Origin of the sequence: Chitinophaga sp. LS1 (genome assembly GCF_034274695.1) — a bacterium.
In the GTDB taxonomy this organism is placed as follows: Bacteria; Bacteroidota; Bacteroidia; order Chitinophagales; family Chitinophagaceae; genus Chitinophaga.
In genome coordinates, this window is the sequence record NZ_CP128362.1 from 4,291,956 (window position 1) to 4,349,271 (window position 57,316).

At 40.4% G+C, this 57,316-nt stretch carries 62 protein-coding genes and 1 tRNA gene (2 of these 63 only partly in view); 42 read left to right on the forward strand and 21 right to left on the reverse strand.

The features are described 5' to 3' along the window. The 9 genes from tnpC (QQL36_RS17790) to QQL36_RS17830 all read right to left on the reverse strand — a co-directional run. Nucleotides 1-337 carry the start of an IS66 family transposase gene (tnpC, locus tag QQL36_RS17790; RefSeq protein ID WP_083730637.1) on the reverse strand. 1,427 nt of this gene lie to the left of the window's left edge, so 337 of the gene's 1,764 nt are visible here — the first part of the coding sequence; the start codon lies at nt 335-337; its stop codon lies off the left edge, out of view. A gap of 111 nt (nt 338-448) precedes the next feature. Beyond that, entirely contained in the window at nt 449-970 is a 522-nt protein-coding gene (locus tag QQL36_RS17795) for a hypothetical protein (protein WP_321568489.1), read from the reverse strand. Between the two features lie 82 nt (nt 971-1,052). Further along, nucleotides 1,053-2,870, reverse strand: a complete 1,818-nt coding sequence (tnpC, locus tag QQL36_RS17800) for an IS66 family transposase (RefSeq protein WP_321568490.1) — start codon at nt 2,868-2,870, stop codon at nt 1,053-1,055. Between the two features lie 73 nt (nt 2,871-2,943). After that, nucleotides 2,944-3,303, reverse strand: a complete 360-nt coding sequence (gene tnpB, locus QQL36_RS17805; RefSeq protein WP_321568491.1) for an IS66 family insertion sequence element accessory protein TnpB — start codon at nt 3,301-3,303, stop codon at nt 2,944-2,946. After that, nucleotides 3,300-3,617 carry an IS66 family insertion sequence element accessory protein TnpA gene (gene tnpA, locus QQL36_RS17810; protein WP_321568492.1) on the reverse strand — a complete coding sequence of 106 codons (318 nt, stop codon included), beginning with the start codon at nt 3,615-3,617 and terminating at the stop codon, nt 3,300-3,302. Before tnpA (QQL36_RS17810) ends, tnpB (QQL36_RS17805) begins: the two co-directional genes overlap by 4 nt. Nucleotides 3,618-3,714: 97 nt before the next feature. Beyond that, nucleotides 3,715-4,083, reverse strand: a complete 369-nt coding sequence (gene tnpB / locus QQL36_RS17815; RefSeq protein WP_083730638.1) for an IS66 family insertion sequence element accessory protein TnpB — start codon at nt 4,081-4,083, stop codon at nt 3,715-3,717. A 3-nt stretch (nt 4,084-4,086) separates the two neighbouring features. Further along, nucleotides 4,087-4,413, reverse strand: coding sequence for an IS66 family insertion sequence element accessory protein TnpA (gene tnpA, locus QQL36_RS17820; protein WP_072362417.1), 327 nt, complete (start codon nt 4,411-4,413; stop codon nt 4,087-4,089). A gap of 215 nt (nt 4,414-4,628) precedes the next feature. After that, complete coding sequence (locus QQL36_RS17825; protein ID WP_321570492.1) at nt 4,629-5,339, reverse strand: DUF2290 domain-containing protein; 711 nt, start codon at nt 5,337-5,339, stop codon at nt 4,629-4,631. Further along, nucleotides 5,336-7,429 carry a DEAD/DEAH box helicase gene (locus QQL36_RS17830; protein ID WP_321570493.1) on the reverse strand — a complete coding sequence of 698 codons (2,094 nt, stop codon included), beginning with the start codon at nt 7,427-7,429 and terminating at the stop codon, nt 5,336-5,338. The genes QQL36_RS17825 and QQL36_RS17830 overlap by 4 nt, the downstream gene beginning before the upstream one ends. 759 nt (nt 7,430-8,188) lie before the next feature. On the opposite strand from QQL36_RS17830, the gene QQL36_RS17835 reads away from it, so the two are divergent. Continuing rightward, a complete protein-coding gene (locus tag QQL36_RS17835; RefSeq protein ID WP_220388919.1) occupies nt 8,189-9,034 on the forward strand; it encodes a transposase in 846 nt (281 codons plus the stop codon). Nucleotides 9,035-9,123: 89 nt separating this feature from the next. On the opposite strand, the gene QQL36_RS17840 is transcribed toward QQL36_RS17835, so the two are convergent. Continuing rightward, nucleotides 9,124-9,357: a hypothetical protein gene (locus QQL36_RS17840; protein ID WP_321570494.1), complete on the reverse strand. Its 234-nt coding sequence runs from the start codon at nt 9,355-9,357 to the stop codon at nt 9,124-9,126. A gap of 491 nt (nt 9,358-9,848) precedes the next feature. On the opposite strand from QQL36_RS17840, the gene QQL36_RS17845 reads away from it, so the two are divergent. From QQL36_RS17845 to QQL36_RS17975, 27 genes are all read left to right on the forward strand, one after another. Continuing rightward, entirely contained in the window at nt 9,849-10,820 is a 972-nt protein-coding gene (locus QQL36_RS17845) for a hypothetical protein (protein WP_321570495.1), read from the forward strand. 94 nt (nt 10,821-10,914) lie between these two features. Further along, nucleotides 10,915-11,334 (forward strand): response regulator, encoded by a 420-nt coding sequence (locus QQL36_RS17850; RefSeq protein WP_321570496.1) that lies wholly within the window; start codon nt 10,915-10,917, stop codon nt 11,332-11,334. After that, nucleotides 11,318-11,902, forward strand: coding sequence for a hypothetical protein (locus tag QQL36_RS17855; RefSeq protein WP_321570497.1), 585 nt, complete (start codon nt 11,318-11,320; stop codon nt 11,900-11,902). Before QQL36_RS17850 ends, QQL36_RS17855 begins: the two co-directional genes overlap by 17 nt. Nucleotides 11,903-12,075: 173 nt before the next feature. After that, nucleotides 12,076-12,366 (forward strand): SymE family type I addiction module toxin, encoded by a 291-nt coding sequence (locus QQL36_RS17860; RefSeq protein ID WP_321570498.1) that lies wholly within the window; start codon nt 12,076-12,078, stop codon nt 12,364-12,366. Between the two features lie 869 nt (nt 12,367-13,235). Continuing rightward, nucleotides 13,236-13,463: a DUF4248 domain-containing protein gene (locus QQL36_RS17865; protein ID WP_146971320.1), complete on the forward strand. Its 228-nt coding sequence runs from the start codon at nt 13,236-13,238 to the stop codon at nt 13,461-13,463. Nucleotides 13,464-13,579: 116 nt separating this feature from the next. Then, entirely contained in the window at nt 13,580-13,834 is a 255-nt protein-coding gene (locus QQL36_RS17870; RefSeq protein ID WP_321570499.1) for a hypothetical protein, read from the forward strand. Next, nucleotides 13,818-14,300 carry a hypothetical protein gene (locus tag QQL36_RS17875; protein WP_321570500.1) on the forward strand — a complete coding sequence of 161 codons (483 nt, stop codon included), beginning with the start codon at nt 13,818-13,820 and terminating at the stop codon, nt 14,298-14,300. The genes QQL36_RS17870 and QQL36_RS17875 overlap by 17 nt, the downstream gene beginning before the upstream one ends. A gap of 6 nt (nt 14,301-14,306) precedes the next feature. Continuing rightward, nucleotides 14,307-16,013, forward strand: coding sequence for a hypothetical protein (locus QQL36_RS17880; RefSeq protein ID WP_321570501.1), 1,707 nt, complete (start codon nt 14,307-14,309; stop codon nt 16,011-16,013). 22 nt (nt 16,014-16,035) lie between these two features. Beyond that, a complete protein-coding gene (locus QQL36_RS17885) occupies nt 16,036-16,674 on the forward strand; it encodes a hypothetical protein (protein WP_321570502.1) in 639 nt (212 codons plus the stop codon). Nucleotides 16,675-16,691: 17 nt separating this feature from the next. Next, nucleotides 16,692-17,420 (forward strand): hypothetical protein, encoded by a 729-nt coding sequence (locus QQL36_RS17890; RefSeq protein WP_146971325.1) that lies wholly within the window; start codon nt 16,692-16,694, stop codon nt 17,418-17,420. Between the two features lie 76 nt (nt 17,421-17,496). Further along, nucleotides 17,497-17,877 carry a hypothetical protein gene (locus QQL36_RS17895; RefSeq protein WP_321570503.1) on the forward strand — a complete coding sequence of 127 codons (381 nt, stop codon included), beginning with the start codon at nt 17,497-17,499 and terminating at the stop codon, nt 17,875-17,877. After that, nucleotides 17,874-18,338 carry a hypothetical protein gene (locus QQL36_RS17900; RefSeq protein ID WP_321570504.1) on the forward strand — a complete coding sequence of 155 codons (465 nt, stop codon included), beginning with the start codon at nt 17,874-17,876 and terminating at the stop codon, nt 18,336-18,338. Before QQL36_RS17895 ends, QQL36_RS17900 begins: the two co-directional genes overlap by 4 nt. Beyond that, nucleotides 18,335-18,649 carry a hypothetical protein gene (locus QQL36_RS17905; RefSeq protein ID WP_321570505.1) on the forward strand — a complete coding sequence of 105 codons (315 nt, stop codon included), beginning with the start codon at nt 18,335-18,337 and terminating at the stop codon, nt 18,647-18,649. The genes QQL36_RS17900 and QQL36_RS17905 overlap by 4 nt, the downstream gene beginning before the upstream one ends. Before the next feature lies 1 nt (nt 18,650). Beyond that, the gene (locus tag QQL36_RS17910; protein WP_321570506.1) at nt 18,651-19,457 is read left to right on the forward strand and encodes a hypothetical protein; all 807 of its coding nucleotides are present in this window, start codon (nt 18,651-18,653) and stop codon (nt 19,455-19,457) included. Between the two features lie 55 nt (nt 19,458-19,512). Beyond that, nucleotides 19,513-19,695 (forward strand): hypothetical protein, encoded by a 183-nt coding sequence (locus QQL36_RS17915; RefSeq protein ID WP_146971330.1) that lies wholly within the window; start codon nt 19,513-19,515, stop codon nt 19,693-19,695. A gap of 10 nt (nt 19,696-19,705) precedes the next feature. Then, nucleotides 19,706-20,371 (forward strand): hypothetical protein, encoded by a 666-nt coding sequence (locus QQL36_RS17920; protein ID WP_321570507.1) that lies wholly within the window; start codon nt 19,706-19,708, stop codon nt 20,369-20,371. Nucleotides 20,372-20,382: 11 nt separating this feature from the next. Beyond that, nucleotides 20,383-20,757: a hypothetical protein gene (locus QQL36_RS17925; protein WP_321570508.1), complete on the forward strand. Its 375-nt coding sequence runs from the start codon at nt 20,383-20,385 to the stop codon at nt 20,755-20,757. Nucleotides 20,758-20,777: 20 nt separating this feature from the next. Then, complete coding sequence (locus QQL36_RS17930) at nt 20,778-21,386, forward strand: hypothetical protein (protein ID WP_321570509.1); 609 nt, start codon at nt 20,778-20,780, stop codon at nt 21,384-21,386. A 43-nt stretch (nt 21,387-21,429) separates the two neighbouring features. Then, the gene (locus QQL36_RS17935; protein WP_321570510.1) at nt 21,430-22,059 is read left to right on the forward strand and encodes a hypothetical protein; all 630 of its coding nucleotides are present in this window, start codon (nt 21,430-21,432) and stop codon (nt 22,057-22,059) included. Between the two features lie 76 nt (nt 22,060-22,135). Continuing rightward, the gene (locus QQL36_RS17940; RefSeq protein WP_321567402.1) at nt 22,136-22,375 is read left to right on the forward strand and encodes a hypothetical protein; all 240 of its coding nucleotides are present in this window, start codon (nt 22,136-22,138) and stop codon (nt 22,373-22,375) included. A 37-nt stretch (nt 22,376-22,412) separates the two neighbouring features. Further along, nucleotides 22,413-23,057: a hypothetical protein gene (locus tag QQL36_RS17945; protein WP_321570511.1), complete on the forward strand. Its 645-nt coding sequence runs from the start codon at nt 22,413-22,415 to the stop codon at nt 23,055-23,057. 5 nt (nt 23,058-23,062) lie between these two features. Beyond that, nucleotides 23,063-23,236 (forward strand): hypothetical protein, encoded by a 174-nt coding sequence (locus QQL36_RS17950; protein WP_321570512.1) that lies wholly within the window; start codon nt 23,063-23,065, stop codon nt 23,234-23,236. A 2-nt stretch (nt 23,237-23,238) separates the two neighbouring features. Then, nucleotides 23,239-24,123, forward strand: coding sequence for a hypothetical protein (locus QQL36_RS17955; RefSeq protein ID WP_321570513.1), 885 nt, complete (start codon nt 23,239-23,241; stop codon nt 24,121-24,123). A gap of 106 nt (nt 24,124-24,229) precedes the next feature. Then, nucleotides 24,230-25,417, forward strand: coding sequence for a hypothetical protein (locus QQL36_RS17960; RefSeq protein ID WP_321570514.1), 1,188 nt, complete (start codon nt 24,230-24,232; stop codon nt 25,415-25,417). Nucleotides 25,418-26,746: 1,329 nt separating this feature from the next. Continuing rightward, entirely contained in the window at nt 26,747-27,220 is a 474-nt protein-coding gene (locus QQL36_RS17965) for a hypothetical protein (protein WP_321570515.1), read from the forward strand. Between the two features lie 37 nt (nt 27,221-27,257). Continuing rightward, complete coding sequence (locus QQL36_RS17970; protein ID WP_321570516.1) at nt 27,258-27,593, forward strand: hypothetical protein; 336 nt, start codon at nt 27,258-27,260, stop codon at nt 27,591-27,593. A gap of 365 nt (nt 27,594-27,958) precedes the next feature. Further along, nucleotides 27,959-28,801, forward strand: coding sequence for a hypothetical protein (locus QQL36_RS17975; RefSeq protein ID WP_321570517.1), 843 nt, complete (start codon nt 27,959-27,961; stop codon nt 28,799-28,801). 514 nt (nt 28,802-29,315) lie between these two features. Here the strand turns inward: QQL36_RS17975 and QQL36_RS17980 are convergent. Continuing rightward, a complete protein-coding gene (locus QQL36_RS17980) occupies nt 29,316-29,975 on the reverse strand; it encodes a hypothetical protein (protein WP_321570518.1) in 660 nt (219 codons plus the stop codon). Between the two features lie 225 nt (nt 29,976-30,200). On the opposite strand from QQL36_RS17980, the gene radC reads away from it, so the two are divergent. Continuing rightward, nucleotides 30,201-30,944, forward strand: coding sequence for a RadC family protein (gene radC, locus QQL36_RS17985; RefSeq protein ID WP_321570519.1), 744 nt, complete (start codon nt 30,201-30,203; stop codon nt 30,942-30,944). Nucleotides 30,945-31,085: 141 nt separating this feature from the next. Beyond that, on the forward strand, nt 31,086-31,325 hold the full coding sequence (locus tag QQL36_RS17990) for a hypothetical protein (protein ID WP_321570520.1): 240 nt from the start codon (nt 31,086-31,088) through the stop codon (nt 31,323-31,325). Nucleotides 31,326-31,396: 71 nt separating this feature from the next. On the opposite strand, the gene QQL36_RS17995 is transcribed toward QQL36_RS17990, so the two are convergent. The 4 genes from QQL36_RS17995 to QQL36_RS18010 form a co-directional block, all read right to left on the reverse strand. Next, the gene (locus QQL36_RS17995) at nt 31,397-32,518 is read right to left on the reverse strand and encodes a site-specific integrase (protein WP_321570521.1); all 1,122 of its coding nucleotides are present in this window, start codon (nt 32,516-32,518) and stop codon (nt 31,397-31,399) included. After that, nucleotides 32,515-32,847: a hypothetical protein gene (locus QQL36_RS18000; RefSeq protein ID WP_321570522.1), complete on the reverse strand. Its 333-nt coding sequence runs from the start codon at nt 32,845-32,847 to the stop codon at nt 32,515-32,517. Before QQL36_RS18000 ends, QQL36_RS17995 begins: the two co-directional genes overlap by 4 nt. Nucleotides 32,848-32,962: 115 nt before the next feature. Further along, nucleotides 32,963-33,046: transfer RNA gene (locus QQL36_RS18005), tRNA-Leu, on the reverse strand. Between the two features lie 148 nt (nt 33,047-33,194). After that, entirely contained in the window at nt 33,195-34,007 is an 813-nt protein-coding gene (locus QQL36_RS18010; protein WP_083725941.1) for a 2,3,4,5-tetrahydropyridine-2,6-dicarboxylate N-succinyltransferase, read from the reverse strand. A 222-nt stretch (nt 34,008-34,229) separates the two neighbouring features. Between QQL36_RS18010 and QQL36_RS18015 the strand changes: the two genes are divergently transcribed. From QQL36_RS18015 to miaA, 5 genes are all read left to right on the forward strand, one after another. Beyond that, nucleotides 34,230-35,360: a glycosyltransferase family 1 protein gene (locus tag QQL36_RS18015; protein WP_321570523.1), complete on the forward strand. Its 1,131-nt coding sequence runs from the start codon at nt 34,230-34,232 to the stop codon at nt 35,358-35,360. A 142-nt stretch (nt 35,361-35,502) separates the two neighbouring features. After that, a complete protein-coding gene (locus QQL36_RS18020) occupies nt 35,503-36,078 on the forward strand; it encodes an L-threonylcarbamoyladenylate synthase (protein ID WP_321570524.1) in 576 nt (191 codons plus the stop codon). Between the two features lie 70 nt (nt 36,079-36,148). Further along, nucleotides 36,149-37,582, forward strand: coding sequence for a CCA tRNA nucleotidyltransferase (locus tag QQL36_RS18025; protein ID WP_321570525.1), 1,434 nt, complete (start codon nt 36,149-36,151; stop codon nt 37,580-37,582). Between the two features lie 150 nt (nt 37,583-37,732). Further along, the gene (locus tag QQL36_RS18030) at nt 37,733-38,311 is read left to right on the forward strand and encodes an IS1096 element passenger TnpR family protein (RefSeq protein WP_321570526.1); all 579 of its coding nucleotides are present in this window, start codon (nt 37,733-37,735) and stop codon (nt 38,309-38,311) included. A gap of 5 nt (nt 38,312-38,316) precedes the next feature. Beyond that, entirely contained in the window at nt 38,317-39,219 is a 903-nt protein-coding gene (miaA, locus tag QQL36_RS18035) for a tRNA (adenosine(37)-N6)-dimethylallyltransferase MiaA (protein WP_321570527.1), read from the forward strand. A 9-nt stretch (nt 39,220-39,228) separates the two neighbouring features. On the opposite strand, the gene QQL36_RS18040 is transcribed toward miaA, so the two are convergent. The 4 genes from QQL36_RS18040 to QQL36_RS18055 all read right to left on the reverse strand — a co-directional run bounded on the left by QQL36_RS18040 (nt 39,229) and on the right by QQL36_RS18055 (nt 46,049). Next, nucleotides 39,229-41,391, reverse strand: a complete 2,163-nt coding sequence (locus QQL36_RS18040; protein WP_321570528.1) for a DUF3857 domain-containing protein — start codon at nt 41,389-41,391, stop codon at nt 39,229-39,231. A 13-nt stretch (nt 41,392-41,404) separates the two neighbouring features. Continuing rightward, a complete protein-coding gene (locus QQL36_RS18045) occupies nt 41,405-43,279 on the reverse strand; it encodes a transglutaminase domain-containing protein (RefSeq protein ID WP_321570529.1) in 1,875 nt (624 codons plus the stop codon). 105 nt (nt 43,280-43,384) lie between these two features. Further along, nucleotides 43,385-44,965, reverse strand: coding sequence for a hypothetical protein (locus tag QQL36_RS18050; protein ID WP_321570530.1), 1,581 nt, complete (start codon nt 44,963-44,965; stop codon nt 43,385-43,387). 88 nt (nt 44,966-45,053) lie between these two features. Further along, the gene (locus QQL36_RS18055) at nt 45,054-46,049 is read right to left on the reverse strand and encodes a hypothetical protein (protein WP_179091221.1); all 996 of its coding nucleotides are present in this window, start codon (nt 46,047-46,049) and stop codon (nt 45,054-45,056) included. 277 nt (nt 46,050-46,326) lie between these two features. On the opposite strand from QQL36_RS18055, the gene proS reads away from it, so the two are divergent. From proS to QQL36_RS18070, 3 genes are all read left to right on the forward strand, one after another. Continuing rightward, on the forward strand, nt 46,327-47,802 hold the full coding sequence (gene proS, locus QQL36_RS18060) for a proline--tRNA ligase (protein WP_083725958.1): 1,476 nt from the start codon (nt 46,327-46,329) through the stop codon (nt 47,800-47,802). Nucleotides 47,803-47,934: 132 nt separating this feature from the next. Further along, nucleotides 47,935-50,853, forward strand: coding sequence for a two-component regulator propeller domain-containing protein (locus QQL36_RS18065; RefSeq protein WP_083725960.1), 2,919 nt, complete (start codon nt 47,935-47,937; stop codon nt 50,851-50,853). Then, nucleotides 50,850-51,611 (forward strand): LytR/AlgR family response regulator transcription factor, encoded by a 762-nt coding sequence (locus QQL36_RS18070; RefSeq protein ID WP_072363242.1) that lies wholly within the window; start codon nt 50,850-50,852, stop codon nt 51,609-51,611. The genes QQL36_RS18065 and QQL36_RS18070 overlap by 4 nt, the downstream gene beginning before the upstream one ends. Before the next feature lie 300 nt (nt 51,612-51,911). Here QQL36_RS18070 and QQL36_RS18075 read toward each other — a convergent pair whose 3' ends face one another. Together QQL36_RS18075 and QQL36_RS18080 are read right to left on the reverse strand one after the other, a co-directional pair. Continuing rightward, nucleotides 51,912-53,450: a trypsin-like peptidase domain-containing protein gene (locus QQL36_RS18075; RefSeq protein WP_083725962.1), complete on the reverse strand. Its 1,539-nt coding sequence runs from the start codon at nt 53,448-53,450 to the stop codon at nt 51,912-51,914. A 314-nt stretch (nt 53,451-53,764) separates the two neighbouring features. After that, nucleotides 53,765-54,763 (reverse strand): acyl-CoA reductase, encoded by a 999-nt coding sequence (locus QQL36_RS18080; RefSeq protein WP_321566285.1) that lies wholly within the window; start codon nt 54,761-54,763, stop codon nt 53,765-53,767. 92 nt (nt 54,764-54,855) lie between these two features. Here QQL36_RS18080 and QQL36_RS18085 point away from each other — a divergent pair, with 92 nt between their 5' ends. The 4 genes from QQL36_RS18085 to QQL36_RS18100 form a co-directional block, all read left to right on the forward strand. Next, complete coding sequence (locus tag QQL36_RS18085) at nt 54,856-55,203, forward strand: 4Fe-4S dicluster domain-containing protein (RefSeq protein WP_083722535.1); 348 nt, start codon at nt 54,856-54,858, stop codon at nt 55,201-55,203. Nucleotides 55,204-55,380: 177 nt separating this feature from the next. Then, nucleotides 55,381-56,370 (forward strand): D-alanine--D-alanine ligase, encoded by a 990-nt coding sequence (locus QQL36_RS18090; RefSeq protein WP_321566286.1) that lies wholly within the window; start codon nt 55,381-55,383, stop codon nt 56,368-56,370. A 45-nt stretch (nt 56,371-56,415) separates the two neighbouring features. After that, nucleotides 56,416-57,225 (forward strand): PASTA domain-containing protein, encoded by an 810-nt coding sequence (locus QQL36_RS18095; RefSeq protein ID WP_083722533.1) that lies wholly within the window; start codon nt 56,416-56,418, stop codon nt 57,223-57,225. Nucleotides 57,226-57,271: 46 nt separating this feature from the next. After that, a protein-coding gene (locus tag QQL36_RS18100; protein ID WP_083722532.1) for a rhodanese-like domain-containing protein crosses the window boundary here: on the forward strand, nt 57,272-57,316 show its 5' end (the start). The gene runs 264 nt beyond the window's last position; the window shows 45 of its 309 coding nt (coding positions 1-45); it begins with the start codon at nt 57,272-57,274; its stop codon lies off the right edge, out of view.

Consider the following 57,316-nt stretch of genomic DNA (forward strand, 5'->3'; position numbering starts at 1 on the left):
TTTCACATAACTCCTGTAACTGCCAGCTCTTCTTTTCTCCCTGAGCAACCTGCTCTTTTAAGAGCGCATTTTCACTTTCCAATGCTTCGATCCTGCTTTGCAATTCAATGACCTGATGTTCTCTATCAAGCATAATCTCATGTGCCTGATTCAGATAACGGTTTAATTTATCACATGCTCCATTCTTTGCTTCCAGCTGGTTATTCAGGTCATATATAATCTTACCAAACGTTATTCTCTCTCTGGTCAGAGATTCCAACAACTCCCCATTGGTCTCCGTTAGCGTGGAGATTTGTTTTAATGCATCTGTTATAGAAGTGAGTAATTCAGGGCGCACTGCTTTGTGTCATGGTATTGGCGTAAACCTCTAACGTTGGGAGTCATTGATAATAAAAAAAAACTCCTATCAAAATGTCAACATCTGATAGGAGGATTATTATTGCTACCACTACTTCGCAATAATCTCGTCAAAACATTTTATAAGGGTAATGTATCCTGCGTATACGGCACCTCCTGACTCACGATTTAATCTATGTAGTATTTTATTCTCCCGGCACTCCGATACTAACATTGCATACAGAGATTTAGAATAAAAACTATTTAGATCATCATCTATCATTTTATTTTTTGCAGCTGTAGATATATTTGTTTCATACTTTTTCAGCATTTCTACAAATCTGGATTCCTGCTTACTATATTGTTGCTCCGTGATTTGTACCTTACGAACATTCTTCTTGTCTCTGTAAAAAAGCCAGATCAGCACATATAAATTAATCAGGTCCGGTAAGTCTTCCATGGGAACATCCATCTTATATCCCATTATTGTCGATAGTATAAATGGCTGATAGCGGAACAATTCATCAGTTATATTATTTGCATAATCAAAATCATTCATTCTGCTTTCTATTTCGGCTTTGATCGCAGCAATCTGCTTAACATCAGTTTGTTCCTGTGTTGATATTTTATCCATGTTGATAATTGGATTTAAAGAGTGATTTCCTTTTACAAGATTAAGGATTTTGGAGAAAAAAGAAAGCGGCCTAATCTAAGATTCAGGCACGTGCCGGTTTCCAGTATTGGGGTAAGAGTTCTATAAACTTATCTTTGGGGTGCTCACTTATTCTGCGCAGTACATCATCGAGCCAATGGATAGGATTGATACCCTGCAACCTGCAGGTGGCCAGCAAGCTATAAATAATTGCAGCATGTTCTGCACCATTATGAGAACCGGCAAACATAAAATTGTGTCTGCCCAGGGCAATAGGGCGGATCTGCGCTTCAAGTAAATTATTGTCAATTGATAAAAATCCCTCAGTAGTGTATACTATAATGCCTTCAAAATTAGATAATGCATAATTGATGGCCTGATAAATGGGAGTTCCCGGTATTGTAAGCGGCAACTGTTGCTGAAGCCACTGTTTAAAAGCATTTAATATGGGTACCGCTTTTTGTTGTCTCTCCTGTTTAATTTCATCATAGTCCATATCAGCAGCTTTGCATTTTGCTTCCAGCTTATAAAGTGGTCCAAAGAAGTTATCCAGTGCATAAGCGGCCAGCTGTCTGTCATTATCCAGGGCCCGCATAAAATATCTTCTTATATGGGCCATACATTTTTGATGTATAACACCTGGCTGCTGACCATATTTAGTGTATACACCATAAGCATCTGTCAACAGATATCCTTTGTATCCGCTTAAAACATCTGCAATATCTTTTTTCCCTCTTCCCCGCTGATAAAGGAAACAGGCTATTCGCTGGATAGGGGACAATATTGCCCACTGCCAGCCTATATGAGATTTTTTACCCTTTTTTTTAGTATCATCCAATACTTTGTACGACGACTCATCTACATGAACAATTCCACTTCGGACGACTTCCAGGTATAGCAGTTCCCACAATGGTCTTAGCACTTCGCAGATCCTGTTCACATAATAAACGAGTGTGCTATATGGCAGGTTTACTCCATACTGAATAAAACGTTTCCATTGACGCCCTACCGGGAGATGATATAAAAACTTATCTGTTATCAGCATGATCAGTATGCTGATATCTACTTTACAACGAGGGATAGGATGTGATGGCAGCGGCGCTGATACCTTCTTAGCATATAATCCATCTTCAGATGCAACGATATAAACTGGTCGTCTGGTCACTTTAATATACCACCGTAATGGAGAACAGGCCAGTTGTCGCTGCTCATCTATCCTTACTAATTTGGCGCCCAGTGGAAGAGGATCTACATCCAGAGTAGTAATTTCTTCCTCCAATCCCTTAGGCAGATCATTACGACCACCTCTTGTCTTAGGGCTTATCTCTACTGTCTGTCTTATATGTTCTGCAATTACTTTACGGGAACTGATCTGGCATACTGCATATTCATCCGCATCTAAGCTCAGCGTACCTTGTACAATTTGCCCCTGTTCCGTAATGTCGGTTTGTAATGGCCTCCTTTCACTTCTTATACCATGGACCCATTTTTTCAGGGCTTTCAACTCATGACGGCTTCTAAGCAAACTATTTATTACTTTATGCTGTTTTGTAACTTCTTGTTGTAAAGTGATTATTTCTTTATCCTGGTTTTTAATCAGGTTATCATATTGCGTAAGCTGAGAGTCAAGTTGCAGAATGGTTTGTCTACCAACTTCCAGTTGTTCATCTTTTTGCAGTAGTAATTGTTGTTGATAACATATCAGCTGGTCCTGATCAAATAGGATGGCATCTTTCGTTTCACGTTCCAGTTGTAAAACCAGTAATTGTTCCTGTTGAACAAACATTTGCTCCTGCTGCATTGATATAATACGCTGCAATGCTGCCTGTTGTTGCAGACAAGCAGTATACATGGCTTTATATGAAGTGGCAGATTTTTTCATTGGAACAATTACTATAACGAAAAAAGCAGATCATTGTTTTGATCTGCTGCTGGTAATTTTAAAATTATTTTGTCTAATCTGAAGGAGGCTTATTGTTATCATTATGCCGGTAAAATGTGAGCCCTTTTACCAGTGCTATCACCTCCGAAGCACTTAATTTCAATGATTCCGAAGCACTCCCTGCCTCAGGCTTTTTAAAGCGTCCTTTATCAAGTTTGCGACATAATAATGTGAATCCTGATGATTCATGCAACAATAACTTTAAATGAGTAAAATCACGATTCAAAAACACAAATACATCATTATCTGAAATAGATAGTTGCATAACATTATTTACAATTCCACATAGCCCGGCAAATGATTTTCTCATATCTGCTGCCTGTGTATACAAAAAATAACGATGACGATCTGTCAACACAATGATAGCACTCATGATATCAGGGCTTTTAAATAAGCAGCGCTTACAGGTTGATAAATCCTGATACCTCTGAATTCGGCAAATATACCACCTGTACTAAGCGGAACCTCAGCATTCGGAGCTGAGGTTATTAGTTCTATAAAGCTACTGTTGTTCACGCTCCTGCTCAAATATCGCTTGCGCCAATTGAAAAAAGTGGCCTGACTGATACCTTTATCAGCACAAAACTCCTTTAAACTTACATTGTCCCGGTCAAATTGGTCCAACATAGTGATAATTTCCTCAGAAGAGTACCTGGAATGGGAGGCCTTTTTAGTTTTATTGTTCATACTTTTTTAAGGCAAGGTAAATCAGCATAGAAGATTGACAGCGACTCCCCTCGTTATAGGTTTACGTATTGGCTATATTAACGCAAAAACAGCATTATTAGTTTGGCTGATCTGTTGATTTTCCTGACTTTCTTTCGTAACGCTTTCTGTACTTAATCTCGATTCCTTCCAGGATGAGCATCACATCTTTGCGTTCAATCATCATCGCCTGGCAACCAGGATCATAAACAGGTTTGCCAAAGGTGCCTCTGGCTAGTCTTTTGTAATAAAGCGCCTGACCATCTCCATCAAATTGCAACATTTTCACCTGGGTGAGACGCCCGTTAAAAAACAAATAGATGATGCCCTTAGCTAATGGATCAAGTGCCATTTGATTACGTACGATGCCTGACAAACCATTTATTCCCATCCGCATATCCGCTGCAGATGTATAGATATAAAAATTATAACCAGCTAATGACAACATTGACTAATGATTTAGCAAGGTGAGTAAATATTCTGCCGGCACAGGTTGATAAATTGCAATACCGCGCACTTCAGCAAATAAGTTTGAATTAACAGGCTCATTTGATGATGCTACAATTTTTACGGGAAGTATTGCTGGTGGTGAGGATGGAACCGGTGAAGTATTGTTTGTTTTCTTTAACCAGTAATAAAAACTGCCTTCACTTATTTGATGAGCCCTGCAGTATTCGCTAATAATCATGCCGGAATCAGGCTGCTGACGAACATGGAATGCCATGTCTACTTTTAAGGGAGAACCAGGGAGAGATCTCTGAATTTGCTTCTTTCGCATCGTTTAAATTTTGATGCAATGATCGCAATATTTAATTTCTATTCGGGAACGCCGAGAACCGAATACTTACCTTCAGGAATGATTAATCCGTCGTTTTCAACTTTAATAATTGGATCAAAACTTTTACCTTTCATAGGCATAACATTATTTGATATAATATTTTAATTTACCAGTATAAAGGACAGAGAAGATTTCATTTTGGAGTATTTTCAAAACTATATGAAAAACAATTCACTTTGGTCTCTTTGCTGCCAAAATTTTGTAGGTAGTGGATCTAGCTTAACCTTACTTTGGGCAATCATTATGTCAAAATTCGGAACTTTCTGAAATGCTTCTTTCCAATGGCTGAAGTAAGAATTCTTTATGGAAAATAAAACGAACTTTAGTGGCGTTAGTATTTTTGAACAGGTTAATCGGCAATCTTCATTTAATCCCATATGTATATGGGAGAATGAATGAATAAGGGGGGCATAACCTTTTTCGTCTAAATCATATCGAAAAATGTTAGCTTGTATATTAATCTCCTGTTCATCCAAGTATTGTTCGTATTCTTCCTCATTGATATCAACTATCATTTGTTCCAATTCATCGCTACTTATTTCGGAAATTTCATCTATTCCCAAAAGATCAATCACATACTCTTGTTTGGAAATATAAATTCTTGGATTTTGGATAAAAGAATATCTCAATGAATTACTGGTTCTAGAAAACTGGAATAAGGAATCATCGTTCAGTAAGATATCATAATCCATTTCTGCGATAGCAACATTATAAATTTCAGTATGCTTGCTTTTTTGGGCTACTTTTTTTGATGCTTGCGAATGGTTGCCAACATTTTTTGGACCTATTGTTTTATAAAGGTCTACTTGTTTTAAAAGTGATATAGCCTCATTTATAGAGGTTAAAAACTTGCCTTCGGTAATCATTTCTTTTTACTTTTGATTTTAGAAACCATGTCTAAGGCATCTTCTTCCGTAATTCCTAGATCAGCAGCTAATTCCTGAATTTTCCTATTAATTTCATTTAGATGTTCTTGTTCTTTACTTATTCCACGTAATATAGTTTTCGTGCTTTCAATACTAGGTTGCTTAAAAACAAGTTTAAAATTATTTTTTTCGAGTTTAGATAATTCCTCTATAGCAATATTTGCGCGTTCAAATCCAGTCATTGAAACCCAACCTTTGCTCCTAGTTATCGCAGTAAACAATTTATTCCGTTTTGTGGTGGAATTTCTACTATTAAATATACTGTCTACACCAACTAAATAAACCATACCCACTTCATTACCCTTGGCCTTGTTAATTGTGGATAATGTAACGTGTCCTTCTATAATAAATCGCGTATTGTTATTGGGTGCATTTAACAAATTGAATACTGAAACTCCTTTGGCAGAAAGTCCTTCTTCAATAGTTGAAAAATAATTTCCTATTTCTTTGTCGTCCAAACAGATGACACAAATGTCGTCAGGTCTTAAGTTTTGCTTTCTAATATCATTTTCGATTTCTTTAATAATAAATCCGCATTCGTCATCTAGATTATTAAAAATTCGTACTGTAACTCCATTCTCACTTAGATATTTATTTGATATGCTTGGGCTGTTTTTCTCAGGTCTCTCTATAACCATATTGCTACCAACAGACGAGTCACCCTCTAAAACTTCAAATCCCAAATCTTCCCAATGACGATTATCTTCCAGTCTTTGGAGTACAATGTCATTGTAAATACCAAGGCCCAACGAAAATGCACTAATCAATGCCTTTCTAGGATTTCTGTAACACCTATGCAATATTATATCTTGGAGCTTGTTTTTATTCTGACGAAAGTCAACATGATAGTTGCCCTTTTCATCTTTTCCAAATGTGTCTCTCTCATCTTGCATCTTAGTATCAAAAATATTCTGAAAATCATCGTAAGCCCAGACAATTCTATTTTCTTTAGTAATTCTTCTACAGACTCTATAAAATGATACAGGAAAATCTTGACCTTCATCAATTAACGTAAGATCATACTTTTGTTTAAGTACTTTTTTCTCATCTAATTTTCTAAATATATAATCTAATGGGGGATACCCTGATGCTCTTTTGGCATCTAAATATTCAATTGGGGTAATTGAGTTTTCAAAACAAGTATCCGAATATACACCTCTCAATGTTCTGCCGCCCCATCCATGAAGAATATGTATTTTATTCCAGTTTGGTTCATTATTATCTGAAAAATCACGATAATACTTTTCAATTAAATATTTTACCTGACCATAGAGAGCCTTAGTGAAATATGTGTAGAGAATATTTGCATCTGGATTCTGAAGGTGATATAAAGCTGCCTTCATCGTCAAAATAATAGTTTTACCTGACCCTGCTAAACCTCTTATTCTTTGTGGTGAATCAATAATGTTTAATGCCGCTCTTTTTTGCTCAATATCAAACACAGCTTCTTTTTCTTGAATTAGTGTTAGTATTTTCCCCTTAGTAATTGTCGTGGTGGAACTATCTACAGATCTTTCTTTGCTGCCTTTTAGGCTTTGTGAGCCTTCAATTGTTGCGGCTAAAATATCAAATTCATCATCTGTAAGCTCTTCTTTTTCGTTTTCAATGATAATTCGAGTAACATCATTGATTCCTACAATTTGAATATCATCTTCTATTTTGGCTTTTTGAAAATCTGAAATATAAAATACAGGTGTAAGATTTACTTTTAGTTCTCTTCTACGTAACCTTAACTCTTCCCGCTTATTAATTTTCCCAAAAATAAAGCTATCTAAATTGTCAAAATAGTTAAATTCTTTTTCAGACATTTCTTCTGCGGATGCTAAACATCTAAAAAAGATGACACCATATTTTTTGGAGATTAGTAATACATGTGCTTGGATTAAGTCTTCTTTTGCCTCGGCTCTATAAAATGGAAAATTATAATAGATTATTGAATGGTCGTTTAACTCTGCTATCTTGGATATTAATCTTGATGCAAGAGCATCTTGGTTAAGTTTTTTCTCGTCCGCAATGATTGTAGTACTCATGTATGAGGTCTTAATTAGAGGGTCTATTTGCAATGAATTTAAATAATTATATCAACTTTTATGTTGCCACAGGAAATATTTTATAATACTAAATAGAATATTTTATTAATAAAAATATAATATATATAAAATTTTGATTTACAAGTTAAGAACGATAAATATAAAGTTTTAATATTATGTTGTAGTTGCTAATGAAAATATTACTGTCATGGTGTATCTTCAAAATAACCGGGCGTTCCAAATATTTTCAAAATACATTGTACTTGCATTACATTATAATAACGCCCCTCTCTTTTGCCTATTTTATTTTTGTGCGGTTTTAACCATCGAACGAAAACCTTCTGGCTAATACCATAAAAGCCAGCCAGCTCACTTATAGTATATGCCTTTAGTCCTTCGGATAAAGGATTATTATTAGACCTCATAAGACCATATGTTGAAATGGGTTAAACGGATATAGGTTTAATGTTGTGTGCTATTTAATGGTACTGTCTAATGGATGTCGCGTAGTTTTTTTAACGTTAGAAAATTGTTAACTAACTGATCTTTTATCAATTATTGTTTTTGCTGTGGTTTTTATCCCAGGATTATTAAAAAAGATTACGAAAATTAAGCCAAAAACCCGCTCAATGCGCGCCGGTTTTTCAATCATTAAAATATTAAAAATTTAATTGCCTGATAGCTAATAATTATATAGAAGTTGTTTAGTCTTTATTGAATTGTCTTTATACAAACACGAAACCCAGGAATAGTTGATCTTTGTTTTGCGAACCAAAAGATACTACCCTGGGAATCATAAGCGAAGGTATAATAAGAAAATGGATATTGCCGCATTTAAGTATAGGAAAGCGAGGATATAAGTCAAAAGTGGATTTGGTGAAAGTAGTAAGCTTGATATTAAAACGGTTAAAAACGGGCTGTCAGTGGCGAGAATTAAGTATTAAAGAATATTTCCCCAATGGTGAAATTACGTGGCAAGGCGTGTATTACTACTTTAATAAATGGAGCAGCGATGGATCGTGGAAACTTATCTGGATAAATCTTTTAAAGGAAAATCGCCAAATCCTTGATTTGTCTTCGATTCAATTAGATGGAAGTCATACACCATCGAAGCGAGGAGGCTATGCAGTAGGCTATCAGGGTCGAAAATCATGCAAAACGAGTAATAGTTTGTTTTTGAGTGACAATCAAGGCCAGATACTTAGTGTAAGCGAGCCACAATCCGGCAATCACAATGATCTTTATAATATTGTTTCAACTTTTGAAGAAATGCTAACCACCCTCGAAGAGGCTACAATAAATACGAAAGGATTGTTCTTAAATGCAGATGCAGGATTTGATGGAGGAGAATTCAGAGAATACTGTATGGAAAAGGAATTGGAAGCTAATATCGCTACCAATTCCCGTAATAGCAAGCAAACCAGTGAGTCATATCAATACTTTGATGATCAATTATATAAAAGACGCTACAAGATCGAACAAGCAAATGCCTGGATGGATAGCTTCAAAGCATTAATAATTAGATTTGAAACAAAAGCGGCTAACTGGAGAGCATTACAATGGATCGCAATCTTAGTCCTCTTTTGTAAAAAATTAAAAGACTAAACAACTTCATATAGTAAATCCTTTATGCTTTAAATAAAGTTTAACAAAAAGGCACGATATTTTTATTGAACCAATAGGCAATGCCGACTTTATACAGGGTTATCAGGTAAAAAGTCCTTAATAGAGCACTTCATAGCCTTTGCTAATCCATTCAAATGATAGATGTTATATTTATCTCTTCTCTCCGGGTTTTCTGCGTTAGCCACTAAGCTGGAGTAATATCCCGCTTGTTTAGATAAGGCTTGCATGTCAGTAAATCCTTTTTCTTCTCTGATTTTTTTGACCTTGCTAATGATGATTTCGTCTAACTCATTCTTGATCATGTTATTAAAGGTTATTTGGCAATTATTTTTGGAAATTTTCAATTGGACCTGTCCAATTGAATTGTTTTTCCCTTATCTTCGATTTAGAAATTATCAAACTGATTATATGAGAAACAATAGTCACTTATCTAGCATGAATTCAGGATAGTTTTTTTGTATATTTGCGATCTCAAAAAAATATTGATTGCAGCTCATTCTATTTTATCCGGCACGGGAAAGTCGAAATTCAAGTAGGCCTGGATGATAAGAAGAGCGCTCACGTCTATAGGCGTGGGCCCTCCTTGTCTGGCATACAGCCCTTCGACTGGCTCCCGTGCGACAAGTGGCCTGCGCCTTTTTTCTTTTATAGAAGGCCATATCCACCTGTGCCCATACCTCAACAAAACTACTAAAATTATTTTTGGGGTTAATACAAATGAAATAGTACCCAGGATCTAAATCTTGGAACTTCTTCCTATTGCTACATTATTCATCAATTAAAATTTATAACAATGGAGAAAGTGAATTCCACAGACAAGTGGGCTGCCACCTCTATGCTTACAGATAGCGAGATGGCTGACCCTATGTTAGCCCTGACACGCATTTTCATGGATTATGAACTTCCTGACCTAGTTAGGGAGGTATATAAACTACCAGGCCAATCTGCAGGGTATAATCTCATTATACGAATTATTGAGGCTAGCCTTCTATTAGTAAAGTATAGGGACAGAGCTGGATTCGCAAGCCCATTTAAGGATAAGGGAATCCATCCTGGTATATCCACATTTCTTGTCGAATTATTAAATATGCTTGAACTCAGGATGAAGGTGGCAAAAATCTCCATGGATATGATTATGGAGACTCATGAGATGAAATTGTTTGCTATTAAACCAGAGATAGCTTATTTCATAAGCACATTTCGGATGATCGTAGGTCAATCTAGTGAATCGCTGAAGGCAGTAGTAAAGAACCTTACTATAACAAAAGATGATTTTTCTTTCTTACCCACAAAGGATAGTATTAACCTGGCATTATTCGTAGATGAAGTAACCGCTCCATTTAGGTTATATGAGGAAACGATGGGTAAAATATTGGAGATCACAAACACGCTAAAATACTCAAAGATTATTTCTACCGATATACACATGGTGAATATTGTAGTAACTAATCTTTTGCACTTAGGATTTTATTATGCTACACCTGGTCAATTGGTATCTGTGGGTGTACATTCTGATAATCATGATGAGCTGGAATATATAGTATTCTCGGTTAGATGTAATTGCGAACCAATCCATCCGGATCTTATCGGAGAGTTATTTCAGCCAGTAGATTTCCTTAACGATTGGCCTTTCACGTACGACCAGGAAAGGAAGTTATATCTATCTCAAAAAATTATTAGTGAATTAAGGGGGAGCATACATGTTATCAGCAATTCCGCTGAAACAGTTTTTACTGCTAAGATCCCTGTTGCATGTACAAATTAGGGATTCTTCAATAGCAATGCGTACCCCGGTACTTGACTCTTCATTCGCCGGTATCTTAAATTTTCGATTTTACTCCATTGTTAAAATAACTACCATGATATCACGCTACCTTAAAACGGGCATATCCATTTGTTTAGTTGATGAAAATCCTACTACCAGGGAAATATTAGGGGAAATACTGGATAGTTTAGGAATTTATGTACCCATCTTTTGTTCTAATCTTCAGATGGCAATAGAAGAATATGAGAACTATACAGTAATGGGACCACCTCATTTTATATTAACTGAGTGGACGAGGGAATTTTATGATCCTGCGTTTATTGCCTATTTCCAAAACAGCCCATTGGCAGAAATTCCTATTATTCTTTTGTATGGTGATTCCCAAACTGAAGCGATTTCAGAAATAAAGGAAGTGAGGATTGTTCAGTTTTTAAAGAAACCTATAAGCCGATCTGAACTAAAGGCCACAATTCAAAAGTATTTAAAAAGTAAAACTGATGAAAGAAGCAACTAAATACTCTAAAAACTTCCTGAATGATCTATCCATTTCCCTGGAGCAATCAGCGGCTATTTACAAGTCAGCTATTTGCAAGGCATTAAAATACGGAGAAGCCGATTTACTGTATATGACTAAAATTAATATGGTAAACGAAAAGGGAAATGCGGAGTTCTTCTCAGGCAAGGTGGTAAGTCTCATTTTACGAACTTATAACCAGTTAATAGGTATAGAACATATGTCCTCCAGGGCAGAGGGTTGGAAGACGAGGTTGAGGGGTTTTTATAAAGATCCTCGACATGATATTCAGTCTCCGTATTCCTATTCGATGAATATAATGGATGATTTAATCAGAGGGTTGGTTGATTCGCCCTTACAATTTAAGCAAAACGTGTGTGAAAAACTTAAATGGGAAGAAAAGGTTTTTGATTATAAAAGGATGGTCCCGGTTGCGAATGACTATGATACCTATGCGGCATTTAATAAAAAGCAAATAGGACTAATCATTCCAATTTATCAAAAATTAATTGCTGTTGATCAGGTTTGTAACAGGGCTATAAAATGGAAGATCAAATTGAATAGCTAATAAAAGCAAGGTTTAACAATAGTCCATACGCATATAAAAGTGAAGAAAACAGGCTAAATGTCTATTTGGCCTGTGCTTTTCAATCAGATATGTGTATACATAAATTCTTTTGTGGATGTTCAGCGACCAATGAGCGGGTGAACCCCGCCATTGGTTTCGTTAAAATGTTTAAAATGAAAAATCGCATCACGTATAGAAAGAAAAAGCAAGGCGCTAAAAAGGCCCAAAGAGTTACCAATAAAAAGGAGAATCCGGTGAAAATCCTTCAAGTGCAGGGGTTCCGAAGATTGAATTTTAAAACGGCTTCGAACAGCTATACATTCGCGGATATACCTATAATCAAATTTGGGGGAAGTTGGCTATACCAATATGAGTTTCATGTTGGGGATAAGATTAAAGTAAGATTATCTCCTGGTAAGATCGTTATTACCAAACTGGATACAAAATTAAAGGAAGCAAAGTAGTTGAACCAAAACTTAGATTTTCGTTATAACTAATGATGCTGTATGTCTATACAGCGATTTTTAGAAGTTTTTCATAACAAAATAGCTATACTGGAACTGTATTTCTATACATCCCCCATTATTATTTAAACCAATTTTATTCGCTTTCAAATTCTTCCGAATGGAATTCGAATCCTTTGTAAATAGGTTATGGTGGAATTTGCCCAAAATTGCCCAAAGATGCCCAATCCGACTAAAACCTGCAAAAAATAACCAAATATTACCTATTTCTACCTAAAACAACCTAATTAGGACATTGAGTTTTTGGCTATAGTCATCTTTGTGGAAACAAATGCCACAATGAGTAAAATAATTCCAATTAACAATTCTCCCACTATTCCATTGGATCACCCATATGTGCATGCATGCTGGGTACTAAGCTACAATGCATTTTGGTGTTATGACCGTATACCCGCAGCAGAAGTCCTATATGCGAAAAATGCTATCTGGAATATCCTTAGCAAACCGTCGGTTGATCAGAATTTCATAAAGATGATAGAACGATTACTTCTATCGTATAAAATGGTACGTAACGATAACTCAAGGTGGATAGATCTACCATCACTTTGGTTTAATCCTGAATTTCCGGACGGGATCTCTAGCTATGATGATTTCTATAGGTCAGTTAGGGAAAAGAGAAAGCTGGTCAAAGGATATTATAAAGGCATCCAGGTTTTCGCCAGGCATTTATTGCGGTACGTGGTATGCCCCTCTGACAAAATCTTGAAAAGCTGCGATGCAAAGCTCCTTGCATTGAGGGAATATGACCTCATCCAGCTATGGAATAATTGTATTGTTCAACTACTTATTAACCCACCAATAACTGATTTATGAGTACCAATAATCCAAAGGTCATTTTCGAACTACGCGCATATAATACAGCACAACTCGCCAAATTATATAAGGTAAACTACCGGACCTTTAACAGATGGTTGAAACCACATCTTCCCTTGATTGGCGAACGGGTAGGCCATATGTACACCGTTAACCAGGTGCTGATTATTATAAACAGGTTGGGATTACCCGGTGATTTGGAGTTCAGGGATAGTAATATTTGACATAATTCGACATAAAACTACATAATTCGACATAATCCTGCATAATTCAACATAATCAGGACACCGTCATTTGCCATCGTCGGAACTTTGTACTACAAAACAGTAAAAACTAAATTATGAGAACAGAAACAAACCACGGCGATTCCTCTCTTAATAATATCCTATTGCCTGCAACGATTCTCCTGGCCAATATTGATATGACCGGTTTGTTTGAATATGCTTTAAAGGCATTGACCGGTGGAGCCATATGGCTAGCTTTTAAGCTTGCAGGTGAGTACATCCAGCGACGAAGGAAACGGAAAATAATTAGTACCCGATACAGGCGTGTACATCACAAAAAAACAAATAAAGAAAATGGCAACACTGAATAAATTAATAATGGGCACAGCAGTTGGAGCCGGGGTAATAGCCATTATAAGTTATTTCGCCAATATGCGACGGGCTTCCGTACAATTAGAAGTTGTACCCACCGCAACAATTCATTCTCTATCACTTTCTGGTCTGACAGTCCGTATTGATGCTTTATTGAAGAACCCAACTGGGGCAAGCTTCAAAGTGAAGTTCCCATATGTGAAGATAAGCCATAAAGATTCTATTCTTGGAAGCAGCCAGGTTATTGATAAGGATATTTCCGTTCCAGCATTCGGTCAGGTCAAGATTGACAACATCCAGGTTGAAATATCTACCATGAGCTTCTTTTCAGTTGCTTATGATGTTATTAAGGCTTTACTGAACAAGGAATCAATAACAGTGAAAGTGGAGACGATTACTACTATTGATTTAGGTTGGTCACGTGTGCCTTATAACGATCAGAAGGAAATAACATTGAAAAAGTAATCGGATATGCAGGCTGCTACAAGAAGAAAAGTTTACCCAGGAAGAGAGTACGACTATCTTTTCCCGCCAGCGATGAATAGAGATAAAACAGTAGTGGAAAATGCCACCCTGGAGGATACTGTTTCATTTATCCATAAGGTAGTTGGGAGAACGCTTTCTCAGACCTCAGGAATTGCACAGAAATTATCTGGCCCCACTGTATATGATACTTGTAAGAACATCTGGCACTTTGTATATAACAACGTGGCATACCAGAAAGATGCAGATGGTCTGGAACAGATACGTAGCCCAAGTCGCACGTGGGCTGACAGGAAAACAGGAGTGGATTGCGACTGTTACAGCACTTTTATAAGCAGCATTTTAAGTAATCTTCATATTCCTCATAGTCTAAGAATTACTAAATATCAGCGTGATCATTTTCAACATATTTATCCAGTGGTAAATGATAAGGGTAAAATGATCATTATAGACTGCGTAACAGATCATTTCAACTACGAGGTACCATTTAGTGAAAAAAAAGATATAGTTATGGATCTACAATATTTAGACGGCCTGCAGGGAGTAGGTGAGCGAGGTAATGATCTTGTATTTGATGGAAATATAGGGGAGTTAGGAGCAGCAGCGAAGAAGAAAAAGAAGAAAGGATTTTTCAAGAAAGTTCTGAGTAAGATTAATAAGATAAATCCAGCTACCATTTTGTTGAGAAACGGTGTCCTTGCTGCCATGAAACTGAACTTGTTCAAGGTAGCATCAAGGATAAAGTATGCTTACCTGTCACCCGAAGAGGCAGTGAAGCGGGGTATTATCAAGGATAAGTTCGACAAATTGGTAAAGGTCAGGGAAAAATTAGAATCAATATTTGAAACAGCTGGAGGTAATCCTAAGAATCTGAAGAAGGCTATTCTTAAAGGTAAAGGCAATAAGAATAAAGAGGTCGCTGTAGCTGGGTTGGGTTTTGTCGATAGTGATTCTTCAGTATTATATATGAACAGCAGTACCCCACTTGCTACACTACTTGGTCCAGACATCTATTATGATGAAAATGTGAATGGGATGGAGGGATTTGAAGGTTTTGGAGAGCTGGGAGAGCCTGCTACTGGCGCCGCAATTGCGGCCGCCTCAGCTGCCATCGCTGCATTATCAAAGATCATCAAGGGTATTGGAAACATATTTGGTGAGGGGCAAAAAGGATCGGAGGACTTCTCCGACACAGAAACGGCTGCTGCCGATAAAGAAGCTGCGGAAACCCCATCAACCACCTCGCCAGTTACGACCGCTGTCGCTACAAATACATCATCCAGTTCCTCTTCAGCACCAGTAACCAGTGATGAAAGCGAGAATAGTTCTTATGATTCATCAGCATCATCTAATAGTTCATCTGCAAAGGTTGCATCAGAAGATATTGATGATACCTCGTCTGACTCGTCACTATTGCCCGTTTCGACATCCTCATCACTCACCGTATCAGATGCAGCGAATACAACCACGGCGGCTAAAATTTCGCAGGGATTTTGGGAGAAGAACAAGAAATGGCTGTTACCTGCTGTAATTGGTGTTGGGGCTATTGCCGCTATCACAGTCGGAGTGAAAATGCTACATACAAGCGATCATAATGGGAAGCAACACCTCAATGGTATTCCTGCCAGTGCGAAGCCAAAGAATGGTAAGAAGAGAAAGAATTATAAGAGGAAGACAAAGGTTGCCTTAATGTAAATAATGTGAAAACTATTATTATATGAGTAAGAAAACAAGTAATCGTTATGCTAAAAAAGCGCAGCAGACCCATTATCAGGCTATTGCCCGGACATTGGACACTAAAGGAGATTTAAAGAATAGTGTAATTGAGACAGGAAAAGAATTATTAATCGGTGTCCTGGGTGGCGGTTTGTTGGGGTCGGCTATCGGTAAACCATCATTATTAATAGGCATCGGGGTAACTGGGCTGGGACATTTTGTCGGCAATAAAGCAATAAGTCTTTTGGGGGTAGGTATGATGGCGGCCAACGGATTTCAAACCCAGTCATCTGTAAGTGGTGTAGAGGATGATAGCCTACTTGGGTTTAAAGATAGAGTTGTCGCCTTCAAAGATACTTTCTCCCAAAAGCTCTATATCGATAAGTTTATTAAGAATAAAACAGGCACAGCTGCATCCACTGTATCCGGGATAGGAGGCCTTCAATATTTTAACTACGCAAACGAGATCGCCGGAATTGAAGGGTTAAATGCTATTGAAGACCAGGTTGAAAATAGCGCCATGTCCAGGCTTCAGCTACAAGGAGGTGTCGGTGTATCTCCAGATTACAATTTCCCTGGTATAGAAGGCCCAATTGCGGATTTATCTGATTTAGGGGATGTTTCTGATTATAATTTATAACCTTTAAAATACACACTATGCTCGGTTTAGACGGATTAAATGGTCCACTCGAAGAATATAATAACTCTGGTGCATTACTTGGATTAGATGGGTCTGACGGTGATGAATTAATTGGAGAATTAAAAAGAATGAATCCAGTGAAAAGACAGCGTACGGTTAATAAACTGGCTTCTACTGGTGCTCCTTCTAAAGGCTCCCGCGCGGAAATGGAGAAGTTTTTTGGGGAATTACCCGCCTCCATTAAAGAAGCATTAGTCAAGGGTGATCTTCGCCTGGCTGATACCTTGATCTATTCAATTAAACCAGTTAATTCCAAGACTATTAAGATGTGGGAAACGCAAGATGACCGTGAAGTTGGATTTCGTAATATCTCCAATGCCAAGCTACCTAAAAACCAGGCTTTATTGGTATCTGGTATATACCTGTTAGCAGGTACCGCTGCAAGCAGTGGAAAAGATCAGATACTCTCAACCAAGTATGTAGGGCTGGAAAATTATTCAGCATTACTGAATGGGGAGTTTAATGTGAAGTATAATAAAAAGCAGATAGTACCGGAAACTTCTAATTACGTATTCAGAACGGATCAATATACCCAGGTTCCGGTAGGTTATTACAAATTGGCAAATCCCCGGTTGATTGTTGATGACGTTTTGATCGAACTGACTGTAGAGTTGGGAAGCACAGAGGGGCTTCCGGCTAATACATACATATATGCGGGTCTTCATGGTACGATAACTACGCCATAATTGTTCCTTTATTAAGTTTTATCAGGCGGCAGATGTCCATCTGCTGCTGTATATCCTAATCCTAAAAAATCATTTTATGGCTACTACCATTGTTAAAAAGAGATTTGATATTGCTATTACCGCTAGTGATAGGATCTTTTCACAGACGTTCGAATTAGATAAGAATATCACTTTCATTAAGGGAATACTATTGACCGCCGATAAAGAAGATCTACTCTACTATAGAGGTTCTCAGCGGATCGAGGTCAACAAACAGGAAATATTTCCGGAGAATTATGAAACAAAACTGTTGATGTGTGGTATAAACGTATCGCCGAACGCCAGGTATTATGTTACTAATATTCCCGTTGGTAATGGATTGGTGAGAATGGAATACAAAGATAGTAATGATACACGCATGACATTTGAATCATATAGGGTGAGCCTTTATTTGGACTGTGAACAGGTGGAGTTATGAGGGAAGAAATAATAGTTCATACCCTGTTAATAACCAGGGCTGGAGAACATCAATATTTCCAACTAAATATTCCAAGGGATGTCATTGCAATTAAAGGAGTTGCCAGTAGTGTCCAGCTAATGCAGGATGTGAAGGCCACAGGAACAGGGCAGGTAGGTTTCTTACAATTTCAGGCCACAGGGAAAGCAAATGGGTGCTATAACACTATATGCAAATTTGAATCTTCCCAGGCACTGAAGTCAGATTTGAGCCTTACAACGTACCAGGCAGGATTTATAAATCCTACTTTATTACAAAAGAATGGAATTGCTCAGCGGGGAATGAACTCACCAGAAACTATTTTCCTTCCCTCGTGTAACTGCTTCTATGCGAATTACAAAGATGTATTAGGAGAAACGCTGGCTAAGGATATAGCATATAGGGTAAGCATAACATTATGGATTCAAGTTAATAGAAAATGACTACAGCAATTGCCCAGCAATATATTGATGGAAGAATGAGGGAGCTAGGTTATGCTAACAGCTATTACATAAGGCTGAGGCACTATGTATTAAGGCCCAGGCAAACCGTTACTATCCAGGCTGATTCACATCTATTTTTGCTCATTAACCCTGCTGTTATGATTCGGGTACAGAGTGCTTTTGGAATATACGACCTCACAGTAGACACAGTTAACGAGTTGCAGTATGAGCACATGGGGAACATCGAAGTGGAGAATTATTCGAATCATAGGCAACACATAGAATTTTTACAGGTAATTATACATCCATAATATGCCACTAATAGAAGAAAAATTTGATCAACAGAAAGTAGATTTCCTTAAACGCTTTCTTCAACGTGAAGCTGATAAAAATCGCCCACGTGATTATGAGATAAAGGTTGACGGTTTTCATATTGTCTCCAGGACCGATGATGTTTCTGAGTTTGATGAATATGAGCAGGAGATAAAAGATTCAACAAGGAATTTGAGCATATTAATTTATGACGGCCCTAATACGAACAGGAATACCCGGTATTCTTTTATTCTAAATGCAGATAATGGCAGCAGGACTAGCACAACGCTAAATGGTTTAGGGGAGATCGACCAGATGATAGCGCAGAAGATGGAAGAGAAGGAACGTGAGTATGAATTGAATAGAATGAGAGAGAAACTGAAAGACTTGCAGGCTCAGCTAACTGAAGCAGAAGAATATGCTGATGTTTTGCAGAATCGTATTAAGGAGATGGAGGATAAACGATATACCAACGCGGTATCGTTAGGAGAAGTAGCCAGTGTTGTGTTAAAGGGGCTGGTACAACAACATGCATCCAAATTGCCAGGCGGAGCGGCATTAGCAGGTTTGTTGGGCGCTGAGGCACCTGTTAATTCCTCACCGGCTACATTGCCTGAAACATCTGTGAGCTTTGAGCGAACCAATGACGATCAACACGATGAAACTACCCGTAACCGGTTATCTCTTATTGCCCAAATGCAGGAGCGATTTAATGAGCAACAAATGATAGCGGTATTTACCATTATGGATGTTCTGGCAAATAATCCTGAAAAAATTGCATCTGTTCTCGCACACCTTGGACATTAAAGAATAGCTCAAACATAATTAATTCATTTTAAGTATTTATTAAATCCATTCCAACATGAAAGAGTATAGTTATAATATCAAGATTAAGGCTTCCAGTGAGAATGAGGCAAAAGATAAGATTTCAGCATTTGCCACCTTAGCGAGTCATTTAACAGCTGCTGAACTTGCAAAAATGGCCCACGTTCTGAAAACGGATGCCAGCAAAACGGCGATAGCTAAGCAATTTTTAGGAGTTTAACTATTGTAAGATGGGAAAAGACGCACTAACAACCCGGGAAAAAATTCAGTATAGCCTCATTGGGATAGTGGTATTAGGCGGGGCATTTATTATTGGAAGGAAAGTAGTGCTCAATAACAGGGCGAATAATGAAGAACAGAAAACCTTTGAGAGTGGGAGTATTCCTGCTTTTGCCAAACAGGTAAAGATGGCCTTTGAAAATGATGGTTGGTGGGGTACGGATGTAGAAGCCTTGCGAGATACTATTCGAAGTATTCCCAGTAAGGAGGATTTCGTGAAGGTAATGAATAGTTATTCACGATTATACAATCGCACCATGATGAGGGATATGCAGGATGAGCTACAGACCACTGAGTATAATGAGCTATTAGCCATTATTGCTGGCAAACCGGATACCCTAAATTCATCGTCTTCTGCTGTGATTGGTCCTACTCAATATCTTTCATGGGCACAGCGTCTCAATGCTGCATTTGACATTCACTATGGCCTTTTCCCGGGAACTGATGAGAGTGCAGTTAAAGCTGTATTCATTGAGATACCATCAAAGGCTGTATACGACCAGGTAGCCGCCATCTACAGGCAGACTTATGGGAATGACCTGGAAAGTGATCTAAGGAGTGAATTGGAATTTTGGGAATATGATCCAATGATGTCTATTATTAGAAGTAAACCGTAATACGAATATTTATGAAAAAAAGCCGGGTAAAAGCTAAAAGTACTTCGGGTGATACGAAGAGGAGGAAAGCGGAAAAGAAGCAGGCGAAAAGTAATATAGTGTTAACTACACTGGTAGTTGCTGCAACCGGGATCTTAGGGTATTTGGGATGGCAGTACCTGCGGAAGAAGAAGAAAACCAGTAGTACATCTGCTGATTTAAATACGATTTTACGACCTACTAATGCGGTTTACCCATCCACAACATCGTATACAGATACACCTGCAACACCGGTATATTTAACGCCTGTTAACACCAGTCAAGGGTCAGGGAAAGCTACAACTTCTTCAACTACATCCCAATCAAATAGCAGCTTTCCATTGAAAAAGGGCAGTAAGGACAATTAGTCAAAGCTCTTCAGCAGGCATTGATTAGTAAATACGGGGTATCCATTTTACCTAAGTATGGTGCAGATGGGGATTTTGGTTCTGAGACAGTCGCTGCTTTGGCAAAAGCTGGTTTACCAGCGGTTATTGATGAAAGTACCTATTACGTTTTTGTACAAGGGAGTAGCAGCGCTACAGATAAATCAGCATTGGCTTCAAAATTTCTTGCAGCGGCCACAACATCTAATTTATCAACGGTTTTAGGCTTGTTAAAGCAAATGAATACAAAAGAGGATTATAAGCAAGTTAGCGCGGCTTTCTCTCAACTACGTCTTCGTGGTGTCCGGCAAACCCTTGTAAATGGACTTTTAAGCAGTTTTAGCAAAGAATCTGACAAGGAACAAATAAGGTATCAATTTATTCGTATGGGTTTGCGATATAATGGAAGTACATGGTCTTTAGATGGTATTGACGGTAGAACGTTAATTACCATTGAGCCTGCGAATGTGTGGATTAATGCGAATGAGAGAATGGAAGTACCTCAGAAGACTGTCTTAGGAGCTGAGGTCACTAAGAAACTGGACTATACACTTTTCGAAAACAAGGGAAGGTACTTCCTGGTAGCCACTAAGTCCATAAAGTACCTATAAGTTTTAGTTAACCCGATATTCTTCACTTTCAAACAGCGTTAAAATGCAGACTATTTTAAATGATGCTCTCCTTCAGAGGGGGTATAAGGTTGCCGTGCGCCCATGGGAGCTAAATATCATCGGTATCAGGCATAATACCAGTATTCCTAATGTCTTTAATGACAGTATTAACCTGCTATTTACAGATAATACGGGAAAGCAGGTTGCTTTCAGTTGGAGGGCTACAACTGATCCCGGTACATATTGGTTACGTAATCCATCCAATGAACAGGGAACGGCCATTCTTAAACCTGGTCAATATCCAGGTAGCCATGGATTGGGGATGCACAGGGGGAAGTACCTGGCACTGGTCCAGATAAAGCCAGTAACTGTTATACGGGATTTTAACCGGGATGGGAAACCTGATTATAATTCAGGCCGGGAACAGACCGGCCTTTTTGGGATCAATATTCATAGGGCACTTGCCAATGGAACGACGAAGTATATTGATCAGTATTCGGCTGGTTGCCAGGTGTTTTCTAATGCTGATGACTTCTCGGTATTTCTCCAATTAGCAGAAAGGCACCGCGCACTTTACAATAATTCGTTTACCTACACTCTTTTATCTGGCCTGCCGGATGGTAGCCTGCCCCTATTTGATGGCGATGGTAAGTCTATCATAAAAAAAAATTAATGATCAGTATTGCAGGATTACTATTTGCCGGCGGCATATCACTGGCCACATATAAACTCATAAAATACAATAGCACATGAGAGATATGAAGAATTTCATCCTTCAATTACTGAAGGATAAGAATGGAAGCTATAGCCTGAGAGAATTGGTTATCGGAACATTGTTGCTGGCCCTGATTATTAGTTGGATTGGACAGCAGTTCCTTGGAAAGGATATTCCCGAAGCGATGTTCTTTACGTTTGCCAGTTTAATTGGCACAGGAACCTTTGGATATTCCCTGGAGAGGAAAAGTACTGATTCCAATAAAAATATTTAGACCTCATTTTTAACCCAATAAGTATAAAACATATTTCATGAAAAAAATAATAGTAGAACTGTTTGTTATTTCTTTAATCGCTGTAATGGCTTATTATTTCTTAAAACCTTTATTTATAGGAAATTCTCAAAAATTATCGGTAAGGGTCGAGGAACCGATTGTGTTCCTGGATAAAATTCATGAATCCGAGAAGTACTTCATCGGTAAAATTGATTCTTTAAAGCGGGTGAATGCAGACCTAAATCAGAATATTATCAAAACTCGTAGTTCATTGACTGCTGTAAAAGTTGAAAATGCATCATTAAGACAATCTATTGATGATTTACTATCTGTTCACTATACCGAAACAGATACCTCGGCAATCATTAGTAATTGTGATAGCCTGGCTGTAGCATTTGTGAATTTTAAAGCGATTGACCAGCTTAAAGATAGTTTGTATGACTCAATGGTTATTGACCTTCAGTCACAGGTTTCTATAAAAGACAGTATGATTTCCCTGCAGAAAGACGAATGTGATACCCTCAGGAATAATCTTACAAGTATTGCCTACCAACATCAGCAGCTATTAACGGAAAATACCCAGCAGCGGGAAATGATCAAAAAGCACCGAAAGGGTAAAAGGTTGCTTGGTGGCATTCTTGCGGTTATCACAGGTGTTCTTGTTGTAGTAGCAATTCATTAATGCATATGGAAAATAAAGAAAGGGCTGTTATAGCTACCAGTACTTTAATCAGCTCATTAGCCTTTTACTGGTATGCACAAGCAAACAGGAAGTCAGAGGTACCTTATTTGCTTATAGGTGGTTTTGTTGGGGCAATGGCAGCGGAATTAATACTCATTAAAATCGATAAAAGGAGTTAATTATGAGTGTGCAGATTTATAGTTATGGGGCATTTATCCGGATGGTAACTAATGATAGTGTGCTTTTAATAGCCAAAGATCAAATAAAAACTGTAGAAACTGTCAGGGATGACACTATCAAAATCAGTTTTGGCGAGAGTACTTTAGGCGATCTGTTTATAAAATTGGTGGATGTGACTGCACCGTCAGGGATTGTTGATATAGCTGCTTTGAGAGATGTCGTAGCTCATATGCTTGATTATTCTAACGGTTATGAGGAATTGGCCTTGAATAAGCAGCAGCTAGGAATAGACCAGCTTATAGAGATTAAACAGGTTTTAAATCTGTGGCATAATACCCAGCAGATAGATCTTAATTTCCAACAATTGCAGGTAAATGCGTTAATCGCTATTGGTAACCGGTTATTGGAGGAAAAGGAAAGCAGCCAGCAACTGCTAACCAGTATGCAGGATCAGACATTGTCAGTTAAGGAGCAGACAGTGAAAATTTCATCGCTTGCTGAAAAGGTATCTGATATAAAGTCCGGAGAGGATGAATTGTTGACCAAGCAAGATGCAATTATCTCCCTCATTGGTGCCCATTCCATCATGTTTACTTCCATGGTTGAGAAGTTGGGTGTAATCAGTACAACAGATCAAAGCCTATTAAATAAGCAAGACAGTTTAACTGGTGTGTTGACGGATACTAAAGTGATAACCGGGCAAGTTCAGACTACCCTCGCTGATATTCTAAATGAGTTGAAATCTCAAACTAATAAGTTGTCGACGATGGATACAACATTGAATGACTTACGTAGCCAGCATACCAGTTTGATAAGTAAGCAGGATACGCAAAATCAACTGCTGGTTGATATCAAGCAATTGTTGGCCAATGCAAATTCACATTAGGTGAGTTTAAACTGAGGTTTTTGAAGAAAAACCTCAGTTTTTGATGTAGTACATGTTGAAAAAAAGCCCGGATATGGTGGTGTTTTATTGCATTTAATATTCTATTATGCCTCTAAAAGATAATGTAAAAACAATTGAACCCGGATACATCGGTGAAGAGATCAAGTTTATCAAAAGATATTTTGATATGCATGGAAAAATTAGGACTAAGAAGTATATTCTTAATTTTCTTAATTCTTTACAAAAAGCCATTATAGAGAAGAGAATTAGAAAAGTATCTAACTATGCTAAACAAATCGTCTATATCCAGGATAATCTTATTAGGGTATATAATTCAATGAAGGAAACAATTGAAGTAAATATAAAGAAAGAACGGCTTGAAGAATTTCGTATGATCTTAGATTCAGAGAAAGTTTATTTTCCGATTTCCTATATTAGGAAATACATTTCATTACAAGGTAAAGAAATAACCAGGGAAAAGGCAAAATATTTATTGGATACTATTGACGAAGCAATAACTAGAAGGGAGATCCCAGTAAATGATCCATATATGAATAGGATTAGGCTTCTCCGAAATAATCTAATAAAATTTTTAGGTCACAAGGTAAAGTTAGATCCGCTTCCGATTCAACGAGCTACCTTATCTGGCTGGAACGACGCTCTAAATAAACATAGTCAGGATAGTATATCGGTTGAATTATCCGGGGGAGTGGAGGGGAATGTATTGCCTGACGGAATTATGAATAGTATGGATTTTGCAAAGTTGAATTTTAAAACATTAGGGTTTGATGGTAAATGGCTTGAATTTATAGGAGATCCTGCTCAAAATTTTAGTGTCATGATATTTGGTAAGCCTAAACTTGGGAAAAGTCATTTAGCATTAGATTTTGCTGGTTATTTAGCGAGGAATTTTGGTCTCACATTATATGTAGCTAATGAAGAAAAGCTTAATCGTACCTTGCAGGAGAAAGTAGACAGCGTTAAGCATCCGAATTTGATTGTTTCGGGTAAATTACCTGATGACTTATCTCCTTATGCAAATGTTTTCCTGGATAGTGTTACTTATCTTGGTCTGAAACCTGACGATTTGAAGGTATTACGCGAAAGGTATCCTGATAAATCATTTATTTTCATATTCCAGGCAACTAAACAGGGTAGTTTTAGAGGAGAAAATTCATTCCAGCATGATGTTGACATCGTAATTGAGGTTCCTGAAAAAGGCCGTGCAGTGCAAATGGGTCGGTATAACCAGGGGGGAGAAATGAATATCTTTGATGCCGATATAAAGTATTAAATTAAATGCATTGATCGATAATTATTTGTATGGTTTGGAATGATAGGCGAATTATTTTCGATATGAATGCCTAGTGAATTAAAATTGAAATAGTTGAGATTTAATCCAACAGATTATGCTGAGTAGATTTGGCTTGATCTGACGCTTGTTTGAATCTTTATTTCTTTTGGAATTCCCTCCCAAATCCCAAAGGGGATTTCAAAAGAAATAAATGATTCGGAGTTCATCTGACAATGTTTAAAATGACAGATGATTTGAAACTGTAAGGATAAATAGAGACTGTAAAATTTCCTGTGTTAATGGCCTATGGCAGTGAATTATCTCAATAGGCCCAAAAACCGGGGAAGGCGCTGCTGCCGCGCCATTCCCCCTTCCCCATCCCGGCAGGGTTTCAAACAATGGGGAAGGAGTTTACACAAAATATTTTACACTCCCGATAAATAATAGCAATTACAATTAAATCATACTGCTCTGTATTTAATACCACTTCAATGTTTGTTACCTGTAGAATTTCCCTATCATCTTCGTCATGCAAATAATATTAAGCATAGGTTTTCCATCCTCGATTTGTACTGCTATCACGTCAATATTACCAACTTTTAAAAATATAGACTTGGAAATACTTATATTGTAAAGACAATACTAACAAAAATATAACTAAATGTTGTTCCTGTAAAATATTGCATAATTGGAGCGGTTTCTCGATTTATAACGTTATAGGGATTGTCATTGAATTCATAACAGTATCTACTACAAGCTGCCCTTTAGTCTTCTGCGCATGATGATTTGTACACGGTAAGGTCAAATTATCCGTTTAATGTTTATTTACTGATCAATAAGGTTCCATATGGTCATATTCATAAATTGGTAATCCCAAACTATACATTCAAATGCACATCTTTATCTAACCTCCCTTTTACTGCTTCAGAGATTTTTGCCTCTTCTGTTGACTCATAAATTTTCTTCTTTATTCACATTGAACGTAATAAATTATATTTTCTGACTATTAGAGAAAAATGGAATTGATTAATCTGTTACATGTTTACCAATTTATATGTTTTATTACAACCTTAGTTTAAACGGTTTTGGTAATATTATCTACCTTATCCAGTAAGGAAATATTTTCGCCCACCATAAATTGCAGTAGCATTTTAAATGGAAGTTAATTGGTCATTTTTAACCAAAAACCACTCCAAATAGATATTTACCTTAAAAAATACAAACTAGTTGGTATTTCTCTTTTGCAAACAGATATTTACCTTTGCCTAAGAAAAGAAAAAACCACAACAGAACTTATATTTCCACCCACATACAATCCCAAAATCAATTATGAAAAAATTACTAAGACCAAAAGCTAGTGTTCTATTATTAGCTCTCTCTCTCATCTTTGCCAGTTGTAGTGAGGTACGCCTAATTGGTGCGTATGATGAACGTACAGACGAAACAATACAAACGATTGCAAAAGAATTATCCACCGTTTTTGTGGAAATTGATAAGAAAATTGATAATGGTGAAGATTGGTCTTATAAAAACTTTGAGAAATCTTATACCGAGATTGAATCCGACTTGAAAGTACTAGCTATTCGTGTTAGTGGATTACCCAAATACAAAATTATACAACAGCAAGTGGACTTGCTTACAACATCAGTAAAAAGCCTGGAAAAGGATCATGCTACAGGATTTGGAAATAAAAATGCTAGTGTGGAAGCTTTAAAAAAAGCTATTGCAGTAGATGAATCTGGCCTTCAGGTTTCCCTATCCAGCATGCTTAAGCTCCAGCATGGTCTAAAAAGAGAAAAATAATCAAACCCCAATTCCGTAAGTAATCAAACTATCTATTATGGCAACTACATTAGACTTTTCAGAGATCCTTGCAAAAATGCTAGAGGCAGCAGAAGGTGCTCTCTCCGACAAATGGCCAGACATCAGAGACCTCGCAATCTCTTCAACAAAGACATTAGCACAGAATATAATTGATATAGAAGATTTAATAATAAGTGGCGTGATCTCAAAAGAACAGGCCCGTTTAAAACTCGATATCCAAAAGAATGCATTCAAAATAATGCTTCTTTCAGAACAAGGCCTGGGTATTCTAGCGGTTGAGGGCGCACTCAATGCGATGCTCTCAGTAGTGAAAGATGTGGTGAATACTGCAATCGGCTTTATTCTTCTTTAATTTTTCCATACAAAATTAAACATCGCAATGGCTAACTATAAATGTTGCAGCTGCAATAATACCTTGTCCACACAAGGACCAATTAATTCAATGATCAGTTATAGCGGAGGTAATCTTAGTTCCCCTATAAAATTGGATACCAAAAATCTTTCAGTGGACAATGACTCCTTAAATAAGGTATTCCCCAAGTTTCCAGGTAATGATTTCTCCATAAGATCAGCAGAAAAACTAACAGGAAGTCTGAATACCTTTTCGTTTAAAGCAGATATCCAAACTTCTCAAACACATGGAACTAATAACTATAGCCAAAGCGTGACTATTCACTGTGACAATTGTGGTTCATTTTGTAACTATAATATTTAACTATGATAGAGGGGAATAAAGAGCCTGATAAGAATCAAATATCTGACATACAGGGCACAGTCATAAAAGGAGAAATTCCTGAAGATAGCAGACCTATTGATAAATGGACTTGGTTTAAGCTATCAAGGACATGGGTAACCGGTTCTGAGGAACGTATCAAAGGTCAAGTCGATAGATTACAAAGTTCTATCAGCTGGTTCTTCGGCTTAGGTTCTTCTGCAGCTATTCTAGGATTATTCTTAAAGTCGCCGCAAATGAATCTGAAGTTTAGCTTACTACTTTGTATTACAATACTATCTTTACTAGTCGCCTATGCTTGTGCGACTCTTGCCATCACAGCCATAAACAGAAGTGTTGAAGAGCCTAATATAGATTCTAATATCCGGAAGGCATTTAATAAAACGAATAAACAGTCCAAACGATTGATTATTGCGTCGTCTAGCCTCTTTATAATAGGTCTGTCGGTTTTCCCATTTGCATTACTAAGCTCAATAGAGAAGAAGGATCCCCCGCCTGTCGAAACTAAGTTTGCTGATATATCGGCGAGATTAATTTTAAAAAAAGAAGGTAATTCTGATACATTGGTCTTTATTACAGGGATAGATGTTTCAGGCTTTACACCTGACAGCAGCATGCTTAAATTCAAATTGGAAAATGGGGGTAATAGCTATAGTGCTGTGGTGATTGACAGTTTTAAGCATGTTATTAATCATGGGAAATTTGATTACACTATAATGCTGGAAAATAAAAGGAAATTCAATGAAAATTCAAAATATTATTTAAATTTAATATATAGATACAAGGAGGATTCACTTTGTAATAAGAAGGTTCTTATTCAACGATGAAGTTTACTGGATATTGATTTGCAAAAATAGATACTCGTTTAAGCCGCATGCTTGAAGAAGGAATTTCCTAATAGCTTATATAGCTAAACCATCTCTCAAATAAAAGTTTACAACACTGAAAATTATTCGCCAGCTGCCCTCAGAAATACTATGTCCATCAGCATTTCTTCTTACTTTTGCACTTATCTTTCTATACTATTTACTGGTGGAAATATAGACGGGTATCTGGGAGCGTGAGAATAAGGTCTCACTATTCAACGTCTCCCTGAATGCTTATGTCGGCCTGTATGGTGGCCATGAATTCGTGAAAGGAGTCAGCGATAGACTTTACCTGATTATATTCATTGTTTAGTTCTGTCATGTACAATTTAATTAAGTATGAATTATTATTTTAAGGAACAAGCAATGGACTCACGTTTGAAATTTACATCAAGGGAAAAGTTATTTTGAAATAACAAAGCACGTGCAAAGGAAGGTTCTATGCAAATGCTTTGTTATTAGAGTGATAACGCGATTATATTTTTTTTAACCACATTATCATTGCTTGAAGAATTTCTATTGATTTTACTATCGCAGCTCTTTCTGGAATACGGTAGTGATTCTGGAAGCTCTTGAAGGCAATTCCGCTGGTTTTTTTTGAACTGAAAAGTCGAATTATAAAACGCATAATTTCAGTTTCCTCTCTAATGCTAACATTATCTCCGCATCGGACAAAAGCCGATGTCAAGGTAGCTATGACTGAAACTGCTATATTCAGTTTGAATTTTTGTTTCTGAATGGGTTTGTCAACAGCCGCATTATCAGGAGAAAAAGCTATAAATCGACGATCAATAAACTGTTTTAGGCTTTGCACTACAGATAAAAGGTGATGTGTTAGTGACATGGTAAGAGAATCTTTTCCCGTATTCATTTCAATGCTGGAAAGACATTCATTCAGACAGTTTTCCAGATATGACAACACCCGTGAATAAGAGGAAACGTAGTTCTCAACACCTTGACATGACAATAAATGTACAGCCTGCATAAATATCTCTACCTGGATTTCTTTTTCATACGTATTTATTTTGGTTATCTGATACTCATATTCCTGCTGGGTTATCTGTAAAGCATCTTTAATGCTAATATCACAGACAAGTTCCGAAAGTAGGAGTAGAGGGTTTACAGCGTCCGACATATCTGTTTTTAGTTTCGTCCTGAGCGGGCATTAGTTCACTCAAGAAATGTTAGATACACCTGGGGTGGTCGCTAATTGGGTTATTGTAAAAATAGTTTTCAGAACGGATGTTTTTTTATCCACTTTAGCTAATTCTCAAAATTTGAGATGTCATTTTGTTCATTGTTACAATAAAATTTAAGTATTGCGATTTAATTGATAATTAGGAAATCAAAAAAGTTATTTATGAAATCCATTGTTGATTTGGACCAGGTAATTGATAATAAGATGGTCAATGTAAAATCCTCATTGTCGATGTCCAGGTGGCCAATAGATGATTTACCACATCAGAAATTAATAAATCACGGTCCGTCTTCCTTGACAGATACAGAACTGTTAGCCCTAGTTATCGGCACCGGTTCTAAAGGGAATAACGTAAATAATATTGCAAAGGAATTACTTGCAAAAGCCTCTTACAGCCTCAGTGAGCTAGCGAAATTTAATGTGAACCAGTTTAAGAGAATTAGAGGTATAGGAGACATAAAAGCTGCCGAATTAGCAGCGGTAATGGAATTAGGAAGACGTAGGCAGGCAGGACTTCTATTGTCGAAAAAAGTCATTACAAATACCATTGATGCTGTGCTATACTTCAAGCCTATATTAGGGGATCAATCCTACGAATCATTTCATGTGTTGTATATGAATCATGGGCAAAGGGTTTTAAAACACAGTGTTTTAGCCAAGGGAGGTATTGCTAATGTTTCGTCAGATACAAGAATGATACTTCGAGAAGCATTGGAAATTGGAGCATCCAAGTTAATCCTTTGTCATAATCACCCTTCCGGGAATTTAAATCCTAGTTCCGCGGATAAATATTTTACGGAGAAAATTGTGAAGGCGGCGAGTCTTATGGATATTGCCGTAATTGACCATATTATCGTTTCAGAGGTCGGATTTTACAGTCTGGCAGATGAAGGATCGCTTAATTGATGGATTGTAAAAAATAGTCGATCGACTATTTTTTACATTTTTCGACATTTTTCTACATAATATGACATTTTTAGACTTAAAGCTGCACAATTGGAATATCAGTTTTAGGGGATGGCTGAACTTTGCTTTAAAATCTGACATATGATTAAACAGCAAGAATTAGTTACTATGCGTGCAATTGCAATTTGCTTCAAGCCGTATCTGAAACCGGAAGAAGCAATGATTTTTTGTAATCTTGGCCGTACACAGTTTGCCAAGAAGTGCGAAGAGTTTGGCGTGTTTAAAAATGAAAATGGATACTTTAAAAGGGAGGACGTTGAAAAAATGCTGGAGGGTGAAAAGGCAACAGTGATGGAATTGCCGAAAAAGAGGAGGAGATAATTTTTGTTTTGCATTTAAAAGGAATGGCTGTCCGTTTTGGACAGCCATTCCTTTTTGTTATTGGCATCAATTTATTCTTCAGCTTCCTCATCTGGTAAGTGAAGAAAATATTTATTAATATCTACAGATGGCAATTTCATGATGGTTTGCAGCTGGTCTTTAGCCCGGTGTCTTTTATAGGTTTTATTGACCTGTTTGGGTGTCGCATGACCCATTAAGGTTGCGATAGTCACCTCATCTACTAGGGCATCTCTTAGCAGTATAGCAAAAGATAAGCGGGCACATGACCAGGTAATATGTTTTGATATTTTTGCAGCTGCGATCCATTTTTCAAGTACTTTGTTACAACCATTCCGACCAAGAAGTTGAAATAGCTTTTTATTACCTGGTGTACTACCTCTTTTCCTTCTTTGTATTTTTATTATAGCCTGGGCTATAGGATGCAGGGTTAAAGTAACTGGTAAACCTGTTTTCTTTTGTATGATCCTGGTAGTAAGAACGTCTTCATTTACGTCATCATTCCTAACACGCTCAACATCGACCCATCTCAGCCCTGTGTAGCAGCAGAAGATAAATGCAAATTTTATTTCCTCGTTTAAGCAAGGTGTTTTAACCAGTGTTAAATATTCTTCCACCTCAAGGTTTTCCTTTAACGTCGCGCTGGGATTGGGTATAGCTGCAACTTCGTCTGTGGGATTCACCTGGAAATATTTATCTTTAGTCGCTGCGTTTAATACCCACTTAAATCTTGCATAATATCCCTGGGGAGTTTCCCCCTTAAATTTGGCTAAAAGGAATTTTCTAAATTCTTTGCATAGGTTTTCCGTAATATCAACTGGCGAAACGAAGCTGCGCCCTACAAATTCTTTAAATTGTTTAAAGCTGTTCTGTAAAGCCCTGTTACCATCGGTCTTATTTTTATCTACATATTCCGCGTAGTATTCCAGGAAATTCCCCTTAAACTTATGGGGTGGAATATAGGCGGTACCTATTGACTGCTGTTCGATGATATTCTGGCTTTTCTTTACTTCTAGTAAATCTAAAGCTTGTTTATTATGGTTTTTTTCAGCCTGGGTTTTAGGTTTTGAATAAATAAAAATTCCCGTTGAAGGTCGTTGGCCAGCTTTGCGACCATAGTCATAATAGAAAGTGATTTTATCCCCTTTGCTATTTGTGCGTTTTATGATATTCATATGGTTGTGGCTTTTGGGTTATAGGGAATATTGCTCAATGTATATGCCGTGCCAAAGGGATGCAGCGGTATTCCGGTCATTAGCGAGGGTGCAACTACAAAAAAGAGAATAAGAGAGAAAAAGGGGAGGAAAGAAATTTTTATGGGAATTCTTGTCAGGACTGACAGATTTTCCGGGATAAAACTGCCAAAACAGAAATCATAATCCAGGCATTTACTATAATCGTTGCAGATAGCTGTAAATCCTGAAGGTACGATGATAAGAGGATGTTCTTCAGAGAGTTTCGGGTGTGGAATTGCTAGAGAAGTACCACAAATTTTGTGTGTCATTCTGTGTGTCAATTATGTGTCAATAATAGTGGTAGAATGCGTTAAAACCTATGAATTATTGACAAGCATAAATTAAAAATGGCCCTGTAAATCAATTGATTACAGAGCCATTTAGTGCCCAGAACTGGATTCGAACCAGCACACCCTTGCGAGCGCTGCGACCTGAACACAGTGCGTCTACCAATTTCGCCATCTGGGCAACTGATTCCGTGTTAAGGGATTGCAAAGGTATACACTTTCCCCAATATTCCAAATTTTTATATAGAAAATTTTCAAACTACCAACCATACCTACACAAAAAAGGCCGACCCCTAAAAGGTCAGCCTTTCTTTTCAAGAGCATCCAGCTTATACAGCTACATTGAACTCTCTCAGCGTATCGTTCAGACTCGTCTTCAAATCTGTAGATTCTTTACGTTGACCAATTATCAGTGCGCAAGGAACCTGGTATTCACCAGCAGGGAACTTCTTAGTATATGTCCCTGGAATTACCACACTGCGTGCCGGTACACGACCCTTGTACTCTACCGGCTCAGGACCACTTACGTCAATGATCTTGGTAGACTTAGTCAATACCACATTCGCACCCAGTACCGCTTCTTTTTCTACTATCACACCTTCTACTACAATACAACGACTACCCAGGAAACAACCATCTTCGATGATCACCGGACTAGCCTGCAGTGGTTCTAATACACCGCCAATACCAACACCACCACTCAGGTGTACATTCTTACCAATCTGTGCGCAGGAACCTACAGTCGCCCATGTATCCACCATGGTACATTCGTCTACGTATGCACCAATGTTTACGTAAGATGGCATCAGGATCGCGCCTCTGCCAATGAATGCACCATATCGTGCAATCGCATGAGGTACTACACGAACACCCAGATCTTTATAGTTGGATTTCAGCTTCATTTTGTCATAGAACTCAAATGGTGGGAGGTCTATGGTTTCCATTGTTTGGATGGTGAAGTACATCAGGATGGCCTGCTTTACCCATTCATTGACTTTCCAGCCTTCTCCTGTGGGTTCTGCTACCCTGATCTTTCCCTTATCTACAGCTTCAATAACAGCTTTGACAGCATCGCTGTAAGTAGATTCCTGTAGCAGGCTGCGGTTTCCCCAGGCAGCCTGGATGAGTTCTTGTAGCTCCATTGTGTATCGAAATTTTTCACAAACATAGTAAAAGAGGGGGGAATTTTTCACTGATGCTTTTCCTGATTAGCCGGAAAACACCAATGAAGGCGCCAATGCCCTAACCTCCCAACCACCTACCTCCTTACCCCTCAACCTCCCAACACCCTAACCTCCTTACCTCTTTACCTCCCCACCTCCCAATTTTTTATTTATTACCTTTACCCCCCTTTAAACCATACTATGAATATTGCTTTCGATGCCAAACGGGCTTTCCAGAATAACACAGGTCTCGGCAATTACAGCCGGACCCTAATCAGTTCTCTGGCTACCTATTACCCGGAGCACCACTACTACCTGTATGCACCCAAACTAACAGGTATGTACAGCACCGCTGCTTTAGGCAATATGACCACCATATTGCCTAAAAAGCCCCTGCATCGCCTGCTGAAAGGACTGTGGCGCAGCAAATATGTAGTGAGTGAACTGGCGCAACAAGGCATTGATATTTATCATGGTTTAAGTCACGAGATCCCTTTCGGCATTCACAAGAGTGGTGTCAAAAGTATTGTTACCATGCACGACCTGATCTTTGAACGCAACCCGGAACAATACAATCCCATTGATGTGCAGACGTATCGTAAAAAGGCTAAATACGCCTGCCAATACGCTGATAAGGTCATTGCGATCAGTGAGCAAACTAAACAGGATCTGATTACGTATTATAATACACCGGCAAACAAAATCGCGGTCGCTTATCAAAGTTGTGATGAGTCGTTTGGTGTACAACATAGCAAAGCGGAAATTGCGCAAATGCTGGAGAAATATAACTTTCCGAAGGAGTATTTCCTGTATGTTGGATCGTTGATTGAACGAAAGAATTTGTTAGGTATCTTACAGGCTATGGTGCAGCTGAAAGGTAAGCTGGATATACCTTTGGTAGTTGTGGGTGGTGGCAGTAGCTATAAGAAAAAGGTGATGGATTTTATTGCCGCCAACGGGTTGCAAAAGAGCGTTATCCTCGTAAATGATACGGTGAAATTCGCTTATAATGATCTGCCGGCTTTGTACCAGGGAGCTAAAGCGCTGATTTACCCATCTTTCTTTGAAGGATTTGGAATACCTATTCTGGAAGCGATGTGGTGCCGTACACCCGTGATCACTTCCAGTGGTTCCTGCTTTGGTGAAACTGCCGGGGATGCCGCCCTTTATATCGATCCGGCGAAACCTGCGTCAATAGCGAATGCTATGGGTGAGGTGGCTAATAACCCCGCACTCATAGAAGAGCTGAAAGAAAAGGGATTAAGACAAGCGGAAAAGTTTACAAGAGAAAAATGTGCAGCGGAAGTGATGAAGGTGTACCAAAGCCTGTAAATGAGAAGATCGGCTTCGTAACTGATGAAGGTGCACCAAACCCTATAAACCAGAATCATCGGCTTTGTAACTAACAAAAGTCTACCAAAGCCTCTAAATCACTAACTAAAACAAAACACCCCCGTTCCAAAGTCTATAACATATGACCACCGATTTTGAAAATGACGTAACGGCCGCTCTCGCCGCCTTAAGAACCGGAAAATTAATCCTCTACCCCACAGACACCATCTGGGGCATTGGTTGCGACGCAACCAACGAAGATGCCGTAAAAAAAGTCTTCTCCCTTAAACAACGCCCCGAAAAAAAGAGCCTCGTCATCCTCCTCGCCGACGTAAAAGACCTCCTCAAATACGTCGCTCACCCCGATCCGGCCATTGCCGATCTGATCGCTAATTTTGATCGCCCTACTACTGTCATTTACGAAGGCGCCCTCGACCTTGCTCCCAGTGTTATTAATGAAGATGGTACCGTGGCTATCCGCCTCGTGCAGGACCCCTTCTGCCGTCACCTGGTGAAACGTCTTCGTAAACCTTTGGTTTCCACTTCCGCCAACCTGAGCGGCCAACCTTCCCCCGCTTTTTATGCAGACATTGACCCTGCCGTAAAAAATGGCGTAGATTATGTTGTAGCCTACCGACAGGAAGATACTACCCCCCGACAGCCATCCCGTATTGTTAAGTTATTGAAAGACGGTACCTTACAAGTAATAAGGGAGTAGTACTCACACCCTGATGAGGAGACCATGGACTATCGGCTAAAAAAAGCTACTTTTGCCGTTTTATTTAAATATGATCAGCAGAAAGCCTATTGACATACCCTGTACCTTACAGGAACGCAAAGTGTTGGAACAGATAGCGTTAGCAGCCCATGAACTGGGCGTGCCCTGCTATTTGATCGGGGGTTTCGTGCGTGATAAACTGCTGAACCGCCGTACCAAAGATTTGGATGTGGTGTGCGTAGGAGATGGCATTGCCTTAGCACACAAAGTGGCTACTTACTTTGATAATGCCAAGGTGAGCTTCTTTAAAACCTATGGCACCGCACAGGTAAAATGGAATGAATTTGAAGTTGAGTTTGTAGGCGCCCGCAAAGAAAGTTACAGAGAGGAATCCCGCAACCCCGACGTGGAACCGGGTACCCTGGAGGATGACCAGCTGCGCAGAGATTTTACTATCAACGCACTGGCTATCAGCCTCAATGAAGAAGATTATGGAAGCCTGATAGATCCATTTAATGGGCTGGCGGACATGGATGCAAAAATTATCCGTACTCCATTGGCACCTGCCCAGACTTTCAGCGATGACCCTCTGCGTATGATGAGGGCCATCCGCTTTGCCTCCCAACTGCAGTTTACTATTGCTGACGATACCTTTCAGGCTATCAAAGAGCAGGCAGACCGCATTCAGATTATCTCCCAGGAACGTATTACCGACGAACTGAATAAAATCATGTTGTCTGCAGTGCCTTCTATAGGTTTGAACCTGTTGTTTAAGAGCGGATTGTTGAAGATCATCTTCCCGCAACTGGTAGATCTTGCTGGTGTTCAAACGGTTGATGGCAAGCGGCATAAAGAGAACTTTTCACATACCTTGCAGGTAGTCGATAATATTTCCAGAAATACAAAAGACCTTTGGTTACGCTGGGCTGCACTGTTGCACGATATCGGTAAACCCGCCACCAAACGTTATGAGCAGGGCCATGGATGGACATTTCACGGACATGAGATGGTAGGAGCCAAGATGGTTCCCCGCATCTTCTCAAGACTGAAACTCCCTACGCATGAACCTATGCGCTTAGTGAAGAAACTGGTAGAACTGCACCAGCGGCCTATTAGTCTGACGAAAGAGAATATCACTGATTCTGCAATACGCCGCCTGCTCTTCGAAGCAGGAGAGGATGTAGAAGCCTTAATGATGCTCTGTGAAGCAGATATCACATCGAAGAACGTATCCAAAGTGCGGAGATATCTCGATGATTATGAACTGGTAAGACAGCGCATGAAGGAGATAGAGGAGAATGATCGTCTGCGTAACTGGCAACCGCCGGTAACAGGTGAGATGATCATGGAAACCTTTAACCTGACGCCCTGCAGAACCGTTGGTGATCTGAAAAGTGCCATCCGCGAAGCCATCCTGGATGGGGTGATACCCAATACCTACGATGCCGCTTATGCCTTCCTGCTGGAAAAGGCAAAAGAGATGGATTTGACACCAGTTAAATAAAATTGTTAATTTAGTAAAGTGGTGATGTTTCTGAGTTAAGGTTTGATGATTGATATATAATAGCTTTTTGTGTATTTATAGCTATTTATGTATTATTAGCTTTAAACCAGAGACGAAGCATCCAATTATTCAATAAAATCCTTTATTGTCATGCCTGTTTTGAAATTCAGAGTTTATTGGGAAGAAGACGAAAGTGTGTACAGGGATATTTCCATTAAACCAGACCAGACATTTTTACAATTCCACCAAGTCATTTTGCAGTCATTCGAATTTGACAATAAACATAAAGCGACTTTTTTCCGTAGCAACGATAACTGGCAACGGGGAAGGGAGATCATTCTCGAAAAAGACAATGTAGTCCGCAAGGTAGATCCATTACTGATGGAAGAAACTGTCATTGGGGTAGCAGTGAAAACGCCTAATCAGAAGTTTATATACCTCTATGATTTTGCGAAGAACTGGACGTTCCTGGTGGAATTGATCGGGGTATCCAAGGATGAAAATTCTAGGGTGACCTATCCGCTATGTGTAAGGAAAGAAGGGTTGGCGCCTAGCCAGTACGGTACAAAAGGACTGGTAGGTGATAAGCTGGTGGAGATGGAGGAGAAGTATGACCTGAATAAAGAGGGGATGAGTGAAGATGGATTTGGCGAAGAAGGAGAGGAGGATGAAAACAGTGAAGCGGATGATGAAGGAATGGAGGATGCCAGCAGTGAAGACATGTATTAATTTACATGAGAGATAAGAAAGTAATCGTAATAGCAGGTCCTACGGCTGCCGGAAAAACGGCGATGGCTGTACGGGTAGCCCAATATTTTAATACCGCGGTAATATCTGCAGACTCCAGGCAGTGCTACAGAGAGATCAGTATCGGCACGGCAAAGCCCGGTGCTGCTGAGTTGGCGGCTGTACCCCATTATTTTATCAATTCTCATAGCATTCGTGAAGAAGTGAATGCAGGTATCTTTGAGAAGTTAGCATTACAATATGCAGAGGAAGTGTGGAGGAACAATGATGTCGTCGTGCTTTGTGGCGGTACAGGTCTGTATATAAAAGCCTTTTGTGAAGGAATTGATGATATACCTGCTGCGCCAACGGAAGTTAGACAATCCATTATTTCACAGTATGCGCAGGAAGGATTGACGTGGTTGCAGGAAGAAGTGAAAGCGAAAGATCCCCGGTTTTATGCCGTGGGCGAAATCCAGAACCCGCAACGATTAATGAGGGCCCTGGAAGTTTTTGAAACTACCGGAAAGTCGATTTTGGAATTCCGGACAGGAAATAAAACCAACAGGGATTTTGAAATTATCAAGACGGGGATTGAGTTGGAGAAGCCACTGTTGCATGCTAATATTGAAACAAGGGTGAGGCAGATGATGAAGGATGGATTGGTAGAAGAGGTGCGATCAGTGCAGGAATTCAGGAGTCATAATGCTTTGCAGACGGTGGGGTATTCGGAGATATTTGATTACCTGGATGGGAAGACCACGCTGCAGGAAGCCGAAGAATTAGTAGTCATTCACACCAGGCAGTATGCGAAAAGACAAATGACGTGGTTTAAAAAAGATAAAGAAATTAAGTGGTATGAAAGAGGAGAGGGGTTGTTGGAAGATATAAAAAAAACGCTTGGGCCGTAGCCCAAGCATTTATATTTTCTTCAGCAACACCTTCTGCTTCGTAAAATCCGCCGCCGCATCCATAAACGCCATCATCTGCCCCCACGCACCTACTGTCTCATGCTGATGATTATAACTCTTCGTAATATTCACCACCAGCTTATTCCCCTCTACCTTCGAACTACTCACAAACTGCCCGGTCTCATTGATCACTGACTTATTCAGATTCTCCACACCCTCCAATGTATACCCCTCCGGAATATTCACCCACACCTCATAAGACACCGTCCGCGGAAACGCCATATGCACATCATAAGTACGCTTCCTTTCTTCAGGTGTCAATTCTATCTGACCTGTGATCAGTTTTCCGATATCCAGCATATAATTATTCCCCGCCTTCTTTACAAAACCATCCATGGTAAATGACTGATGCATCGTAAACGGCTTATTCTGTTTCTCCAGTCCCTGATCCGCCACTTTATAATAAGTCACCGCCGTAGGCTGAATACTATAATCTGTATAGATATTATCTTTCACCGTTTCATCCATATCTTTCCGTGCCTTTGCAAACGCCGCCTTGTATTCAGGAAACCGCTTTTTATCTGCTGATAGATCACGCTCGAAAGTGGTAGACATGCTCAATGTTTTTCTTTCCTCTTCCAACATATCTTCATACAGCAACATATCTACATACTGATAACGATATTGCCCTTTTGCACGTATCATCCTGTCAATATTCAGCGTTTGCAGGTTCTCTGCATTAAAACTGATATTCAGTTTCTCAGCATCTACATTCTGCGCCGCAGTACTTACAGGCAATGTGATCTTTCTGAAACTGGATGATTTTTCCCCTTTGCTCCCCGTCACACTTACCGCATAAGCTTCCTGTCCTTCCAGTCCGGTCGGCAACTCATCAGGATAACTAAACATAGATCCCAGGTAGCAATACATAGGTTGATCATCTGGTTTAGCAATGATAAAATATTCCAGGTCATCCAGTGAAACCGCATCCTGCAGCGTACCTACACTACGTGGCACCGCCGCTGCCAGATCTGTATCAATATCATACTTCAATAATAACTGACGAAATGCATTGGCCACAAAGTGAGACCTTGGTGAATATAATTTCCTGTTCTGTCCTACTTCTATATCCGCGCCCAGGCCCCCCTGCTCACGGTAAAGCGCTGCATAACGAATGTAATAATATGCCAGTTCCGCTATCTCTCTCTTCGACATATCTGTTTTGTTATGTACCTTCTTGTAATTGCTAAGTACATCCGGGAACTCCTTCAGGATAGCTGGCAGCGCCATATACTGCGCTCCTACACTGATGATCCGGTAAGTCAGGTATTCCTTGATATCTTTCTCATTTACCCCATTCACCATGTCTTCCGCAATATTGTAAGTCAACCTTAATGTCGGCAGACTACGATTGGCATACAACCAGCGCTCATCCGTAATTTTAGGTACATCTTTTTTATGAATAGAGAATACGTAGTCTTCATCTTCCTTTGTACGCTTCAACACACTTGAATCATCATTGAGGTATCTCCATGACACACCCATTTTCCTGAAAACCCTGATGTCCAGTGCAAAGTCCAGCATCGGGTATTTCTCACCAATACTGTAATCCAATGGATCCGGATTCGTAAACCAGCTAGCCGCATCTTTATTGATCCGTACATAATAGTCGATGATGTCGCCTACCTGCAGGTCAGCAATTGCGATCTTCTGTTTTTTATCATCCTTTTCATCCTTTACATTGACCGCATCATTCATGTCTATATCTCGCTGCTGGCCATTTGGCTTGATCACACGAATGCCCATAAAGGATACCAGTTTGTACCCGCGCGCCCAGCTGCTGCTCTTCAGTTTCTGGATATTGAATTCAGAATATTCTTCCAGCGCTGCCTTATCCTGGATCTTAACACGCTCGTGCAAGGTCGTGTTAATATGATCTTTGCGCCGGCTATGATCCGCATCCAGCGAGAACTTCACTGCAAGTATCACTGCCGATTCATTCTGATATTTTTCAGGCACTACTGTTTGTGCAAAGGCTGGATCTTTCGCATCCTGTACTTCTTTTTTCACCTCATCAGCTTCTGCCTGATAGGCTCTTTCCTGTTTTGACTGTGCCTGAATATGCAGGCCTGTGGTGAATAGCAGGGCCGTAATGACAATGCTTCTATACATAGGTTGTTCTATTTTACTGTTGGGTAAGGGTTATTTGTTCCAGGTATTTTTGTGATAATGCGGATACCGCTTTATTCCAGTCCCCGAAAGCGGCTTTTTGCAAATAAGTGTTATTGATCTGCAATTGCTTGCGGTAAGTGATCTTATTGCCAGTGGCCTTGTAGGTGATGTCAAAAATGAAATTAGGTGAAGAAATATGCAGATCCTCCGGCAGGGAAGTCATTTTATACCCTGCAGGTATAAGCAGCTCTGTCTCTGTGATGTAATTATTTTTGCAGTCGAAACGGATGTCAGTCTTACGTTTTACAGTATCGATCACCGCGTTGTTATATTCCTTGTTGTAGTCGATATCGATATACATCTCTTTGCCAAATGAAGATACGGCATCAGGATACTGTAGATCAAAACTTACTTCCAGATCGCCGTCCCGCTGATCCAGCCGGGTAGTGGTGACATTGGATATTTTATAGTGACTATTCTTGTTGGTGATGTAAGTTTCCAGTGATGTCTGTACCCTGTCTTTTTTAGTCAGGTTTATGTTGTACAGCAAGTCAGATTTGCTTTCACCATTGTATTTGTATTTTATTTTGCCAGTCATACTGTTTCCTTCTATGGTCAGGGATTCCTTGAACAGGCGGGCGTTTTGTGCCGGTGTGGTGACAGGAATATTTTCTAACAGCACATTGTCTCCGTTTTCAATCATCACTTGTCTGCCGGCTATTCGTTCTGCATAGATGCCGGGTTGCATATACTTTTCAGTCGCATCGAGGAACCACCATTTATTGTTGTATTGTACGGCACATATCATGTGATTGTCCGCATTCAGGGAAGGAATACTATGATCGTACATAATATGATTCGTACCTATCCAGCAGAGTCTTGCATCCAAACCACAACGCACGAGCAGCTCTTTTGTAAGGTTGGCCATGCCTTTACAATCTCCGTATTTCTTGCGCAGTACCTCGTGCGCTTCGTCAGGACGGAAACCAGCAAGACCATCTTCGAATGCGATATAGCGGATGTTTTCTTCTACCCAGTAAAAAATAGCTTTTAACTGATCAAATTTGTCCGGAATACCAGCGGTAATTTCCCTGGCTTTAGCCCCTAAAGTGGCGGTATCTGGGTGCAGCTGGGATGCCAGGTTATGACACCATTGATACAGGTCGTTGGTCGTATTAAAGTAAACGGTTTGCTCTCCTTTATAATCTGCACGCTTGCTGCGAACTAAAATATGAGGATAGATCCAGCTTGGCCCCGGGCTCATGGAGCTTTTCTTCATGGCAGGCAGGTTCGTGGCGGTATAAGTATAGATGTCCGCATCCCGATCTTTATCGTACGTCTTTTCCGTTTTTATGTGCTGATTTTCGAAATGGAAAGTATGGATGTCTATGTTCATCCAGCGGGGTACGATGATGCTGATGGTTTTTTGTTTGGAAGGGTAGTAGTCCGTCAGATAAACGGTGGTCAGATAGCGGGGATCGCGAATGGCTTTTTCGATGTTCACTTCATTGTGTGCCCCTTGTTTGGAAAAGGGAATATTGAAGTAGCAGATCTTTTGGTCAGAGTAGAAGTATTCGTCAATATTCAGATAATCGTAAGTGGGCGTGATAGTCCGGTTTTTTTTGCCGTCTGTCAGGATTGTGAGGTCCGTGATCTCTTCCTGGTTATTGTAGGGCTCGGAGAAGGGGATGGTGGCGCGGAAGCTGTTGCAGACAAAGTCTTTATGGATAAGTTGTTTTACCGTGACCTGCTTTTGTTTGGTATTGTATTGAAACTCGAATGTTTCGGAGGAATTGGCTAGTTCGATATTGTCCGGGTCGTCTTGTGATTTTGCATAAACGGAGTGTAGCAATAACAAAATTAACAAGGTATAAGAATGGATATTCATAATGTATAAGGAAAATAAGTATAAGATTAAAAGTATATCATTTGGCTGAAAACAAAAAGCGCTTCTGCTATTAACAGAAGCGCTTTTCTGATTTTATAATTTTTTTTAGAATTTCCAACCGAAAGTAGCCAGTCCTGTATAAGAAGTTTTCTCAATCTTCGCAGCATCTGGTGTCACATAGTTCATGTTATTTGCCAGCATGGTATATGGCTGGTTATAACTGGTAGAAGAACCATAGATAAATGCTAAGTCCATGTAGAAGCCATTGTTGCGATAGCCAATACCACTGGAGTAGTAAGAGCGTACCCCATCAAGGCTGCTGATTTTGTAAGGACTGCCATAGTAGGAGTAACCCAGACGTAATGCAATGGTATGCAGTTTCAACTCACCACCTACGCGGAAGTTGGACGCTGCCTGGTAAGTATCTTTAATCGAATTGTTCCTGTCAGTTTCTGTTTCGCGGTCATAGCCGTCGTTGTTTTTGAAACGCATATGCATGGAAGCATAGTCTACATATTCGTAATCCACGCTGATGAAACCTGTAGGCTTACGGGTATCGGCAGATGGTGCGAACAGGTAGGTAGCACTAAGGATACCTTTCCATGGCGTACGGACGGTGTATTTGGATTCATCATCCAGACCATCATAACGGCTGTCGAGGGAAGAGAATGAATGCACTCCGTTTGACTTCGTAGACGTGGTCATATCTGTATGGTACTCATCAGTAAGCCAGATCCAGGAAGGCGTATGGATAGTTGCCCCCAGGTTCAACGTCTTCACCGGTCTGTAAATGATACCCAGTTTTGCATTGATACCGGTACCGTAAGTTCTCAGTACTTCTGTGGTAGTAAAGTAGTTGAGGTCTGTAGCTACGGTATTGAGGTTCGTTTCTTTCCAGGTCAGGTCTCTTCTGTATTGCACGTTTGGAACGCCAATACCACCACCGATGTAGAACTTATCGTTGTAGTTAGCGCCAAAGGAACCTGCAAATTCAGTATTCGCGCCTCTTTCAAAGCTGGTGCTTTCCTGGCGTACGTATACACTATTGTCAGTAGCTTCGGCCGCAGAGTAGAATGTACCTGCAAAAGAGCCATCTGTATTTGTCACCGGGTTGATCAGGTATGTCTGGTAAGCGAGGGCAGAGGAGTGAGCCAGGATGGTTTGGTCAGGATCTCCACCCAGCTGTGCATTCGGATTGGTAATTCCTGCTGCATCAGCTGCCAGGTAATAATTTAAGGAAAGAGAAGAATTATGGATATCTCCGGTATAATAAGTACGCTGGTTATAGTTTGACGTACGGTTTACACCGATACCGCCGCTGAAGTTCTGCCATTTACTGCCCGGTTTCTTTCTTTTACCGCCCCAGATGATGGTGGCGTTAGAGATATTCAGGTTCGTTCTGGAATCACTGGAGGACACCCCCTGGTAAGTACCGGTAGAAGATATAGAAGGAACACCGACGGTAAAGGAGAAGTCGCTTGTTCTGAAGAAACCTACTGTAGCAGGGTTGATGTACATGGAAGAAGCTTCCCCGCCCAATGCGCCCTGAGCCCCACCCACGGCCTGTGCACGGGCTGTTCCTGAAGGAGCGCCGCTGCTGAAACGTAAAGCGTCGTCAATATTTTGTGCTTGCAATGAGAAACAGGCTCCTGTCATAGCAATGGCTAACACCATTCTTTTCATCATATGGTAGAATTAAGGGTTAAAAAATACCCCGGCCTATTTTGACCAGGGTAGATTTTTAAGAATATCAATGATCAAATCATTTTTAAGATTAGTTACGGCCTCTGCCGCCACCACCTACGCGACCACCGCCGCCTCCGCCACCGAAGGAACCACCACCGCCACCGCTTGTACGGCCTGGGCTATAAGATGGAGCAGGTGAATAAGAACGCTGTGGTTGATAAGAAGGTTGTGACTGCTGTGAAGGTGAGTAAGACCTTGCTGGCTGATAAGATGACCGGCTTGGCTGACTTGTAGTACGGCCACCGCTGTTGTCAACTGTAGTAGTACGCTCACCTGATGTTGGTGAATAAGTACGTCTTGGCTGATAAGAACCTGCAGAACCGTTACTGATACGACCACCACTGTTGCCGGAATTGCCATTCACTACTCTGGAAGGACGATAGTCAGTTCTTGTGGTGCGGCCACCGCTGTTACCAATTACACGACCACCGGATGATCCTGTGGCAAATGAGGTATTGCGTGTAGCACGTCTGTAACCACCGGCGTAACCATAGCCATGACCACCGTAGTAGCCGCCATAGTAACCACCATAATATGGATATCCATATCCATAACCATAATATCCGTAGTAAGGATAGTAGAATGGATCATAATAGCCATAACCATAGTAAGGATAGCCATAACCAAAACCAAGGCTGAATGCGGAACCATAGCCGTATCCATAACCAAAGCCAATGCCGAAGGAGCTACCATAACCGTAATACGGATTGGCATACATGCTGGAATAAACACCAGGTGTGCCATAATAATCATAGAAACCGCCGGAATAAGCATTGTCATTGAACAAACTTAAGCGGCGTGCATAATCCCCCTGGTCATCGTCGTAATTAACATATGTTCCCCCATCTTCACTATCAGTATATTGAACGTTGTCACCACCGTTATTATTATTTGAGGAAGCATAGGCAGGTTTAACTCTCGGAGAATAATACACATCATCCGGTGTTTGGGTTGTTTTATATGCTGACGAACAGCTACTTAATATCATTAGCGTCAGTACAGCGAGGTAAGGAGCTGATTTCATTGTCGGAATTTTTAGCCTGAATTACACTATAAATTTACACTATTTTAACGTTCAAATGTCGGTAAACGTTACAAGATTCCTAAACCGTTCATAATATTTTACTAAACTATTTGCACGTTTCTGATTTTCATGTAGGTTTGTGACATTTTACCTTTTGGTAATATATTTAACACAAATATTACGCCACAATATCTAATTATTGTGTAATAAGTAGGGTAGCTTGCACAAGTTGTTGTAAATGAGAAAAATAATCGACAATTATATAATCAAATTTTAAATGAGTAAAGAGATCACGGCCCGTTCCGAAGACTATTCACAATGGTACAATGATTTGGTGCTGAAGGGCGGTTTAGCCGATTATTCTGCCGTAAGAGGATGTATGGTCATCAAACCTTATGGATTTGCGCTCTGGGAAGGAATGCGCGATGTATTGGACAAAAAATTCAAAGATACAGGGCATCAGAATGCCTACTTCCCGTTGTTCATCCCCAAAAGCTTCCTGAGTAAGGAAGAAGATCACGTGGAAGGCTTTGCAAAGGAATGTGCGGTGGTTACTCACCACAGGCTCATGAAGAATCCTGACGGCCCCGGTGTAGTTGTAGACCCTACCGCAAAGCTGGAAGAGGAGCTGATCGTTCGCCCAACCTCCGAAACAATTATCTGGAATACATATAAAGACTGGATCAAGTCTTACCGCGACCTGCCGTTGCTCATTAACCAATGGGCGAATGTAGTGCGCTGGGAGATGCGTACCCGTTTGTTCCTCCGTACTGCAGAATTCCTCTGGCAGGAAGGGCATACCGCCCATGCTACTTCGGAGGAAGCGATTGCCGAAGCAGAGCAGATGCTGGAAGTGTACGCTGATTTTGCAGAAAACTATATGGCACTGCCCGTAATAAGAGGTGTAAAATCTCCTGCTGAGCGTTTTGCCGGTGCCCTCGATACTTACTGTATCGAAGCGCTGATGCAGGACGGCAAAGCACTGCAGGCAGGTACTTCTCACTTCCTTGGCCAGAATTTTGCTAAGGTATTTGACGTAACTTTCACCAACAAGGAAAATAAACTGGAATATGTATGGGCTACCTCATGGGGTGTATCTACCCGCCTGATTGGTGCCCTGGTCATGGCGCACAGTGATGATGATGGGTTGATACTGCCTCCGCGCATTGCCCCACTGCAGGTGGTGATAGTGCCTATATACAAAGGTGCAGAGCAGAAAGAAAAGATCGATGCGAAAGTGTTCGAAATCATGAGCGATCTGAAAAAAGCAGGTATCCGTGTTAAATACGATGATGCAGACAACAACCGTCCTGGCTGGAAATTTGCTGAGTACGAATTGAAGGGAGTACCTGTACGTATCGCTATTGGTGCCAGAGATCTGGAAAATAATGTTGCGGAAGTAGCCCGCCGCGATTCCAAAGAGAAATCCAGTCAGTCACTGGATGGCCTGGGGGCTTATATCGGCACATTGCTGGAAGATATCCAAACGCAGATGTACAATAAGGCGAAAGCTTACCGTGATGAGCACATTACACCTGCTAACACGATGGACGAGTTTGAAAAACTGCTGGACGAAAAAGGTGGTTTCATCTCCGCACACTGGGATGGCACTGCCGAAACAGAAGAAAAAATCAAAGAGCGTACAAAGGCCACCATCCGTTGTATTCCTTTGAACAATCCTCAGGAAGCAGGTACCTGCATCCTGACCGGTAAACCTTCTACACAGCGTGTACTATTCGCGAGAGCTTATTAAAAGATGAGTTGATAAGGCCGGGTTGCTGCCTGTTAACTCCTCTACTCAGAGATACTCATGGAGCAGGGCTGATCTGTTGATCAGTCCTGTTTTCCTTCGGATAAATAATATTCAAAAATCTGACCTTATTTCATGCCTGCAGTCCGTTACATATTATGTTGGATACTGTTGACTGTGTGCTTATGCGATCATGCATCGGCACAGGGTCTCATGATCCGCAATTATAATGTAAAGGATGGTCTGGCCAATGCTACCGTGTATGCCGCCGTGCAGGATAAAGAAGGTTTTATCTGGTTCGCCACGCCCACAGGCGTGAGCAAATTCGATGGTAAACGTTTCCGTAACTACGCTAAGAAAGACGGTCTTACTGACAATGATGTAGTAAGATTATCCGCCGATTCCAAAGGAAGGGTATGGTTCTCCACCCTGAATGGATTGCCCTCTTTCTATTTCAATAACGAAATTCACTCGGGTGCCAATGACTCCTCGCTGCGTATCGATGCTCACGGACAGTATATGCAGTACATGTTTGAAGACTATGCTGGTTTTGTATGGTTTCTCAATACTGACAACAGGATCATCCGCTACAGCGGCATGAGAACAGAATATAAGCCGGGCCGTACCGACCTTTTTTACTTCCTCCGCAACGATACCATCTTCAAACCCCTCCAGAATTATTTTAATCTCGGCTCTCTAAAGGATGGCAATAACCTTTCACAAAAGATCTTCCTCTCTTCTCCATACCCCGCAGATGATGATGTGTTCATTGGCAGGATCCGGAAGAACCCGATCGTTATTCTCAAAAATGCTATTTACACCTATAATAATAAGGAAGCCACCTGTTTCTTCAATGGTCCGGATTGGGGTATTAACGATGAAATCAGTAACGTATGCCTCGATAAGGAGGACCTGTGGATTGGTACTCCCCGTGCATTGTATTACCTGAAAGACTTTTTCAAAGGTGCACGTCACATGGTGAAGTTGCTCGACAATCACTACATCACTTCTGTATTGAAAGACCGTGATGGCAATATCTGGATCACTACTTTCGGCGATGGCGTGTACAATATTCCTTACAAAAATTTTTACTTTAATTATCTCGATAATACAAACGGGCTGTATTCCCACTCTATCTTCAGCATCTGCAAAGACCGCAAAACCGGTATCCTGCTGGTAGGCCAGAATGCAGGGGTGCTCAATACCATCGATAGTAACAATACGATCCGGCGCTTTAACCTGGATACCACCAGTGGACGCAACAGCATCCTCAGTATTTTACCGTATAAAGAAAATGAGATCCTGATCGGTGCGGACAATGGACTGTTTATCTTCAATACCCTTCAGCAGCGGGTTTCCGTATTACGAGCTATCAGGAATATGAAGGATATGGACGTAGGGCCGGATGGCAGGATCCGCGCAGTGTCCAAAGACCAGGTGATCGGTGAGAACTATGCTGTGGAGGTGCCGGATGTACAGATCACGTCTATCGCCAGTGTGAATGACTCTTCTTATTATGTAGGTACCGGCTCCGGGTTGTTCTATGGCAAAGAGGGATCAGCCAAAGTGGTGATACCGGGTACGGATATAGAACTGCACCAACCCGTCAAAGACCTGAAATATATAGATGGCTACCTGTGGATAGGAACGGCAGATCAGGGTTTGTTCGTATTAAAGAACAATCGTGTCATAAAGCATATTGGCTCTGCCGATAAACTGGTGAGCGATATCTGCCAACAGCTATATTATGATGGGGTAGGCAGATTGTATGTTTCTACCAACAAAGGGGTGTCTGTGATCGATGTGCATACCCAGACCCTGATCCGGAATATTACCAGTAACGATGGGTTGATGAGTGACGATACCCGGGGAGTATATTACCAGCACGGGATATTGTACATCGCCACTTCCAACGGGTTAAGTTATTTCAACGACAATAATATGCCGGTAGATACGGTGCCTCCTGCAGTGTACCTGAGTCACATCAGGTATGGCGACAGTACCTATCTGCCTTCAAAAAAGATCACTTTACTATACCAGCGCAAGGCTTCGTTCGAAGTTGAATTTGGTGCGATCGCCTATGATCTGCCGGACCTGGTGGAGTACCAGTATAATTTTTCCAGCGATACAAGCAGTGGCTGGATCACGACAATGTCCAATATCGTACCTTTCCCTGACCTGCAGCCAGATACTTATGAATTACAGATCAGGGCGAGAAAGTACAAGAGTGAATGGAGTCATCCAGTGGCCATTACAGTGACGATACTACCGCGGTGGTATCAGCAATGGTGGGCGAGGGGAATCGTGATTTTGCTGGCATTGCTGCTGGTTGCATTTATATTAAGGTATATCTTCCTGCGGTTCAAAGATGGGGAAAAACGCAAGACAGAATACAACAGAAGGATTGCAGAACTGGAGGCCAAAGCCCTTACAAACCAGATGAATCCGCACTTTATATTCAACTCCCTGAATAGCGTGCAGCACCTGATAATGGAGAAGGAGGAAAAGCAGGCACTGAATTTCTTAGCAGATTTCGCTACCTTGATGCGGCAAATGCTTAATAATTCCCGGAAATCCTATATTTCGCTGGATGAAGAAATAGCTTTCCTCACCCGTTATATTGAGTTGGAGAAGATTAGGTTTGCAAATGTCTTTACGTACCACTTTGCCATAGAAGATGCATTGAAAGATTATACAATCTATATACCGCCTATGATTATACAGCCGATCGTGGAGAATGCGATCAAACATGGCCTTGCGCCTAAAAACGGCAGCGGGAACCTGGAGGTAAGACTGATGCTGAAAGGGGATATGCTATACTGTTCCGTAGACGATGATGGAATAGGCTGGGACAGGGCAAATGAACTGAAGAGCGGACGCCTCATAAAGCACGAATCTACAGCCCTGAGCGTGATCAGGGAGCGGTTGCAGATTATAAAATCTTTTAATGGAAATGTTGGAAAGTTAGAAATTATTGATAAATTTAAGTCAGGTTTCGGCAATAAAGAGGGTACGCTCGTTGAAATTCTGATTCCCATTGTTAAGATGTTATGAGTAATATAAAAGCTGCGATCGTAGACGATGAAGTCCGCAACATCCACATTTTGCGAAATATTCTTGAAAATTACTGTAAGGATGTTACGGTAGTAGGGGAGGCGCAGAACATTCATGACGCGGCGGAGATGCTGAAAAATACCCAGATCGATGTACTGTTTCTGGATATTGAAATGCCGCCACATAATGGATTCCAGTTATTGGAAATGTTCCCTGTGCTAAACTTCGAAGTTATCTTCATCACCGCGTTTCAGGAATATGCTTTGCAGGCAATAAAATTTGCCGCGTTGGATTATCTGCTCAAACCTATTAAGGTGAGTGAGGTAGAAGATGCATTGGAAAAAGTAAAGAAGAGTAAAAAAGGTAGGTTAAATGAGCTGGCGTCGATTCTGAAGGATTATGTAAAGAACAATGACAACGCGTTTTCCAAGATAGTGATTCCGGTGAATGATGGGTATAATGTGATAGATCTGAAGGATATCATTTATTGCGAAGCGTTTGATAGTTATACAAAGATCCAGTTGATCAATAATGTATCGCATTTGATATCCAAGTCACTGAAGGAGTATGAGGAAATGTTGAGTGATAAAGGATTCTATAGGGTACATAAGTCTTTCCTGATTAATATTCATCATATCGTGAAGATTATAAAAGGCCTGGGAACAGCAGTTGTGATGAGTGATCAGAAGAATATACCGATCAGCTCCCGGAAGAAAGATGAGTTTTTTGCGCAGTTGAAAGGAGTGATAAATCTGTAATTGCAAGTAATAAAAAATATAGATGCCTGGCGAAAGCCGGGCATTTTTTTTTAAATGGTTTTCATTCCCTATTGGTGAATTCCCTCTTTCATGAATGTTTTTATTGGAAATGGCCTGCGGCAGCATTGAAGCGCGCTCTTTTCAGGCTAACGCCCTTGTTGAAATTGCCTCCCCCCATAGGAGTCAGCCGAACAAATAAAGATCTTCCTTGCTGCCGAAGGCCCTTAAAACAAAAGAGCCCTGGTTGAAATACCAGAGCTCTTCTCTCCTTAACTTATAAACCTATATGAAAAACGATAATTAAAAATCAGTACTATTCGTCAAATCAATATTGTAATAGTACACACCATTCAACTCAGGATACACACCTTCCAGCTGCACCTTCTTCTGTTTCTCCAATATCCCTCTCAGCTGTTCCACTGAACTCACCACCTGATCTCCTGCTTTCATAATAATAAAAGAAGGTTTCATATTCGTTTGTTTCTTCAGTACACCACTGCTGATGTTATCTACATATACACCACCACGAATACCGATCTTCGCTGCATCGCCTTTTTCCAGTGTCACCAGATCCGCGCCCAGCGCATCGATCACTGTTGCTTTCACAATACTGGTATTACCATCAATGTTCTTCAGAACTGCATTCGCTGTGCGTGATTTATCACCACGGAGGTAGCTGATACTGATCTTATCACCTGGTTTGAATCTTGCGATCTGCTCCGTCATCTGTGGAATAGAAGGTGTATTCACACCATTGATACCAGTGATCACATCACCCTTCTGAATACCTGCATCAGCCGCAGCACCACTTGTTACCACATCTGTCACTACTACACCATTCACATCTCTTCTTATACCATAGTCACCCCATTTCTCTTCAGGAATAGAATTCGGATCCTGGTACCTGATACCGAGGTAAGCACGTTGTACATTACCATACTTCATGATATCATTTACCACTTTCTTCACCAGGTTCACGGGAATCGCATAAGAGTAACCTGCATAGGCACCGGTAGGAGAGGCGATCGCAGAGTTAATACCAATCAGTTCACCTGCGGTATTGATCAATGCACCACCACTGTTACCCTGGTTCACAGCAGCATCTGTCTGAATAAAAGATTCGATAGCGTTTCTTTTTGCCTGTTTGTTAATACCGATAGAACGTGCTTTTGCACTCACGATACCTGCAGTTACGGTAGTTTCCAGGTTTAATGGATAACCGATAGCAAGCACCCACTGACCAATTTCAACCTCGTCAGAATTGCCATACAGCATGTAAGGCAGGTTTTTCGCGTCTACTTTGATCACCGCGAGGTCAGTGTTTGGATCGGTACCGATCACTTTTGCTTTGTAAGTTTTGTAGTCATTGAGCGTAACGGTGATTTCGTCCGCATCGTCCACTACGTGATTGTTTGTCACGATATAACCATCGTCGGAGATGAGTACACCGGAGCCGGAAGCCATCTGGCCGGGAACATAATATTTACGTCCGCCGCCGCCACCCTGGAATTCGTCCCCGAAAAAGTCATCACCGAAGAGGTCTTCAAGTACGCTTCTTTTCCTTTGCAGGTTGTTTGTAACCTGACGGGGATTGATCTTTGTCTTAATGTGAACCACACCTGGAACTGCCAGTTTTGCTGCTGCTGAGAAGTCGGTGGGTGGAGTAATGTTTCTGTGTTCTGTACCAGGCATGTAGCTGGTATAGTTTACTGGAATGTTGTCTGATCCATTTTGATAGGGACCTGCCTGCCGGGGCTGAAATTTGCTGTAAACAAACACGCTGGCAAAGGCAGTGGCCGCGCTGATAAGAACAGTTGCCGCAATTTGCCGGAATTTCATATTTCTTTGAGTTTAAGTTTTATTGAAAGCAAAAATGTTGATATAAGGAATATAACAATTTTAGTGCCTCGGATACAAATTTAAGGGGGTAAGTGATTCATTCAGCCAGTGTTGGTGTTACTTTAACAGTTTATTATATGAAAGGTTAATGTCATCTTAATAGAATGGGTGACAAAGTAACGGAGGTACTGACAAATTAACGATTGAATCGGACAAAATGTTATGTAAAAAGAAAAAAGGACAGCCATAAGGGCGGTCCTTTTCTACTGAAAGTGGTTTCATCTCCGTTGATGAATACTCCTTTCATGAATGTTTTATAGCTTACTCAAAAATTCCAGCGTATCCACTCCATCCGCATAATCCGTGAGCGATGGTTGCTGTGCCGTTCCAAAAGGAGTAAACCCTCTTCCTACCAGGCATTGCAACGCTGTATTCGCCTGCAACTCCGCCGCCAGCGTGTCCTTATCGGTATAATACCCATAGTTCAGCACACTTATTGGCGAGAAAATATGCGGCGCCTCCTGCAATAACATGCTCTCATTCGACATATAAGGACTGTTATTCAGCAGGATCAAAGCCAGGTTATAGTCGTAATTATTCTTATACTTATTATGATCGGCAAGATAACTATACTTCTTCTGTGCCTCCAGCAACAGGCTGAAATCATACCCTTCCGGTACAAACACCTTGGTTACATTCCGGCATCCCAGCCCAAAGTAAATACTGATATCGTCCGCCAGGCCTTCCAGCTCAGCAGGCGTTTCTTCACCTGTGAGGATAGCTACGGAAGTCCGGTTCCGGCGAATAATGTGCGGATACTGGGCAAAGTAATACTCGAAATACCTGGAAGAATTGTTGCTGCCTGTTGCAATATAAGCGTCACAGTTCTTCAACATATCCTGTACTGTAGTCTGTTCCGCCCATTCAGGGTGCCACTCTTTCATCTTATCCAGCACATGCTGCATCAGTATTACATCCTTTGATGACAGTTTGAGGCGAACATTGTGGCCGCTCACGAAACCGCAGAGCCAGTCATGAAAGCCTACAAGAGGGATGTTACCAGCGGTAACGATGCCCACTGTACGGGCAGGTTTGTTCTTAGTCAATTCCGGGTAGGCATTGATCCAGCTGTTGAGGTGGGCGGCTTCCAGGAAATTCTCCGCAATCTGGCTGATGGCCAGATCTATGAATTCCGGGGTGAACCAGCCGTTAGCCTGGTAAGCTCTTTCCTTTACTGCCAGAAGCGCTGGATCATTGCTTGTCAGGTATTGACCTAAACGTACCAGGGCGGCTACTTTTTCTGTACTGCTCATGAATCTATATAAATAGTTTACTTTTTAAAGGGAGATATTCTATTTTTGTCTGCAAAATTAATGGCTTACTTCTTAAACAAAAAGTTTATAACATGGCAATCAAAATAACAGATGAATGTATTAATTGTGGAGCTTGTGAACCTGAGTGCCCTAATAACGCGATCTATGAAGGTGGTGTTGAATGGGCAATGGCCGATGGCACTACGATTAAGGGTTCTTATGTGCTGATGGATGGATCTTCTATCGATGCCGACCAGCGTAACGCTCCTATAGCTGTTGACAGTTATTATATTGTTCCTAATAAATGTACTGAGTGTCAAGGCTTTCACGAAGAGCCACAGTGTGCGGCAGTATGTCCGGTAGACTGTTGTGTACCAGACGAAATGTACCAGGAGTCTGAAGAAGAACTGCTGGCAAAGAAAGAGAAATTACATATTTAATCAGGAAGCATAAGGAATTATCGGTAACTGGTCGTCAGATGCAAATCGCTGGCACGCATACCGAACCTAAATGGGGAGAAAAGGTCAAAATTGCCTTTTCTCCCCTTCTTTTTGGGGTAAAAAAGTTTACATCCCCCATTTTTCTATTAACTTTATCCGCTTATTATTAATTATTATATGAAAAAGAATATCGCCCTTGTTGCCGGCGGATACTCAGGAGAATACGTTATCTCCGTACAAAGTGCCGTAACAATTGAGAAAAACCTGGATAGCAGCAAATACAATGTGTATAAAATTGTTATTACAAAAGAGAGCTGGAATTATACGGGGGACGACGGGCAGGCGATAGCCGTGGATAAGAACGATTTTTCATTGACTATCAAAGGGCAAAAAGTAACTTTTGATGCCGTTTTCATCGGTATTCACGGTACACCTGGCGAAGATGGCCGACTGCAGGGATATTTCGAAATGCTGGGTATTCCATTTACCAGCTGTGGCATGGTCACCTCCGCCATGACTTTCAATAAGAGCTATTGCAACAAAGTAGTGGCAGCCCTGAATGTGGTGAATGTATCCAAATCTGTGCATATCTTCAGTAACCAGCCTTACGATACCAAACAAATATTAGCACAGCTCAAACTGCCTGTATTTGTAAAGCCTGCGGAAGGTGGTAGCAGCATCGGTATGTCTAAAGTAAATACTGCCGAAGAACTGCAACCCGCTATCGACAAGGCTTTCAAAGAAGATGTACAGATCCTGATCGAAGAGTTTATCAAAGGCAGGGAAATAACCTGTGGTTTATATAAAGTGAATGGCGAAATCAACGTTTTGCCGCTGACAGAAATTGTAAGCAGCAAAGAATTCTTTGACTATGAGGCGAAATATACGCCGGGTATGACCAAAGAAATCACCCCTGCCCCAGCACCGGACGACGTGTGTGAGCAGATCAGGAATACCGCCAAAGAACTGTATAACAAATTGAATTGCAAAGGTATTGTGCGTGCAGACTTCATCTATGAAGAGGCAAACAACCGCCTGTTCTTCCTGGAAGTGAACACCATGCCTGGTCAGAGCGATAACAGCCTCGTGCCTCAGCAGGTAAGAGCTGCCGGTAAAACCCTGCAGGAGTTTTACGGCACATTAATTGAAGAGTGCCTGAGGAAATAACAAAGCGGTATAAGATTACGCTATCTTTAAGTTAAAATATAATCTGTGTTCAATCAAATTACAAAACGCTCCTTTGGGTTTAACCTGGCCGTTGTGGTAGGGTTGTTCCTGGTACTGGGGCTGATTTTCTTCCTGCTGCTGGGGGTAATTACCAGGCATGGAGATACCCAAACCGTGCCTGACGTATACCGTAAGAGTGTGAAAGACGCTACCAAACAGCTGGAAGATGCTGGGTTTAACGTAGATGTAAGAGACTCCATTTTTATCGATAGTTTGCCTGCCCTGGCTGTATGGGAACAAACCCCCGCAAAAGGTGCGATAGTAAAAGTTGGAAGAACTATTTACCTGACTATCAATAAGGTAGTGCCGCCAATGGTGGACATGCCTGACCTGGTAGGTCTCACTTTCCGTAGTGCTGAAATGACCCTGCATAGCCGCAGGCTGAATGTAGGAGATACAATTTATAAACCGGACTTTGCTACCAATACCGTATTGCAGCAGTTGCTGAATGGTAAACTGGTAAAAGCCGGCAGACAGGTGCCCGAAGGTAGCAGCATCACGCTGGTACTGAGTAGCGGTACAGGTAGTATCGAAAATCCCGTACCGGATCTGATCGGAATGACCTTCCAGGAAGCCAAGGTGACCCTGAGTGGCAGAAACCTGAACCTGGGTACAGTAATGGTAGATCCTTCTGTAACAGACACTGCCAATGCATTTGTGATCAAACAGGATCCGATGCCAAGAAATTCACTGCAGGAGCTGAGCATGGTAAGAGCAGGAGAAGTAGTGGATATCTGGTTGTCGCCTACCGCACCGGTAAAAGGTGCAACTGATTCTACAAAAGAACCGCAATAACAAAGTAGTATACCCCATAATCGTTTAACTTATAAAATTTACAGCGATGGAAAATATAACTGCTGAAGAACTGAAACAACGTATTGACAAT

What these genes read in the sequence shown, in the direction of transcription:
- QQL36_RS17795 (WP_321568489.1), bottom strand. Translation starts at nt 970, where the DNA reads ATGGATAAAATATCAACACAGGAACAAACTGATGTTAAGCAGATTGCT.
- tnpC (WP_321568490.1), bottom strand. Translation starts at nt 2,870, where the DNA reads ATGAAAAAATCTGCCACTTCATATAAAGCCATGTATACTGCTTGTCTG.
- tnpB (WP_321568491.1), bottom strand. Translation starts at nt 3,303, where the DNA reads ATGAGTGCTATCATTGTGTTGACAGATCGTCATCGTTATTTTTTGTAT.
- tnpA (WP_321568492.1), bottom strand. Translation starts at nt 3,617, where the DNA reads ATGAACAATAAAACTAAAAAGGCCTCCCATTCCAGGTACTCTTCTGAG.
- tnpB (WP_083730638.1), bottom strand. Translation starts at nt 4,083, where the DNA reads ATGTTGTCATTAGCTGGTTATAATTTTTATATCTATACATCTGCAGCG.
- tnpA (WP_072362417.1), bottom strand. Translation starts at nt 4,413, where the DNA reads ATGCGAAAGAAGCAAATTCAGAGATCTCTCCCTGGTTCTCCCTTAAAA.
- QQL36_RS17825 (WP_321570492.1), bottom strand. Translation starts at nt 5,339, where the DNA reads ATGATTACCGAAGGCAAGTTTTTAACCTCTATAAATGAGGCTATATCA.
- QQL36_RS17830 (WP_321570493.1), bottom strand. Translation starts at nt 7,429, where the DNA reads ATGAGTACTACAATCATTGCGGACGAGAAAAAACTTAACCAAGATGCT.
- QQL36_RS17840 (WP_321570494.1), bottom strand. Translation starts at nt 9,357, where the DNA reads ATGATCAAGAATGAGTTAGACGAAATCATCATTAGCAAGGTCAAAAAA.
- QQL36_RS17845 (WP_321570495.1), top strand. Translation starts at nt 9,849, where the DNA reads ATGGAGAAAGTGAATTCCACAGACAAGTGGGCTGCCACCTCTATGCTT.
- QQL36_RS17850 (WP_321570496.1), top strand. Translation starts at nt 10,915, where the DNA reads ATGATATCACGCTACCTTAAAACGGGCATATCCATTTGTTTAGTTGAT.
- QQL36_RS17855 (WP_321570497.1), top strand. Translation starts at nt 11,318, where the DNA reads ATGAAAGAAGCAACTAAATACTCTAAAAACTTCCTGAATGATCTATCC.
- QQL36_RS17860 (WP_321570498.1), top strand. Translation starts at nt 12,076, where the DNA reads ATGAAAAATCGCATCACGTATAGAAAGAAAAAGCAAGGCGCTAAAAAG.
- QQL36_RS17865 (WP_146971320.1), top strand. Translation starts at nt 13,236, where the DNA reads ATGAGTACCAATAATCCAAAGGTCATTTTCGAACTACGCGCATATAAT.
- QQL36_RS17870 (WP_321570499.1), top strand. Translation starts at nt 13,580, where the DNA reads ATGAGAACAGAAACAAACCACGGCGATTCCTCTCTTAATAATATCCTA.
- QQL36_RS17875 (WP_321570500.1), top strand. Translation starts at nt 13,818, where the DNA reads ATGGCAACACTGAATAAATTAATAATGGGCACAGCAGTTGGAGCCGGG.
- QQL36_RS17880 (WP_321570501.1), top strand. Translation starts at nt 14,307, where the DNA reads ATGCAGGCTGCTACAAGAAGAAAAGTTTACCCAGGAAGAGAGTACGAC.
- QQL36_RS17885 (WP_321570502.1), top strand. Translation starts at nt 16,036, where the DNA reads ATGAGTAAGAAAACAAGTAATCGTTATGCTAAAAAAGCGCAGCAGACC.
- QQL36_RS17890 (WP_146971325.1), top strand. Translation starts at nt 16,692, where the DNA reads ATGCTCGGTTTAGACGGATTAAATGGTCCACTCGAAGAATATAATAAC.
- QQL36_RS17895 (WP_321570503.1), top strand. Translation starts at nt 17,497, where the DNA reads ATGGCTACTACCATTGTTAAAAAGAGATTTGATATTGCTATTACCGCT.
- QQL36_RS17900 (WP_321570504.1), top strand. Translation starts at nt 17,874, where the DNA reads ATGAGGGAAGAAATAATAGTTCATACCCTGTTAATAACCAGGGCTGGA.
- QQL36_RS17905 (WP_321570505.1), top strand. Translation starts at nt 18,335, where the DNA reads ATGACTACAGCAATTGCCCAGCAATATATTGATGGAAGAATGAGGGAG.
- QQL36_RS17910 (WP_321570506.1), top strand. Translation starts at nt 18,651, where the DNA reads ATGCCACTAATAGAAGAAAAATTTGATCAACAGAAAGTAGATTTCCTT.
- QQL36_RS17915 (WP_146971330.1), top strand. Translation starts at nt 19,513, where the DNA reads ATGAAAGAGTATAGTTATAATATCAAGATTAAGGCTTCCAGTGAGAAT.
- QQL36_RS17920 (WP_321570507.1), top strand. Translation starts at nt 19,706, where the DNA reads ATGGGAAAAGACGCACTAACAACCCGGGAAAAAATTCAGTATAGCCTC.
- QQL36_RS17925 (WP_321570508.1), top strand. Translation starts at nt 20,383, where the DNA reads ATGAAAAAAAGCCGGGTAAAAGCTAAAAGTACTTCGGGTGATACGAAG.
- QQL36_RS17935 (WP_321570510.1), top strand. Translation starts at nt 21,430, where the DNA reads ATGCAGACTATTTTAAATGATGCTCTCCTTCAGAGGGGGTATAAGGTT.
- QQL36_RS17940 (WP_321567402.1), top strand. Translation starts at nt 22,136, where the DNA reads ATGAGAGATATGAAGAATTTCATCCTTCAATTACTGAAGGATAAGAAT.
- QQL36_RS17945 (WP_321570511.1), top strand. Translation starts at nt 22,413, where the DNA reads ATGAAAAAAATAATAGTAGAACTGTTTGTTATTTCTTTAATCGCTGTA.
- QQL36_RS17950 (WP_321570512.1), top strand. Translation starts at nt 23,063, where the DNA reads ATGGAAAATAAAGAAAGGGCTGTTATAGCTACCAGTACTTTAATCAGC.
- QQL36_RS17955 (WP_321570513.1), top strand. Translation starts at nt 23,239, where the DNA reads ATGAGTGTGCAGATTTATAGTTATGGGGCATTTATCCGGATGGTAACT.
- QQL36_RS17960 (WP_321570514.1), top strand. Translation starts at nt 24,230, where the DNA reads ATGCCTCTAAAAGATAATGTAAAAACAATTGAACCCGGATACATCGGT.
- QQL36_RS17965 (WP_321570515.1), top strand. Translation starts at nt 26,747, where the DNA reads ATGAAAAAATTACTAAGACCAAAAGCTAGTGTTCTATTATTAGCTCTC.
- QQL36_RS17970 (WP_321570516.1), top strand. Translation starts at nt 27,258, where the DNA reads ATGGCAACTACATTAGACTTTTCAGAGATCCTTGCAAAAATGCTAGAG.
- QQL36_RS17975 (WP_321570517.1), top strand. Translation starts at nt 27,959, where the DNA reads ATGATAGAGGGGAATAAAGAGCCTGATAAGAATCAAATATCTGACATA.
- QQL36_RS17980 (WP_321570518.1), bottom strand. Translation starts at nt 29,975, where the DNA reads ATGTCGGACGCTGTAAACCCTCTACTCCTACTTTCGGAACTTGTCTGT.
- radC (WP_321570519.1), top strand. Translation starts at nt 30,201, where the DNA reads ATGAAATCCATTGTTGATTTGGACCAGGTAATTGATAATAAGATGGTC.
- QQL36_RS17990 (WP_321570520.1), top strand. Translation starts at nt 31,086, where the DNA reads ATGATTAAACAGCAAGAATTAGTTACTATGCGTGCAATTGCAATTTGC.
- QQL36_RS17995 (WP_321570521.1), bottom strand. Translation starts at nt 32,518, where the DNA reads ATGAATATCATAAAACGCACAAATAGCAAAGGGGATAAAATCACTTTC.
- QQL36_RS18000 (WP_321570522.1), bottom strand. Translation starts at nt 32,847, where the DNA reads ATGACACACAAAATTTGTGGTACTTCTCTAGCAATTCCACACCCGAAA.
- QQL36_RS18010 (WP_083725941.1), bottom strand. Translation starts at nt 34,007, where the DNA reads ATGGAGCTACAAGAACTCATCCAGGCTGCCTGGGGAAACCGCAGCCTG.
- QQL36_RS18015 (WP_321570523.1), top strand. Translation starts at nt 34,230, where the DNA reads ATGAATATTGCTTTCGATGCCAAACGGGCTTTCCAGAATAACACAGGT.
- QQL36_RS18020 (WP_321570524.1), top strand. Translation starts at nt 35,503, where the DNA reads ATGACCACCGATTTTGAAAATGACGTAACGGCCGCTCTCGCCGCCTTA.
- QQL36_RS18025 (WP_321570525.1), top strand. Translation starts at nt 36,149, where the DNA reads ATGATCAGCAGAAAGCCTATTGACATACCCTGTACCTTACAGGAACGC.
- QQL36_RS18030 (WP_321570526.1), top strand. Translation starts at nt 37,733, where the DNA reads ATGCCTGTTTTGAAATTCAGAGTTTATTGGGAAGAAGACGAAAGTGTG.
- miaA (WP_321570527.1), top strand. Translation starts at nt 38,317, where the DNA reads ATGAGAGATAAGAAAGTAATCGTAATAGCAGGTCCTACGGCTGCCGGA.
- QQL36_RS18040 (WP_321570528.1), bottom strand. Translation starts at nt 41,391, where the DNA reads ATGTATAGAAGCATTGTCATTACGGCCCTGCTATTCACCACAGGCCTG.
- QQL36_RS18045 (WP_321570529.1), bottom strand. Translation starts at nt 43,279, where the DNA reads ATGAATATCCATTCTTATACCTTGTTAATTTTGTTATTGCTACACTCC.
- QQL36_RS18050 (WP_321570530.1), bottom strand. Translation starts at nt 44,965, where the DNA reads ATGATGAAAAGAATGGTGTTAGCCATTGCTATGACAGGAGCCTGTTTC.
- QQL36_RS18055 (WP_179091221.1), bottom strand. Translation starts at nt 46,049, where the DNA reads ATGAAATCAGCTCCTTACCTCGCTGTACTGACGCTAATGATATTAAGT.
- proS (WP_083725958.1), top strand. Translation starts at nt 46,327, where the DNA reads ATGAGTAAAGAGATCACGGCCCGTTCCGAAGACTATTCACAATGGTAC.
- QQL36_RS18065 (WP_083725960.1), top strand. Translation starts at nt 47,935, where the DNA reads ATGCCTGCAGTCCGTTACATATTATGTTGGATACTGTTGACTGTGTGC.
- QQL36_RS18070 (WP_072363242.1), top strand. Translation starts at nt 50,850, where the DNA reads ATGAGTAATATAAAAGCTGCGATCGTAGACGATGAAGTCCGCAACATC.
- QQL36_RS18075 (WP_083725962.1), bottom strand. Translation starts at nt 53,450, where the DNA reads ATGAAATTCCGGCAAATTGCGGCAACTGTTCTTATCAGCGCGGCCACT.
- QQL36_RS18080 (WP_321566285.1), bottom strand. Translation starts at nt 54,763, where the DNA reads ATGAGCAGTACAGAAAAAGTAGCCGCCCTGGTACGTTTAGGTCAATAC.
- QQL36_RS18085 (WP_083722535.1), top strand. Translation starts at nt 54,856, where the DNA reads ATGGCAATCAAAATAACAGATGAATGTATTAATTGTGGAGCTTGTGAA.
- QQL36_RS18090 (WP_321566286.1), top strand. Translation starts at nt 55,381, where the DNA reads ATGAAAAAGAATATCGCCCTTGTTGCCGGCGGATACTCAGGAGAATAC.